Genomic DNA, 57,671 nt, shown 5'->3' with positions numbered 1-57,671 from the left:
TGCCCTTGCGGTCGCGCTCATACTCGGTCCAGTCGATCTGGAAGGACTGCGGCGACAGTGGCACGACATTGTTGACCTCGATCGCGACCGTCGCGGTCTTGGCCTTGTCGAAGGGAGAGCTCGAGCGGAACCAGGCGTTGACCTTTTCGGTCGCGGGGTCCGTCGTGCGCAGCATGGCGTAGACGCGGTCGATATATTGCTTCTGCACCACCGTGTCCGGCGTCACCGATCGGAAGTTGGTGATGAAGCCGGCGAGCGTGGCGCGCACCACGCGCGGGTCGGCGTATTCGATCTGGGCCGGAAAGCCCGCACTTACGGACGAACCGAGCTTGTCGACCTCGACGATGTAGGGAACGAGCTTGACCTTCGTGCTCTGGTAGAGCGCATAGGCCGTACTCATGAGCGCGAGGCCGAGGCTCGCGATGCCGACAATGCGCCAGGCGCTGGCGGCCTTCACATAGGAGCCGTAGCGCTCGGTCCATTCCTGCCGTGCGGCGATATAGGGATTTTCGGGACTGTTGGGGGAGGCCAAAACGCGTTTCTTCCGTCATTTCTCGTGTTTTTGGGGCGGAGGGGGCGGCGATCCGCCGCCGCTCTTCTCAAGCTTGGCGTTGGCGAGCCCGAGCAGAGATCCGGCATAGGCGCCGGGCGCACCGATCGCCTTGTCGTGGGCGGCCGAGGCGAGCGCGCCTCCGGCCGAGGCCGCGCCACGCAGCCCGGCAAGGGCGGCGCCGCCGACCGATGAGCCGCTCGCGCGCGCCGCCGAGAAGGCCGCTGCGCCGGCGTTGGCCCCGCCCATCGCGAGGGCAGCGCCTCCGGCCGCGAAACTCGCAGCCTGCGCGCCGTGCCGGATCACTTCCATGCCGCTGCTGACCGAGGCGCCTTGAACCACGCCCTGGACGATGGACGGCACGTACATCGCGAGGATGAAGACGACGACCGCGATGCCGGCGATGGCGAGCGCGGTCTGGTACTGGTCGCCGACCGACGTATCCTGGGCGAGGCCGATCAGTACGTCGGAACCGATCTTGGCGATCATGACGAGCGACATGAGCTTCATGCCGACCGAGAAGGCGTAGACGAGGTAGCGGATCGCAAAGTCCTTGGTGAAGGACGATCCGCCGAGGCCGAGCATGATCATGCCGGCGAGAAGGCCGACATACATCTCGACGAGCACGGCAAGGAAGATCGCCGCGACGAGCGAAAAGGCGATGACGCTGACGATCATGGCGAGCGAGGCCGAGAGCGCCAGTGCGTTGTCCTGAAACACGCCGAAGGAAATCTTCTGCGACATGGCGGAGGCGACCGTCAGGCCGGCATTGAAGACGTTCGCCGGTGAAGCCGAGCCGCTGCCGCCGCCGATCTGGAACAGGCTGTCGACCACGGCTTTGGCGAAACTCGGCCCCTCCGCCAGGACGAAGGCGAAGAAGCCGATGAACATGATCCGGCGCACGAGCTCGGCGAACCAGGCTTCGATCGTCGCGGCCTGGATGGCGAGCCAGACCGCGGCGATGCCGACCTCGATGCCGGCGAGGATCCAGAACAGCGATTTTGCGGCGTTTGTGACGGTCGATTCCCACCCCTTCGCGGCCGTGACCACCTGGTTCTCGACCGTCGTCAGCACGCCCCCATCCGCGGCGGCGATTGCCGGACCGACGGTGTGAAGAAAGACGGCCGCTGTGACAACAATGGCAAGCACCGTCGAAGGACGGGTGAGAAAGGAGGCCGTCACCATCTCGGACGCATCTCCTGCCCGCCCGACATCGACGGCGCCGTCGATTTGAAGAACTCCTGCCGGCGCGCCTGGGAGAGATCCTTCTCGGCCTGCTCCGACTGATACCAGGTCGCCATCATCGTCATCTGTTGCGAGACTAGCCCGCGCAGCTTCTGCATCTGGGCGACCTGCTGTGTCGCGATCTGGTGGCCGACCTGCAGCGCCTTCATCTGACCGTCGGCGCCTTCCGACATCGTGCGGAGCTGCGACATGGTCGCCTCCTCGCTCGAGAATTGATCGGCGGTGAGGCTGGCGGCGCGCAGCGTGCCGCCGATCGTGTCGCGGTTGGTCGAGGACCAGTTCTGATAGGTCTGCGAGAAGCTGGCGTTGTTCGGCAGACTGGTCTTGAAGTCGGCGTAGCTCTGGAAGCGTTGCTTCAACACATCGTCGATATTGCCCATCGAGAAGGCGATGCCCTGCCCCTGGCTGACGACGTTCCTGAGCTGGTTAAGATCGTTCTGGACCTGTCCCCAGACGTGGTTCGGCAACTGCGCGGTGTTCTGCAGCATGTTGCTATAGATCTTCAACTGGTTCTGAATCTGCTCGGCGAGCTGCGTGATCTGCCTGATCTGATTGTTCACCTGCTCGGCCGATTTGCCGACCAGCGAGACGAGTTCGCTGTTGTTGAGCATCTGCGTCCACTCGGTCGCGCCGCCACTGAGGGCGCCGCCGCCGGCGACGGCGGATCTCGCCATGAACGGCAGCGCCATGGCCGCGACCGCCGCGCCGCGCAAAAATTCCAATCTAGTCATGGGCGAGTAGCGTATCGGCATGAGCGATCCCCCTGGTCTGGAGCCAGTTTGCCGGCCAGGTGCGGCCGTGCGCTGTCTTGAGTTCCGTGATGCGTTTGAGATCGTCCCGTCCGGACGCGCCGACGAAGGCGAGCGCGACCGGACCCAGCGCCATCTCGAACAGACGCCGGCCGGCGGGAGAGGTGACGTAATATTCGCGCTTCGGGATCGCGTTCGAGACGATCTCGACCTGGCGCTCGTTGAAGCCGAGGCGTTCATAGAACTCGCGCGTTCCTGGTTCGCGCGCCGCTCCGTTCGGCAGGCAGATCTTCGTCGGGCAGGATTCCTTCAGCACGTCGATAATGCCGGAACGCTCGGCGTCCGAGATCGACTGGGTGGCGAGCACGACGGCGCAATTGGCCTTGCGCAGCACCTTCAGCCATTCGCGGATCTTGTCGCGGAAGACGGGATGACCCAGCATCAGCCAGGCCTCGTCGAGCAGAATAAGGCTGGGTGCGCCGATCAGGCGCTTCTCGATCCTCCGGAACAGATAGGTGAGCACGGGCACGAGGCTGCGCTCGCCCATGTTCATCAGCTCCTCGATCTCGAAAGTCTGGAAGCCGCCGAGGGTCAGCCCATCGCGCTCGGCGTCGAGCAGGTGCCCCATCGGGCCGTCGACCGTGTAGTGGTGCAACGCGTCCTTGATCTCGCGCATCTGCACGCCCGACACGAAATCGGCGAGCGACCGTCCCGGTGCCGCCGCCATGAGGGCGACCTGGCGCGAGATGGCATTGCGATGATCCGGCGTGACGCTGACGCCCTGCAGCACCACGAGTGTCTCGATCCATTCCGACGCCCAGGCGCGGTCGGCGTCGGTCGCAAGTTCGGCGAGCGGGCAGAAGGCGAACTGTATCCCCTCCCCGGCCCCGCCGCCGATCTCATAGTGATCGCCGCCGGCCGCGAGCGTCAGCGGCATCAACGACCGGCCCTTGTCGAAGGCGAAGATCTGCGCGTCCCTGTAGCGGCGGAATTGCGCGGCGATCAGCGCCAGCAGGGTCGATTTGCCCGAGCCGGTCGGACCGAAGATCAGGCTGTGACCGACGTCGTCGGTGTGAAGGTTCAGCCGGAACGGCGTCGAGCCGGATGCGACCTGCATCAGCGGCGGTGAACTTTCCGGATAGAACGGGCATGGCGCGACCGGGCTTCCCGACCAGACAGAATTGAGCGGCAGGAGGTCGGCGAGGTTGCGGGTGTGGATCAGTGGCTCGCGGACGTTCGCATACCAGTTGCCGGGCAACGAGCCGAGAAAGGCCTCCGTGGCGTTCAGCGTCTCGATGCGGGCGCCAAAACCCTCGGCCTGGACGACCCGGCGAATGCCCTCGCACTTCTCGCGTAGCCGTTCGGCATCGTGATCCTGCAGCACGATGACGGGCGTGTAGTAGCCGTAAGCGACGAGCTGCGAGGCGGCTTCCGCGATTGCGTCCTGCGTCTCGGCGACCATGGCCATGGCGTCCTGGTCGACCGAACGCGACTGGGTCTGGAACAGCTGGTCGAAGAAGGGCCGGACCTTCTGCTGCCATTTCTTCCGGGTGCGCTCGAGCCGTTCGCGCGCTTCGATCTCGTCGAGGAACATGAAGCGCGATGACCAGCGGTAGGTCAGCGGCATCAGGTCGAGGATGTTCAGGATGCCGGGCCAGCTCTCGGCCGGCAGGCCGTCGATCGCCACCACGCCGACATAGCGGCCGTCGACCGTCGGCGTCAGCCCGTGCTGATATTCGGCGGTGACGAGCCAGTCGAGGTACATCGGGACCTCGGGCAGCCGAACCGGATGGTTTTCGCCGGTGATGCAGAAGCGCACGAACTGAAAGAGTTCGTCATAGCGTGCGCTGCGGGACCCACCGCGCTCCTCGACTGTGCGGGTCCGCATGCGCTGGATCGAGAGCAGGTTCGACAGATATTGCTCGATCTCGCGGACCGAGGCCCTGAAATTGCCGAGCGCCGTGTCGGCAAAACTCGCCGAGCGGCTGTCCTTGTCGGAATAGACGTATTTGGCGAGCCCCGACTTACGCCGCTCCGGCGGCCGCCAGCTCAGGATCAGGGCGTGGCGGCTTTCGTAATGTCCGCTCTCCCGTTCGAAATGCGCGCGCCGCTCCTCGTCGATCTCGCGCGTGACCGCGTCGGGAAAATGGCCGTCCTTGCGGGCGGGATAGTCCGTGGTCGGAATGCGCAGCGCCTCGACCTGGATCATCCAGCCCGAGCCGAGGCGGGCCAGGATGGCGTTGATCTGGCGGGAGACGTCGTTGCGCTCGGCGTCGGTCGAGCTCTCCGAGTCCGGCCCGGCGAAATACCAGCCGGCCATCAACGATCCGTCCTTAAGCAGGACGATGCCGTCGTCGACCAGTCCCGCGTAAGGCACGAGATCGGCGAAGGACGGACCGGAATGGCGGAAGGAATGCAGCGCAACCATGCTCGATCCTCAGAAGCGCCGCCAGGGCGATGAGGTCGGGCGATAGAGCTGGCGGTAGCCGACATGACGCATGTAGACGCGCCGCATCGCCGGATCGGCCTTCGCCATCATCCGCAGCAGACCGACGGTGAAGGTCCAGATCGCGATGCCGAACAGCGCCGCGTACCAGGTGAGCACCACGAAAATCAGGATGACGGCCGCAAACCCCGTCAGCAGCACGAGTTCGCGGTCGGCGCCCATCAGCAGGTTGGGGCGCGAAAGGGCGCGGTGAATGCGCGAGCGGGCGAGAGCGGAGCCGGCTTCAGCCATGTGCCGCCTCCCCTGCCCGGCTGCCGGGCGAGACGGGGGCGGCCGTTGTGGCGGTCGCAACCGTGCCGATCGAGGCGCCGGTCGAGCCGAACAGGGCGACGATCTGCGTAGCACCGAGCAGGATGCCGGCGACAAGCACAATGTAAATCAGCCGCCGCGCGAAATCGTTGAGCTCGCCGCCGAAGATCAGCATGCCGCCGGCGACCGCCACGGCCGCGAGCGCGATGAAGCCGGCGACCGGGCCGGTGATGGATTTCTGGATCTGCTCGAGCGGACTTTCCCACGGCAGGCTGCCGCCCGAGGAGGCAAGCGCCGGATGAGCGATCAGGAGGCCGAGCGCGAGCCCCAATAGGATGTGGGCGGCAAGGCGTTCAGACGACATCGGCTTGCGCCTTTGGGACATAGGATTCGGTCTGGTAGCGGTCGTTGACGAAGCCCTCGACGTGGAGGATGTCGCGCAGGACGCGGCCGCTCGTGGTCCGCTCGATCGAGACGATGAGGTCGACAGCTTCGCCGATCACTTCACGCATCGGCTGCTGGCTCGCTTCGGCAGTGAGCTGCTCGAGTCGGCGCAGGGCCGACTCGGCGGTGTTGGCGTGGACCGTGGCGACGCCACCGGGATGCCCCGTGTTCCAGGCCTTCAACAGAGTAAGCGCGGCGCCGTCGCGAACCTCGCCGACGATGATGCGGTCGGGCCGGAGCCGCATGGTGCTCTTGAGGAGCCGGGCCATGTCGACGGTGTCGCTGGTGTGCAGCGCGACGATGTTGTCGGCCGGACACTGGATCTCGGCGGTGTCCTCCAGGATCAGGATGCGATCCTCCGGTGCGGTTTTGGCGATCTCCGCGATGACGGCGTTCGCCAGCGTCGTCTTGCCGGAGCCGGTGCCGCCAGAAATGACGATGTTGAGGCGCGAGGCGACGGCGTTACGAATGATGTCGGCCTGGCGCTCCGTCATCACCCGGCTCTTCACATAGTCGTCGAGCGGTATCAGCCGCGAGGCGCGCCGGCGGATCGTGAAGGTCGGCGCCTTGACGATCGGGGGCAGCAACCCCTCGAACCTGTGGCCGCCAATCGGCAATTCGCCGGAGATGATCGGCTGCTCGTCGTCGGCTTCGGAATTGAGCGCATGCGCCACGCTGCCGATGACGATCTCCGCGGCGGCCGCGGTCATCTCCCCGGCGGCAGCCATGCCGTGGCCGAGCCGTTCGATGAACAGTCGGCCGTCCGGGTTGAGCATGATCTCCACCACCGAAGCATCATCGAGGGCGACGCAGAGCTGGTCGCCGAGGGCTTCCTGCAGCTTGCGGATCAGGCGCGGATGGGAACGCAGTTGCGTCATCGCGACGGACTCCCCTCAAGCCGCATGCCGGAGCGGGTAGATCGAAAAGGCGTAACCTTCCGGCCGCACACGTTCGAAGCTCGCCTGGCCGGTGGGCAGCGGGCCGCCGTCGCCGCCGTATTGCCGATCGGCTTGGGTTCTCCGATCCGCGCCATGGGCCATCCCGCGCGGCGCAGGATCTGTTCGATGCGGACATCGGTCACGGTGACGAGCTCGGAATAGCCGTTCGCCATCGACCATTCGATGATCGCGGCGAACATCGTCCAGGTGGCGTCATGGAGCGCCTGCCCTGCCCTGCCCCTCCCCGCCTCGATCGACGTATCGACGCAGAAGCGCGAGCTCTCGATCATAGCGGCGTGGGGCTTGAACAGTCCCGACGCTATGAGTTCAGGAAGGGGCACCGACAGCACGTTCGGTCCGGTCGCCGGCAGCAATCGGGCGCAGCCCGTGACCTCGCTCCGATCGGATAAAGTCAGGATGTAGGTCGGCCGGCAATTGTCGAACTGGTCGGCTTCTCGGCCGTCCCGAACCTCGACCTCCCAGTTCATACGCTCGCGGAAGGCGCGGGCGCGAAATCTATGCATCGAATCGAGCAGGACGGCCGAGTTACTGTATGTTTTGGGTGGGACGGCGATTGCCCGCATGCGTATTGCTCCGAATCTCTCGAGTTCGGAGGCCTAAAGGCCATCATCGTCAGGGCGGCGCGACTAATAAAATTATGAGTGCGATTCGCGCCTGCGGGGGTGAGTCGGGGCAAAATGGCCCCGAAAACGGTCTCGCAACGCGGAAATTTGGGCTTTGAACCCTAATAAAAGTATGAGTGTCTCGGCTGGAGTTTATAAACGGCCGCGCGCCGGCATGGCATTGAATTCGTTTGATGATTCAGGAGACTAGCCCAGCTGAGAGGCGCAACTCTGGCACGAGGGTTAACGCCTCGTTAACTTTAATTGGCTGGACGGAATCGCAAAATCATGTCCATCCTCAAATCGGGTTGATGGCGATTTGCGGGCTATAACCCGAAAAGAGGGTTCAAGTTCGAATGCGAAGGCAAAGTGCGATTGCTGCGAGTCCTGAAGCACCCGAAGACAAGATCATACGGCACGCCGCGTTGCTGTCGGGTCAGCTTCAGTCGATTCGCGAGAAAATGTACCCGCCCGAGGCGCAAAAGACCCTCCGGCGGTTCATGACGCATGAAGTCTCGAAGCTGATCTCGCTCTCCGAAGCGACGCTGCGTGCGTTGCTACGCACCCTGTCGTCGGAGGGCAAGGGGCCGCTGCCCACACGCCTCGACAACAATTATCGCGTTTACACGCTCGACCAGGTCAACGAACTCAGGCGTCTGCTTGCGGAGCAGAGACCGTTAGAAGCGCTCCGCTTTCTCCCCCATCGGCGTGATGGCGACCACCTGCAGATTATCGGCGTCGTCAACTTCAAAGGCGGCAGTGCGAAGACGACGACGGCTGCGCACCTCGCCCACTACCTAGCGCTGAATGGCTACCGCGTTCTGGCGATTGATCTCGATCCGCAAGCTTCGCTTTCGGCAATGTTCGGTGCGCAGCCGGAGGTTGACGTCGGCGAGAATGAGACGATTTACGCTACGCTACGCTATGGGCCGGAGCGCCGGCCGATGGCCGATATCGTGCGCAAGACCTACTTCCCCGGCATTGATCTTGTTCCGGGCAATATCGAAGTCATGGAATACGAGCACGAAACACCGCGTGTGCTCGCAACGAGGTCAGCACCAAAGGATGAAATCTTCTTCGAGCGGCTGCGTCTGGCGATCGCGGAGGTGGAAGACGCCTACGACGTCGTCGTGCTTGATACGCCGCCATCCCTAGGCTTCCTCACACTCGGCGCCATCTACGCCTCGACTGGCATGATCGTTACCGTTCATCCAGCCATGCTCGACGTCATGTCGATGAGCCAGTTCCTGTTGATGATGGAAGGCCTCATCGGGACTATTCGCGACGCCGGCGGACGGCTTCAGCAGGACTTTCTGCACTACCTCATCACCCGCCACGATCCGAACGACCAGGCGCAGGCGCAGGTCGTCTCATTGTTGCGGCATCTGTTTGCCGATGATGTCCTAGCGCCAACCGCGGTTGAAAGCACTGCAGTTGAGAGCGCAGGGCTCGCCAAGCGAACGCTGTACGAACTCGAGTCTGGCAATATCGGGCGCGATACGTTCCGGCGCGCCAAAGATTCCATGGACGCTGTGAACGATAGGATTCTCGATCTGATCAAGCAAAGTTGGGGACGGTCATGACTAAGAAGCCGGGAGGCAAGTCGATCATCGCTAGCTTCGGCGCGTTGTCCGCGAACGCGGCCGAAGAACGAGATTCGCCGCCCGCATCCGGACATGGCGAGCCACCACGTCCGCTCGGCAGGGTTGGTGCGGGTATCATCGGCGCGACCCAGCGCACGCTCCAGGAGATGCGCGAGGAGCGCGATCGCCTACAGGCGCTTGTTGCGAAGGGCGGCGACCAAAAGCTGGCGCCGGACACAATTGACCCCTCCCCGTTTATCGACCGTTTGCCCGACGACGGCGAGGCGGATTTCAGAGCTTTCAAGACGTCCTTTAGCGAGCAAGGACAGAAAGTTCCAATCCTTGTCCGTAATCATCCGTCGAATCCCGGTCGCTACCAGGTCGTTTACGGACGCCGGCGTCTGCGGGCGGCCCGCGAGCTTGGGATGCCGATCCGCGCACTGGTGGCCGACCTGAGTGATCACGAATTGGCATTGGTCCAGGGCATTGAGAATTCGGAGCGCCAAGACCTCAGCTGGATTGAGCGCGCGTTATTTGCCGCTCAGATGGATGCGCAAGGGCTCAGGCCGCGGGACATCAAGGCTGCGGTCAAAGCTGATGATGCGGAAATGACGAAGTTTCGAACGGTCGTTCAGGTCGTTCCGGACGACGTGATCCGGTCGATCGGCCGGGCTCCGAAGACGGGTCGACCGCGATGGACCTTGCTGGCGTCGTTGGTCAAGAGCGATGCCGCAGCGGGGGATCGGATAAGAGAAACCTTGGCAACTGCCAAGGTTTCGTCGTCCGACGAACGCTTTCAGAGCGCTCTCGCCGCGGCTTCAAGCAAGGTGGATGATGGGAAGGCAACCGACGAGATCTCACTCCAAGCGACGAACGGTCCGGTGATTGGCAAGGCCACTTTCGGGCGCTCCGGCGTGAGGATTCAGGTGCAAAATGAGCAAGGAGCGGCGTTTGCGACCTTTCTTCGTCAGGAGTTGCCAGAGCTCGTCGAACGGTTCATCGGGCAAGCCCGGTGAATGAGGCCGGGGCCAAAACCTTGGCAGCTGCCAAGGTTTTGGCCTTGCAGGCGACAAGAAAGTCGCCCTGCCACTGTGTGCAACGAAGGAAAGGACGTAACCGCAAAAGAAAAAGGCCCCCGAAACGAATTCCGGAAGCCCTTCTCGTCTACCTAGCAGTGTTGAGAATCGCACTTCCCCGAATCGCAGTCAAGAGTCCCGCGAGGGAATAAGCGCTGTTTCGGCGAGCAGATTTCTTTTGCCTAGCGATAGGTGAAGAAAAATGGAGACGCACATTACAACGACGCCCTTCGGGCGGCGGCCGATGACGCTCGGCCAAATCTCAAATCAGATGGCTGCACGGACTGCGAAGCCCGAAGCGATCGTGCACAAGTGGCAGGTCTTCCAGAACATCCGGGAGGCGAGGGAACTTCTAGGCGCGACGGATCGATCGCTCACGATTCTCAACGCGCTCCTGACCTTTCATCCGGAGACGGCGCTCACGGGGGATGCCGAGATCGTGGTTTGGCCCTCAAACGTGCAGCTCATGGCGCGGGCCAACGGCATGCCGGCGACGACGCTGCGGCGTCACATCGCTGTGCTGGTCGACTGCGGTTTAGTCGTCCGGCGCGACAGCCCGAACGGCAAGCGCTTCGCCCGGAAGGGCCGGAGCGGGGAGATCGAGCAGGCCTATGGCTTCGACCTCTCGCCGATCGTGGCTCGGGCTGAGGAGTTCAAGGACCTAGCGGAGGCTGTTGGGGCCGAGAAGAAGGCGTTCCGTGTTGCAAAGGAACGCCTCACGCTGCTGCGCCGGGACATCGTCAAGCTGATTGAGGCCGGCATTGAGGAGGGGGTGCCAGGCAACTGGGGCAGGGTTCAGCAAAACTACCAGACGATTATCGGTCGGCTACCACGATCGGCGCCCAGGCAGCTTCTAGATGACGTCTGCATGGATTTGCATGCGCTCTATGCGGACATACGCGCGGAGCTGGAAACATTCACGAAATCACAGAATCCGGACGCCAATGAGTCCCATTCTGGTCGTCACATACAGAATTCAAATCCAGATCCTAATTTTGAATCTGAATATAGCCTTCCAAAACAGGTTGAAGCGAGCTGCACCGTCGAGGAAACCGACAACGTTCGGAGCTTGCCGAAACGTGAGCTGCCCTTGGGAATCGTGCTCGATGCCTGTCCGAATCTGCTGGAATTGGTACGAGGCGGCGAAATCCGCCACTGGCGTGACTTCCTGGCGGCGGCGGAGATTGCTCGGCCGCTACTGGGGATCAGTCCCAGCGCCTGGCGCGAAGCACGTGAGGCCATGGGTGAACAGCATGCGGCGATCACGCTGGCCGCGATCTACCAGCGGGCGGATCAGATCAACAGCGCCGGAGGGTATCTCCGCAGCCTGACCGACAGGGCGAGGGACGGTAAATTCTCGACCTGGCCGACGGTCATGGCGCTGCTGCGGGCGAAACTCGATGCGCAGAGGACCGCGGGGAATGCCGGCGGACCTCGATCTGAACGTTCGGTTGGCACCGCGCCAAGCCTCCGCGTGTCGGAAGCGCTGCTGAAAAACCTGCAAAGGCCAAAATCGCGATGAGGGCCGAATTCATCTTCCACGGAAGCCGCGGCGCTACGCCAGATCCGTTTCGGCGAAATCATTGCCCTTGTAGAGCAGGGGCAGGTGATAGGCCTTGGCGCCGGCATAGGCGAAGCAGTCGCCGAAATTCAGGTCCGCCTTGTGGCCGACCACCTTCCCGTAGCATTTGGCGGCATCCACAGCCTTTTGGCCGATATCGGCTGAAACCATGATCTCCTTGATGCCGAAATCCTCCAAGAACTTTGCGACAGCCGACTGTGAGGTTTCGATGAAGTGCACAGGCACTGGCTTACCCTTCATGCCATTCTCGTCCGCCTTCTTCCGGGCGAGGCTGATCACCGCCTCATAGACGGTCGGCGGCGACACGAGTAACTGGGACGAGGAGCTATCAAGCCGCGCCAGCAGATCCCCGGCGTCATTTTCTTCTCCCAGGATGGCCACGATCGCGGAGGCATCGATATACATCAGATGTCGCCCCACATGTCGTCGGTGAAGGTTTTCATGTCGAAGGAGCCGCCACCCGGCCCCATTGTCCTGGATATGGCAATGCTCGCTGCCGCGCGCTCGCTTGCCGGCTGTTTCTCACGGACGCGCTGCAGCTCATGCTCGAGCGCGAGCCGCACAGCCTCGGTCTTGGTCCTAGACTTTGTGGCCACCTGCAGCTTCGCCGCAAGGGCGTCGACATCATCATCACGAATGAACAGAGGCATCAGATATCCCTTCCGAGATATCTGAATATCGCAAATTAAATATCTACGCTAGGAGCCCGTCCAGATATGTTTTCGTGACGGGCATTTGTTGTAGAGTAGCAGGCTCAGGCTGCGTTTGCGAGGTTGAACAGCTTGAGGAGGTTATGGACGGTGCAGATCATTGTCCACTCGGCGCGCACTTTCTCGATGCCCCGCAACAGGAACTGGCGGAAGCCTCTTGCCTGTTTGATCTGCCCGAACACCGGCTCCACCACTTGCTTTCGCAATCGGTAGGGTGTTTCGAAGCCGCCATCGTCGATCTTCTTTCGCATGGCCTGTGTCAGCGGGCCGCCGACTTTTCCGTTCGCTACTGTCGGGTGTTTGGCGCGTCCGGGCGCGACATAGCCATCGATGCTGCGTGTGTCGAGCGCTTCGAGATTGGCTTCGCTGCAGTAGCCGGAATCCGCTGAGGCCTGCCGCGGCTTGCGGCCAAGATTGCTCTCGATGGCCTCGATCAGGGGCACCAACTGGCCCTGATCGCTGCCGTGCTGGGTCAGTTCTTGCGCGACAATGATCTGGGCATGTGCATCGACGGCCGCCTGGGCATTATAGGCCTGAACGAAGCCATCCTTCGACTTCATGATGCGGCTTTCCGGATCGGTGAAGTTGCGTTGCGCCTTGGGATTGGGTTCCTCCGATGGCAGCGCCGCCGGTTTGCCCGGCTTCTTGCGGCCTTCGGCCTGGCGCTGCTGTTCCTTTTCGGCCTCGATGCGGCGCTCTTCCTCCGCCGCCAGTTTGGCGTCCGCTTCCAGCGCCGCCATCGCTTGCTGGATCTTCGCCAGCCGTTTCTGCTTGTCGACGGTCCAGTCCGGCAGTTCGTCGCTGTTGCCGAAAGTCTCATCCTCCGAGGCATCCGCCGCCTCGGCGGCCGCCAGCATGCGAGCGACCTCGGCCTTCAATTCCGCCTCGCGCTTCTTCATGCGCTCATAACTCATCGCCTTGTGTTTCGACGCGTTCGCCTTGATCTTCGTACCATCCAGCGCGACATGACCGAGCTTGACCAGCCCGGCCGTCTCGCACAACTTCAGAACCTGCACGAATAGCGCGCCGAGCGCCTTCAAATGTCGCTTGCGAAAGTCGCTGATCGTCCGAAAATCCGGCGCATCCAGCGCCACGATCATCACAAAATCGTTCCGCTCCCGGCAGGCCTTGGCAATCCGACGCGACGAATACAGCCCACTCGCATAGCTATGCAGCAGCAGCGCCACCATCATCCGCGGATCAAACGGCGGCTGCCCAAGCCCGCTCACATAGCTGCCCATGATCTCCCTGAGATCGAGGCTCTCCCGCACCAGATCAACCATAAACCGCGAGACATGGCCTTTCGGCACGAAGTCCTGCACATTCGGCGGCAGAAGCAGCGTCTGATCGATGTTCCAAGGCCGAAAATACTTGCTCATCGCCCAATGTTGAATCAGACCCGACCAGATTTGAACAGCGACTATCCAGACAAGCTCCTAGGAGATTGAGATATCTTGGCCTCAGTCGAGCCAGTTCTCAACGATCAGGCCGTCGACACGGCTGAACTCGTCGATATCGGCGGTCACCAGCGTCAAACGGTTTGGTCGCGCGCAACCTTTATAGTAAAGTAGCGCGCAACTGATGGAGATCTCATATGGCGCGGCCCAAGCATACCGATGACGGCCTGACCAAGTTTCAGCGCTACCGCCAACAGCAGCAGCATCGCGGCATGAAGCAGCTGCGCATCTGGGTGCCTGATCCCCACAAGCCGGAATTTGCCGCCGAAGCGAGGCGGCAGGGATTGCTGCTGCGCGGCCGGCCCGAGGAATCTGAGGCGCTGGATTTCATTGCCGCCGCGACTGAATGGCCTGAATCGTGAGGAGAGGGGATCTCGTCACGGTTTCGGCACAGGGCGACTACGGGAAGCCCCGTCCGGCGGTCGTCATCCAGTCCGATGTGCTCAATGCGGCGGACAGCGTGCTCGTGGTCTTGCTCACCGGCACGATCGCCGATGCCCCGCTATATCGTCTCACCATCGAGCCGACGGCCTCGAACGGTCTCAAACTCGTCTCACAGGTCATGGTCGACAAGGTTCTGGCCTATCCGCGGGCCAAATGCGGCCCGGTGATAGGCCATCTGTCAGGCGCCGATATGCTGGCGCTGAACAACATGCTGTCCGTGATGATCGGGCTCGCCGACTGATTGGACAGCAATAAAGAGGGGAAGGCCCGATGAAGATCATCTTCGACTGGAAGACACTGAGCCTTGGCAAGCCGCCAATCCACGCTCCAAAAGAATCGGCGACTAACCGTTCTCTCGAACTGTGTAGAGTCTGCACGTCGAGTTGATCCTGGCTTTTGAACGTCTGGCAGTTCCTTCGTGACAACTGGCTTTCGAACCGCGTGTTCAAATCCTACAACGACATCCTCGATCACTGTTGCTACGCGTGGAACAAACTTATCGACCAGCCGTGGCGCACCATGTTTATCGGAATGCGCGATTGGGCATATCGGTTCTAATCAGCGGAGAGCGGCCTCAGAGGCCTGCCGCCTTGGTCAGATTGACGCGGAACCGATCCCGGCGGCGCTGATAGCGCCGGGTCAGCTCGGCGGAGGCGTGGCCGAGCTGCTTCTGGACATAGCGCTCGTCGACCTCGGCCGAGGAGGCGAGGCCGGCGCGCAGCGAATGTCCAGCGAACTTCGTCTCTCGTTCGCCTTCGGGCAGGTCGGCGCGCACCCCGGCGGCGAGCGCCGCGCGTTTGACCAGTCGGGCGACCTGCTGGTCGGTCAGGCGATCGGGCCCGACGTCCTTGCCTTGCCCGCGCACCCGCCGAAACAGCGGGCCGTGGCCGATCCGGGCCAGTTTCAGCCAGATCTGTAGCGCGACGACCGGGCAGGTCGAGTCCGACGAGCCGCGGCCGATCTCGATCTCGCGCCAGCCGGTCTTGCCGCGCAGGGTGACAATCAGGCCTGGTCGAGGATTTCGACCCAGCCACGGCCGTCCTCGGTGTCGTCGCGGTGGAGGTCGAGGCCGACGATTTCCGAGCGCCGCAGGCCGCCGGCGAAGCCCAGCAGCAGCATGGCGCGGTCCCGCAGGCCGCGGAGCGTGCCCCGATTGAGCGTCTCCAGCATGGCGATGACGTCCTCCGGCAAAACGGCTTCCTTCTGTCGGGGCGGGGCGGCGTGGATGTTGCGAATGCCGGCCAGGACGGTGGCGATGTGACGGTCCTTGCGGTCGAGCGGCGTGCCGCGCTGCGCGTAGGTCCAGGTCAGGGCCGAGAGGCGGCGCTCGATCGTGGACACCGAATTCGGCTTGCGGTCGGCGGTCGCGGCGCCGGAGGCGCAGGCGGTGATGTAGAGCCCGACCGTCTGCGGGGCGGGCGGAAAGACCTCGAGGCCCTGGCGCCGGCACCAGCCGGAAAAGTGCGTCCAGTCGGCGGCATAAGCCGAGCTCGCCGCCTCGACATAGTCGCGGGCCCGGTCGGCGAGCCGTTCGAGATGCGCCGGCACGCCGGATTCCGCAGCCGGGAGCGGGGAGGGGAGGCCGCCGCGCGGCTCGGCCGACACCTCCGCGGTCGACAGATCGGCTTCCGCCCGCGGGCTCTCAGGCGGTGCGGCGCTCTGCGGAGCGCGATGTTCCGGGTTCTGGGCGCTGAAAACGGGCATGCCCTCTATAAAGAGCAAAACGATCGATAATGCAACATTATCGGTCGTTGTTATCCACTGACAGGCCCGGCGGTTTCATGTAAAATGGATAGCAAAAAGCGCCGCGCAGGCTTACCCTTTCGCATGCTCGCGCGTCGCCGAATCGTCCCCGACCCGCCGCCGACCTTCGCCCCCGCGCCGGCCTGGTTGCGTCGTCGCGCACCGCCCGACTTCGTCACGGAAGCGGTGTTTTATGCCGGCGCGGCGCTGGCGGCGCTGCATCCGATCGCCCGTGACGAGCACCCGCTCGGCAGTCTTTGGCGCCAACGTCTCGCGCTCACTTGCGCGGCCGCGCTCGCGCGTCAGGGCGGGCGGACGGAGGACGAGGCGGCGCTGCGCGACCACTGGTACTTGCGCCGCGACGCCGACGACCCCGGACCGGGCGGGCGTATTCTCGCCGCCTGGCGCAAGCTCGGCGAACGCGCCTCCTCCAGCGACGTGGAGGGATGGATCTTTGCCCTTGCGACCGCGCTCGGCCATCCGCTCGGCTCGCTGCCGAGCGAGATCGTCGAACTTGCAAGCCGGCACACGCAGCGGCAGCACGCCATGCCGGTGCTGGCCGCCGCGGAGATCATCGCCGCGAGTGGCCGCGTCCTGCCGAACGAAGAATTGGTGCCGCTGTGGCTGGCCGACGCCGTCCTCGCCCACCAGCTGCGCTGGCCGGCACCGGTGCCGCTGCTCGCGGTGCATCTATCGCGCGGTGCGCTGCGCAAGGCGCAGCAGCACCTCGAAGGGGAGACTGTCTTCATGAACGCACTCTGTGCGGCCTACGCGACGGCGGCCGTGGCAGCGATCGACCTCTACAGTGATCTCGCACGGCGGGCGACACGCCTGCTCGCGGTCGCGCCGAAGTTGCGTGGCAAGGATGCCGACATCATGGTCGGGATCCTGATGGTGGAAGACGCCCAGTCCGCCGGCCCCGGCAAGACGGCGAGCGACCGCAGCACACGGCGGCTGTTCGAGCGACTGGTCTCGCTCGGCGCGGTGCGCGAGCTCACCGGCCGGCCGACCTTCCGATTGTACGGGCTCTGACATGGGCCGGCGCGCGCGGCCAAAAGCGGATCTCGACACCGAGCTGGCCGACCTGCCGCCGGAGCTGCGCTGGCGCGAATGGATGGGCCGGGTCGAAGCGGTGATCTTCGCCTCGCCCGGACCGGTGACGCGCGAGACCCTCGCGCGCGTTGTCGGTCGCGACTGCAGCATCGACCTGCTGATCGATGACATTCGCGACGAATTGCGCGGCCGGCCTTACGAGCTCGTATCCGTCGCCGGCGGCTGGCAGCACCGGACCCGGAAAAACTTCGCCGAGGCGATCCGGGCTGCGATCGGCGCTGCCGGCGACCACAAGGCGTTGTCGCAGACCGAAGCACTGATCCTTGCCTGCATCGCCTATTACCAGCCGATCAATCGCAGCGAATTGTCATCCTTCTTCGGCAAAGAGGTCAGCCGCGATACCATCGCCCGTCTGCGCGGACTGGAGTTCGTCGCAGCCGGGCCGCGCAGCCCGCAGCTCGGCGCACCCTACACCTACGTGACGACCAAGGCGTTCCTGTCGCACTTCAGCCTGGAGACGCTGCGCGATCTTCCGGACATGGAAATGCTCGAGGAGGCCGGCCTGCTCAGCAAGGACAAAATGCTGGCGGGGGAGTTTCCTGTGCTGGCGTCGGACGAGGCCGACCAACTCGAGGCGGACCGAGACGAAGACGACCATGTGACTTGAATTGCTGCCGAGGAGTCTCCGACAATGCACTGACCGACGAGCAGTCGCCTCGTTTTCTGTGATCTCCTTGCGCTTCATGCGCAGCAACTACGCGAGCCGGCGCTCCTTACATGCCTTGACGAGATATTTCCCGGGAGCTATGCGGGAAAGTGGGTGATGACGGAATGAGATAGGCGGCGTATCGAGGCGGGTGTCGAGCCTGCCAGAACCTCTCAAGGAGAGCGATACGCCATGAACGAGACTAGCAATATTGTTGCCCTTCGTCAGCCCGACGATATCGACGATCCACTGACCAATATTCTGCGAGCTGGTGCTCGGGAGCTTCTGGCGCAGGCCGTGGAGATCGAAGTCGAGACGTTTCTTGCCACGGTGAAGGATTTGAAGCTGGCCGACGGGCGCGCCCGTGTCGTGCGACATGGTTACGGCCCGGCGCGAACGATTGCGACCGGCATCGGACCGGTCGAGGTCGCGCGGGCAAAGATTCGGGACCGCGGGGCGGCCGGCGATAGCGAGCGGATCCGGTTCAGCTCGGCGATCCTGCCGCTGTGGGCGCGGCGCACCCGGAGCCTGGATGCGCTGTTGCCGGTGCTGTATCTGCGCGGCATCTCGACCGGCGATTTCCAGGAGGCGTTGACGGCCCTGCTGGGCAAGGACGCGCCGAACTTGTCGCCGGCGGTCATCTCCCGGCTGACGGCCGAGTGACAGGGCGAGTACGAGCGTTGGCAGAAGCGCGATCTGTCGGCGCGACGCTACGTGTATGTGTGGGCCGATGGCGTCTTCCTGCAGGCGCGCATGGAAGACCACGGCGAATGCATGCTGGTGCTGATCGGCGCGACGCCGGAAGGGAAGAAGGAACTGATTGGCTTTCAGGTCGGCGTCCGGGAGAGCGCGCAGAGCTGGCGTGAACTCTTGATCGACGTGAAGCAGCGCGGGTTGCAAATCGCCCCGGAAATTGCCGTTGGTGACGGCGCGCTCGGCTTCTGGAAGGCTCTTGACGAGGTCTTTCCCGGCACGCGGCACCAGCGCTGCTGGGTGCACAAGACCGTCAACGTCCTGGACAAGGTCCCGCTCTCGGTCCAGGCCAACATGAAGAAGGACCTGCGCGAGGTCTATTGGGCGCCGAACCGGGTGCGGCCGCCGAAGCGGCGATCGACGTCTTCGCCGAGAAATACCGCGCCAAGTACGGCCGGGCGGTCGAATGCCTCGCCAAGGACCGCGACGCGCTGCTGGCCTTCTACGACTTCCCTGCCGAGCATTGGGATCACTTGCGCACGACCACCCCCATCGAAAGCGTGTTCGCGACCGTGCGGCACAGAACCGTGCGCACGAAAGGATCGCTGTCGTCAACGACCGCCAGGCTAATGGTGTTCAAGCTGGTCATCGCCGCATCAAAAACCTGGCGGCGGCTCAAAGGCACAAATCAGTTGCCCAAGGTGATTGCAGGTGTCAGATTCAACGACGGCATCGAGGTCATCCGCATGCCGGCAAACCACGCCGCCTGATCGCCTCGTCACCCAAAATCCCGCATAGCTCATTTCCCGGTGGGTTTGCCCTTGGGGCCGCGCTCGGGGGGCGCCTGACTGGCTCACTCGCTTTCTCGTCAGCAGCGAAAGAGGCGGGTCCTTGAGCAGCTAAAGCGGCCGTAAGCAGTCGTAGCAGCGCCGGTCAGCGCATCGCGCTACTGGCCGGACTCTGCCCGTCGGAGGGGGCGTTGTCGTAATTGATCCTCACTGCAACAGCTTATTGTTCGGGCAAGCTTTCGGAAAGCTGACGAAACCCACGGGAGTTCGGTTATACGCAGGGCGTCGTCTGACGCCCCGCGCCTTAGTCGCCCAAAGCAGAACTCAGCGCTCAAAAAGATTGCAGTTGGCGTTGCCGACGATCACTGTCCGCTCGATTTGCTCCGGACAATCCTGCAACCACGCAAAGACATCTTCGAGCCTATAAGGCGTTACGACTTCACGAGCACTCGGCTTGATGTCTGGACCTTCTATCAAATAGAAGCGTCCTTCAGCCGTCCTGACCATGCGGTCCCGTATTTCACCCTCGCCCCCCGTGGTCGGGTCGAAATCTGAAAATACGCGCGTTGCAAAGTTGAACGCTCCGTCCAGTTGACGACGCGCTGTCCGCTTCGGCTTCGCTCGACGTCGCTTGGTTGCGCACTTAAGCTTGCGGCCCGACACCTGTCTCTTGAACATCTGCACTCTTCCTTTGCGATGCGCCGCCGCGGATTCGGCGAGCGCGCTCTTCGCTAGCCGCCATCGCAATATGGCCAATTGAAAGAGCCCGTGCTAATCAGTAGATACGTTTCTAGCCAGCGGCTGTGACATTTGTAAGATCACAAACGCTCGCGAGTTTAGCGCGGCCGTTGGAATGATGCTTCAGCTAGCCTGCACACTCCGAACGCCACCACTTCGCACCCATTGACCGAATGCGCGCGTGAGAGCCTTGGCGACGACGTTGCCGGACGACACCGCCAAGGCTCAACCACACAACGGATAGCCCCTTAGATGGCTCGTACCAGCATGGGGGCCATTTCGGCCAAACTTGGGCAGGGTAGCCCCCGTCAGCCGCGCGTACCCATCCTTGGCGGCTCATCGACCGAACGAATGATTGAGCTGCGCGCTTGCCTCAGACTGTGCAAGTGAACCGCGGCTGGAGATCGGATAGCTGCATCTCGTCCGGCCATCTCGCCGCGTCCATCTGGACGTTGTGCGAGCACCAGTCCTTGCAAACGTCGGTCAAGCCGTCTCCAGCCGCTGCTTAATCTGCTCAGCTTGTTCCTTCGTCAGCTTCTCAGCCAAGCTGTAATCCTTCAGTTGGGCCGCCCCCTTGCGATCCCGATCATAAACCATCCAGTCGACGCTACCTCTTCGTACGAGGAACCTAGCCTGTATCGGTGCCATGTAATTCTCCGTAAACTCCGTCACCCACTATGAACGACCGCAATAATATTCGCGAAGAATATGTAGCACCCGGTCTGCGATGCTTCTGTGAACTTACGCACACACACCCACCGGAGCCCAGATATAGATACTTCGACCAACGCCAATCAGCCGAAAGCCCCTCGAAGATCCCGCCTGAGGTCGTGACTCACTCTAACTCAAATCTTGGCCGCAACTCACTGCAAATACGTTCGAGCCGAGAATGTAACTCATAGAGATCCGCCGGCGCCGCTACCACAGTTGTGCGGAACCCGAGCTGCCTGTCCTCGCTGACCTGAAAGAAGTTGATCAGTCCAAACCGTTCTAGGATCAATTCATGAAGCTGGTCTTTGGTGATCTTTTGCTTTTGTAACGCCATTGAAAAAGCCGATGCTAAGATTGCCCTCCTTTTGCGTCTTCCGCAGCGCAACTGCAAGGCGCGCGTTGCGGCACCCGTAATTGCCCGGGGGGGCGATTGTGAATCGACGCTGAACATTGACCCCGCACGCGCGAAGTCAGTCAAGCACTTGCGACGCCGATCGGCGTCCGGAGCCCACGCGGATTCACACTGGTGGCGCTATGGGAGGCCTCGGATCGGATCTGCGGCAAGCGGCTCAGGGTAATGATTCCGACGTTGCTGCCTTCGCTGGAGCGGCATGGCCGGCTCAAGCTCGGACCAGGCCGATTGAGCACTGGTGCTCGGCGTCAGCGCAGCCAAGATTGATCGGCTGCTGGTCGAGACCAAGATTGCCGCGGCCGGCGGTAACCGCAAAGCGAAATCACGACTGGCTGGTCTCCTTTACAGTTCGATTCTTACACCGCACGGCGGCTACCGACACATATCGCCGGACGCCCATTGATCGGCCATGCAGTCGCGCTATGCATGCCAACTCGGTGGGCTCCGAAGGGGGTTGACCACCGTGGTGGCTTGCCAACGACGATCCAACTGAGCAAATTGGGTTCGGGAAGAGAGCTGTCCACAAATGGTGCTCTCGGCGACGGAGCAGATGATGCGACGATCCGCATGAAACCGCAGCCGGAACCATCAAGCCGGGAAGTTCTTGCTGGCCTTGTTGAGCGCGTCACATACCACAACGACGGGAATGGCTACTGCGTTTTGCGGATCAAGGCGCGCGGCCACCGCGAACTGGTCACTGTAGTCGGGCACGCCGCGGTGATCTCCGCTGGCGAGTGGATTACCGCATCGGGCGAATGGGTCAATGACCGCACCCATGGCCAACAGTACAGGGCGAAGTTCTTAAAGACCTCGGAACCGACATCGCTCGACGGCATCGAGAAATACCTCGGCTCCGGGATGATCCGCGGCATCGGGCCAGTCTATGCCAAGAAGCTGGTGCGCGCCTTCGGTGAGAAGGTGTTCGATACCATCGAGGCGGAGCCCGAACGCCTGCGCGAGGTAACGGGCATCGGCCCGGTTCGGGCCAACCGGATCACGGCCGCCTGGGCTGAACAGAAGATCGTTCGCGAAATCATGGTCTTCCTGCACAGCAATGGCGTCGGCACAGCGCGGGCGGTGCGCATCTATAAGACCTATGGCGCGGACGCCGTACAGGTCATGACCGAGAACCCCTACCGCCTCGCGCGCGACATTCGCGGCATCGGCTTCAAGACTGCCGACGCGATCGCGATGAAACTCGGCATCGAAAAGACCGCAATGATCCGGGTTCGGGCCGGGATCTCCTATGGGCTGACCGAGGCGATGGACGAAGGGCACTGCGGTTTGCCGACGGATGAACTGCTGCCGCTTGCCGAGAAGCTGCTTGAGGTCCCGGTGGAACTGGTGCGCATTGCGCTTGATCTCGAACGGACAGCAGGCACGGTCATCGCAGACAGCGTAGGCGAAACGTCCTGCGTATTTCTGGTGGGCCTGCATCGGGCGGAGCGCTCGATTGCCGAGCGGCTGATCCGGCTAGCGAATGGCACACTGCCCTGGCCCTGGATCAATCCAGACAAGGCACTGCCTTGGGTCGAGCAACGGATCGGGCTTACCCTTGCCGAAAGCCAGGTCGCTGCGATCCGGCTCGCATTGATGTCCAAAGCGTTGGTCATGACCGGCGGTCCTGGTGTCGGCAAGACCACCATCGTCAAAGGTATTCTCCGCATTCTCGCAGCAAAGGGCGTGAGGCTCCTGCTATGCGCGCCGACCGGCCGCGCCGCCAAGCGCATGACCGAGGCGACCGGTTTTGAGGCTAGGACGATCCACCGGCTGCTGGAGGTTGACCCCAAGGGCGGCGGCTTCAAGCGCGGCGAAGACAATCCGCTCGACTGCGACCTGCTTGTTGTCGACGAAGCCTCAATGGTAGACGTCATGCTGATGCAGTCACTCATCAAGGCAGTGCCAGACAAGTCTGCCCTTTTGATCGTCGGCGACATCGACCAGCTTCCTTCGGTTGGGCCAGGCCAAGTGCTGGCCGACGTCATCTCATCCGGTGCTGTGCCGGTGGTGCGTCTCACCGAGGTGTTCCGGCAGGCCGCGCAAAGCCGCATCATCATCAGCGCACATCGCATCAATCAGGGGGCTATCCCCGATCTCAGCCTGCCCGGCACGGATAGCGATTTCTACTTCGTGCAAGCAGGCGATCCAGAAACCGCCGTACAGCGTATCATCGAGTTGGTGAAGACACGGATCCCCAATCGCTTCGGCCTCGACCCAATTCGCGACATTCAGGTTCTGTGTCCAATGAACCGGGGCGGCGTCGGTGCGCGCTCGCTAAACATCGAACTGCAGACGGCTCTGAACCCCGCCGGCGAGCGCAAGGTCGAACGCTTCGGTTCGACGTTCGCGTCCGGCGACAAAGTGATGCAGATCGAAAACGATTACGACAAGGAGGTCTATAACGGTGACATCGGTTATATCGACGATGTCAGTTCCGAAGACAGCGAACTCACCGCAAGCTTCGACGGCCGCTCGGTCATTTATGAGTTTGGCGAGCTCGACACGCTGGTGCCGGCCTACGCAGCAACTATCCATAAGAGCCAGGGTTCAGAATACCCTGCCGTAGTGATCCCGGTGATGACGCAGCACTACACCATGCTGCAACGAAACCTGCTCTATACCGGCGTCACCCGGGGCAAACAACTGGTAGTTCTGGTCGGTCAGAAGAAGGCCGTTGCCATCGCGGTTCGCAACGTTTCGGGGCGGCGAAGGTGGTCGAAATTGAACGAGTGGCTGGCGTCAAGAATAGCGTCGATGCCGACAAGATGAGGGCCGACGATGAATGTGCGCAAAGCGCATAAGATTTGGATCGAACAGTGCGAAGCGGCTCAAACGATCAAGGCGCGATTCGGGCTCACGGCGGCCTTCGACTACCTTGTCGGTGAGAAGTTGATGAGTTTTGCCAGTACTGCCTCAAGACATCCCCGACTTCGCGCGGGAACTGCCGCGGTTCTTTTCCGAGGTGAGGCGCATGTTCACGCCGGATGAGATTGGCGCAAAGTTGGTGCAAATCGAGCTTTCGCAAAGCGAAAGGAACGTTGATGTTTTGAAAGATGATGGTTTTCTTCTTGAGAGTCCGGCCGCAGTCGCGGAGTGCGTTCTCCAGTTCATTCTGGTCAAGGAATTGCTGACCGCGCCCATCTGAAATGGACCCCGATTTTGGGATCAGAGGTTAAGTTGGAAAAGGGCCGCTCCGTTTGATAGACGGAGGGCATGATGACGACGAAGACGAGACGCAAGATCGACGCGGCACTGAAGGCAAAGATTGCGCTGGAAGCGGTGCGGGAGCAGGCGACGGTGGCCGATCTGGCCCAGCGCTATGAGGTTCACCCGAACCAGATCTATGCCTGGAAGAAGCAACTGCTGGACCAGGCGGCGCGGGCCTTTGATGCGGGTGTCGGGCGCGAGAGCGAGGAAACGCGCGAACGCGAGATCGAGAAGCTGCACGCCAAGATTGGACAACTGACGGTCGAGCGCGATTTTTTAGCGCGGAGGTCCGGAAGATGAGCACGCCGGACCGTCGAGGAATGCTCGATCGCGCCGACAAGGCGCTGTCGATCCGTCGGCAATGCCTGTTGCTTGGCATCGCGCGCTTCGGGGTCTACCGGCCGCCCCGGCCGGCCAACGACAACGACCTTGCCCTGATGCGGCGGATCGACGAGCTGTTCATCGCCTGGCCGTTCCTGGGCTCGCGGCGAATGACCGCAATGCTGAAGGCTGAGGGGCTTCAGGTCAATCGCAAGCGCGTGCAGCGGTTGATGCGCAAGATGGGCATCGCGGCGCTGGGACCGAAGCCGAACACGACGAAGCCGGCGCCGGGCCACAAGATCTATCCTTATCTGTTGCGCAACATGACGATCGACCGGCCGAACCAGGTGTGGGCCGCCGACATCACGTATCTGCCCATCGGCCGTGGCTTTCTTTATCTCGTCGCCATCATCGACTGGGCGAGCCGTGCGGTTCTGGCGTGGCGGTTGTCGAACACGATGGACGTCTCGTTCTGCGTGGCGGCTCTGGAAGAGGCGCTGGCGAAGTACGGCAGGCCGGAGATTTTCAATACCGACCAAGGCAGCCAGTTCACCAGCGCGGCCTTCACCGGCGCGTTGGCGGGCGCAGGGATCAAGATCTCCATGGATGGCCGCGGTCGTTGGATGGACAACGTCTTCATCGAGCGGCTGTGGCGGTCGCTCAAGCATGAGGACATCTATCTCAAGGGCTATGCCGACGGCCGCGAGGCCAAGGCAGGGGTCGCGAGCTGGATCGCCTTCTATAACGATCGTCGCCTTCATCAGGCGCTCGGCTATCGCACGCCGATGGCGGTCTGGCGCGAACGGATGCAGGCCGCGAAGGCTGTGGACATGGTGGACAACGCTGACGCGTTGACCACATGCCCCAGCAACAGCAGCAGACAGAGTCTCTGGCAGCGTGATAGGAAGTAATCAGGAGCGGTCAGTTTCCAACTAACAAACCGGCTCAAGCGGTCCCGCTCCGCGGGTCCATTTCTCATTCCTCGGTACTTCGTGACAGAATGGCGAATTACTTCTCGATGTGGCGCGCCGCTCACCACCAAAATCGCCAACATTTCCGGTGGGGTCGTAAGGTCCCACCGTCATGATGACGCTGGAACCCGTTCTCACCCCGCATGGTTTGCTGACGCTGCGACAAACGGCGCAAGCTCCTGCGTTGGAGCCCGATCAGGGCTTGCGGCTGGAGAAAGCATTTTTACGGGGCTCAGGGCACGGATTGTTGTGGCTCGGCGCCGACGAAGTCGCGACGGTTCTCCCGCCGGTGTTGTCGTATTGGCGAGAGCTTGGAATGCGCTACATGACTGCACTGTGCGCTCTTCCTAGTGTTGGAGACGGCCGGACCAAGCCGCCTGTGCCAATCCCCGCCGATGGCGAGCTGGACACGATGGCAGCGGCCGTTCCGCCGATGACCGGCGCGGAATACCTGACGACGTCTGTCCTGGCCAATCTTTGGCGAGGTATGGATGCGGCCTTTGATGCCGAGTTGGTGCAGGCCAAGCTCTCCGTGCAGGAGTTCCTCAAGAGCCGTCATCCGGCATGGAATTTGGTTGGGCGCGTTCATTTCAACCTCGCGGAGAACCGGAAGGACGAAGAAGCCCCGTTCGCGTTTCTTGCGACCTACACGACCCGACTTTCGGCTGGGGCCAAGGCCCAGCATCTGCCGCTCGGCAAGGCCTTGCAGGAGTATTCCGGTGCGAGGAACCGCCAACGCCTGCTCTCGCTGCTGATGCCCGTCCAGCGTGCCGCCGAAAGTTGCCCTTGGTTGAAGACCATGGTCGATGCCGGCGATATCTTTCACCCGCTGCGCTGGAGCCCACAACAGGCTCTGCAATTCCTGAAGGATGTTCCCGCGCTCGAAAGCGCCGGGGTGGTCGTGCGAATGCCAGCGAGTTGGCGCATGAACCACCCCGCACGCCCGCAAGTGAAAGCAACGGTCGGGGGCAATGCGCCATCACAGCTGGGGATGGACGCGCTGCTCGACTTCCGAATGGAGGTGACGCTCGAGGGCGAAAGCCTCTCGAAGGCCGACATCAAGCGACTCCTGGCGCATTCCGATGGATTGACCTTAATCCGTGGCAAGTGGGTCGAGGTCGATCATGAACGACTGCATCGCACACTCGAGCAATTTGAGGCCATCGAGCGCCGCGCCGCCGCCGATGGTCTTTCGTTCGGTGAGGCGATGCGTCTGCTGGCTGGGGCTGGCATTGCCGGAGATAAAACTGCCGCACCAGCCGACATCGATTGGAGCCAGACCGTTGCCGGCCCCTGGCTGGCGGAGACGCTGGCGACCCTGCGCCATCCCGATTGGCTCATGCGGGTCGACCCCGGTCAACATTTTCAGGGTACGCTGCGACCCTATCAGCAGTCGGGTGTGCAATGGCTCTATCTGCTAACGCAGCTCAAGCTTGGGGCTTGCCTTGCCGACGATATGGGGCTCGGCAAAACCATCCAGGTGTTGTCGCTGCTGCTGGTGATCAAGAATGAGGACATGGCAATTCGGAAACCTTGCCTGCTCGTAGCCCCCGCCTCGTTGTTAGCCAATTGGGCCGCCGAGATTTCCCGATTTGCGCCAACTTTGAAAACAGTCGTGGTCCATCCATCGGCTGCGCCGTCCGAGAAACTGAACACTTACAGTGCGGACAGATGCGCAGATGTCGATCTCGTAATCACGAGCTACGGCTTTCTGACGCGTACGCCTTGGCTAGAAACTACATCATGGCGGTTTGTGGTGCTCGATGAAGCACAGGCCATCAAGAACCCGGGCGCTAAGCAGACAAAATCGGTCAAGAGGCTCAAGGCAGAAATGCGCATTGCGCTGACCGGCACGCCCATCGAGAATCGGCTCGGCGACCTATGGTCGATCTTCGACTTTATCAATCCTGGCCTGTTGGGATCGTCGAAGGAGTTTTCGGCATTCGTCAAACGCCTCGCCGACCGGCCACATAACCCTTACGGTCCGCTCCGCCAACTGGTGCGCCCCTATATCCTGCGACGGCTGAAGACCGACAAGAGCATCATTGCCGACCTGCCCGACAAGACCGAGGTGAAAACCTTCTGCCCCTTGAGCCGCAAGCAGGCGGCGCTTTATCAGCAAGCAGTGGCGGAACTGGCCGGCCATCTCGAAGAGGTCGATGGAATAAAGCGGAGAGGTATCGTCCTAGCTTTTCTCATGCGTTTGAAGCAGATCTGCAACCATCCATCACAGTGGCTCGGCGACGGTGCGTGGAATGAGGAGGATAGCGGTAAGCTTGTGCGTCTGCGCGACATCGCGGAAGTGGTTGCCGCCCGGCAGGAGAAGGCACTTATCTTCACCCAGTTCAAGGAGTCAACGGCGCCACTAGTGGCGTTCCTGGGCTCCGTATTCGGAAGGCCCGGCCTCGTCCTGCATGGTGAGACAGAGGTTAAGAAGCGCAAGGACCTGGTGCGCCAATTTCAGGAAGACGAAGACGTCCCGTTCTTCGTGCTCTCGGTCAAAGCAGGCGGCACCGGGCTCAATCTCACAGCGGCCTCGCATGTCATTCATTTCGACAGGTGGTGGAATCCGGCTGTCGAAAGCCAAGCCACCGATCGTGCCTTCCGGATCGGACAGACCAAGAACGTGCTTGTGCACAAGTTCGTTTGTCGCGGCACCGTGGAGGAAAAGATCGACCATATGATTGAGTCGAAGAAACAATTGGCTGGGGATTTTCTTAGCGGCGGAGCTGACATCCTGTTGACTGAGATGAAAGATGAGGAGTTGCTTAGACTCGTGACTCTCGATTTGGGTGCGGCGATGAAGGAAGGGGATGAATGAGCTACTACGGGTGGCATGCTTACGTGCCGGTAGCTGAGAAGCGGCGACAGGCAGAACGCAAGTTGGCCAAGCTCAAGAAGCAGGGACGATCCGTTGCGCCCGTGAGGATCGAGGGCCGCACAATTACCAAGAGCTTCTGGGGCAGATCTTGGTGCGTCAACCTTGAACGATACAGCGACTATGAGAACCGCTTGCCGCGCGGCCGGACCTATGTCCGAAACGGCTCCGTTATCGACCTGCAAATTGCCAAGGGCGAGATATCGGCAATGGTCGCCGGGTCTGAGCTCTACCAAATCAAAATTGTCATTGCACCGGTTACGCGGGCACGCTGGAAATCCATCTGTCGGGACTGCGCCGGGACCGTCGATTCGCTAGTTGAGCTCCTGCAGGGCCGCTTGGCGAAAGGCGTGATGGACCGGGTCTGTCGAGAGGGTGACGGCCTGTTTCCGTCGCCGACGGAAATCAAGCTGTCCTGCAGCTGTCCAGATTGGGCGGACATGTGCAAGCACGTTGCGGCAGCACTGTATGGTGTCGGCGCCCGGCTAGATGAAAAGCCTCAGCTTCTTTTTGTGCTGCGTGATGTGGATGAAACTGAAATGCTCGCCAGCGCTGGACAGGATTCTCCGCTAACAACGGCGTCAGGCGCGGCGAAGGTGCTTGATGAAGGCGATGTCGCCGCTCTATTCGGGCTGGAGATGGCCGAAACTCCGCATACCCCAAATCCTGCCTTAACAGTCGCAAAGAGACCCCAACAGTCCAAGGCGCAAAAAGGCAAGATATCTGCCAGAAAGACCAAACGAGCAGCGAAGACAGATGTCGCCTTACATCGTGCGACTCGGGTCAGTTCGGGAACGAAAAAGACAACCCGAGCAAGTGCCAGGAAACGGCGCACTCGGGGATGTCCCGATCGCTGTTGAACTATGTCGGGCCGAGGTTGCCAGAATGAATGTTGCACTAAACCGCTACCGCGGTAGGGAGCGCATGGCTGCGGCCTGAAGGGGGAGGCGCCACAGAGTGCGCGGCAGCGGCATTAACGATCCGTCGCTGCGCGTCGCGCAGTCCGACTTGTGGGTGTGAATCGACGCTGAACATTGACCCCGCACGCGCGAAGTCAATCAAGCACTTGGGGCGCCGATCGGCGTCCGGACCCCACGCCGATTCACACGCTGGTCGGGATGGCGAGGCGGCCCACGAACTGGAGGTCGAGAAGCTCCACGCGAAGATCGGACAATTGACGGTCGAGCGAGAGTTCTTAGCCAGGAGGTCCGGAAGATGAGCGCGCCGGATCGCCGAGGATTGCTTCAGCGCGATCATGAGAGTCTATCGATCCGCCGGCAATGCCAACTGCTGAGCGTTGCGCGATCGAGCGTATATAGGCCGCCGCGGCCGGCCAATGACAACGACCTTGAGCTGATGCGACGCATCGACCAGCTGTTCACGGCCTGGCCGTTCCTGGGCTCGCGGCGGATGACGGCGATGCTCAATGCCGAAGGCCGTCGCATCAATCAAGCGCGTGCAGCGGTTGATGCGCAAGATGGGCATCGCGGCGCTGGGACCAAAGCCCAGAACCACAAAGCCGGCGCCGGGACACAAGATCTTCCCGTATCTCCTGCGCCATATGGTGATCGACCGGCCAGGGCTTTCTATATCTGGTGGCGATCATCGATTGGGCGAGCCGTGCGGTACTGGGATGGCGCCTTTCGAACACGATGGACACATCGTTCTGCGTGTCTGCGCTCGAAGAGGCCTTGGCGCGCCTCGGCCGGCCTGAGATCTTCAATACCGACCAGGGTAGCCAGTTCACCAGCGCGGCCTTCACCGGAACGCTGGCCGCCACCGGCGTCAGGATCTCGATGGACGGTCGCGGCCGCTGGATGGACAACGTGTTCATCGAGCGGCTGTGGCGCTCGCTCGAATACGAGGACATCTATCTCAAGGGTTATTCGGATGGCCACGAGGCCAAAGCCGGAATCGCCCGACCCCATCAGGCGCTGGAAATTCGCGCGCCGATGGCGGTCTGGCAGGCCGGGGGGCATTCGGCGAAGAGGCTGTGGATATGACGCTTCTCGCAAGCGAGAAGCTTGGACAACGCTGCGCGTTGCCCACATCCCCACAGCCACAACAGCAGCAAGCAAGAGTAGCGTAAAGTATTGGGAAGAACGAACGGCAGCAGCTCCACTTAAGAACCGGACCCGGTGGTCCTCAGCAAAGGGTCCACTGCACCCAGCAGGCTACCCCCTCTTGGGTACGAAACGTTTGCGCCTGCGCAGTCTTAATGCTCGTCAGGATTTTGCACTTTACATCCTGTGGCTAGAGCCGACGTCGCCGGCGTGTATTTTAAGCGGGCGGCGTTGCGCCCTGGCATGGTGGTAATTTTACCACTGTTCCCCGGCGTCGAGACGCGGAACTCTGGTTCGCTATTGTCTCTTCTTCGGATTTGGTGTGCGATCAAGCTAACCAATCTCGACTGACGCGGGACTGGCCATGTGGCCCCAGCAATCGCCCCCGGGCCTCCAAGGGTTGCTGGGGCCGCTTCGTTTGGATTCGCCAGACGGGCCCCAAATACCTATTTTACGGGCATGTCGATCAGCCGAAAAGCGATCGAGATCCCGCCGGAGGTGGCCCGACAGTTGGCAGCGGCGCCGCCTATCGCGCGCAGGCAAATGCGCTTGAGATCGAGGCGCAGGCGAAGCGCGCGGCTAGCGGATGAATACGACGCCGCGCAGGAGCGGGGGAGAGATCAAGAGCGCTGGCAAGCCTAATTCTTCCACGCTGGGCGAGCGTTACCGAGATCGGTCTCACTCACAAAGACATTCACGAAGCCCGCATCAGACCCAAGGCAGGCAACACTCGTCGATGGTCGGGCGCCCAGGCACATCCACGATCTGAAGATCGCGAAAAATCGATAGAGCCGCTTCCGCCTCGGCCGGAAACCGCGCATCGGGCGCAAAGCGTCGTCGCTGACGAGTCTGACGCCGCGCAGGAGCATGGTGAAGTAGCAAGGCGGCAGAACAATCCCGGAAGCGTTGGGCATGTTCCGGAGGAGAACATAACGCCACTGCTGGCGAACTCGGCCTTTCCCGCAATGAGCGCGTCGGGCATGGCGAGAGCAGGTCTCCTTCGCAACGCCGGCTACCGGTGCCAGTGGGCGGAGCGCGGGCAGCACTGCGACCGGGCTGGCGCGCCTCCGACCAAAGCCTGGTGCCTCTGGGGACCTTGCCGAGCGCCCCCTAGCGGCTTCACTCCACGCCGTATCGTGCGCGATCATCCGCGATGGCTCATCGTCGTTACACGAAATGGTCCGGCCGCTTCTTGCCATCTGGTAGCTGCCCTGCGGAATGGCTCGCCGGCGGGCGCCTTGTGTGCACGGCAATGCGGCACGGTCGGCGCCGTGCACGTCGTTCCGAATTGGCATGACATGGTAGGCCACGCGGTGCCCATTCACCAGAGCCCTGGAGATCGTGATGGAGTCGGCTGCCTTGGCGTCACAAGCCCGCTCGTCACCTTCGTTACTGGACCGGCCCTGTCGTCGAACCGAAATGGCTTCAAGACGGGTGCTTGGTCTTCTGCGTTGGCTGTCAGCATCACAACAGCCGGCTGAAACTTGCCGACCTTCCCGGATTGTGGACTGGTACGATATCTCCGCGCCGACTGGACTGGGGCGAAGTGATAAATTTCGCCAAAGGCGTCTCCGGCTTCGAGGTGGCCTTGCTGCGTTTGCTCACCGGCGCTAACGCTGGTCTTGAGGTTGGCGGAGAGGATGCACGATGAGCAAGGCGCGCGAGTTTATCGATTTCTGGATCGAGAATAGCGTTCACGCTGTCGAACAGTATCGGACTGTCGGCGCGTCGCAGGATGTGGCCGAGCTGAGCCGCCGCCTCATCGATGCTGCCAAGGAACAAGGTATACCGGAAGCGGACTTGGAGGCTGAGATCGGCGATATCTCCGACTACATCGCAGGGCAGCTCGAGGCGGCGAATAGGGCTGAGAGCGAACGGCGTAAGCTGACGTAGGACGCTATTCGTTCTTGACCCAACTCAGCTGTCATTTGAATACGACGACGATGATAATAAAGAGGCCGCCAACTGAGGCGCCCTTACTCATGGGCGGCTTTTGGTCCCGGGCCTTCTCCGGTTGACTTGCTCGATCAGAGGCCGGATTAGATGTTTAAAAGCAAGGCCGAGACATGTGATCACCCCCAAGATCGGCCAGTATTGCGCGGCGGCGATCAGGGTGAGACGCCAGCGACAATCAAGGTGAGACTGCGCCGATGGGGACGGACCGAAGGGAGGGCGCAGCCCGACCGGAGGACCGTCCCCATCGGCGTCGCGCGTTTTTGGACCCGTCTGGCGGCCGGGTGCGGCTGGTGCAAGCTGTTGATTCGTCTCGACAAGAGGGAATCGATGCCTTGCCTGGCCTTGACATCACCGACCGCCAGATGAGGCTGTACATGACCTACCGATTGACACTGTCCCGCGAGGCCGCCGCGGCCAAGGCGGGGTTCTCGAAGGCAAGCGCGTATCGAATCGAGGGCGATTGTCGCCCGCCCTCACAGAAGAAGACGCCGAGGGGCCGGCGCCGGGCCGATCCGCTCGGGCCCTATTGGGACGCCGAGATCGTTCCGATCCTGAAGGCTGCGCCCGGCATCCGCGTGATCGGCGTGCTGGACGAGCTGCGCCGACGGCATCACGAGTTGAACCCGAACATCCGCCGCACGCTGGAGCGGCGCATCAACGCCTGGCGGGCGCTCAACGGCCCAGAACAAGACGTGATCTTCCGCCAGCAGCACGAGCCCGGTCGCCTGGGTCTGTCCGACTTCACCGACGTGAGCGCGCTCGGTATTACCATCGCGGGTGAGCCGCTCGATCACCGGCTCTATCACTTCCGGTTGGCGTTCTCCGGCTTCGAGCATGCCCATGTCGTGCTCGGCGGCGAAAGCTTCGTCGCCCTGGCGGAGGGCTTGCAGAACGCGCTGTGGGCGCTTGGCGGCGTGCCGCGGGAGCATCGCAGCGACAGCCTGTCGGCAGCGTTCCGCAATCTGGCCGCCGACGCACGGGAGGATCTGACGCAGCGCTACGCCGGGCTGATGGGCCACTATGGCATGGCGCCAACGCGCAACAATGCGGGCATCGCACATGAGAACGGCTCGATCGAGAGCGCGCACGGCCATCTCAAGCGGGCACTGGAAGATGCGCTGTTGCTGCGAGGGACGCGCGACTTCGCCAGTCTCGATGCCTACCGTGCTTTTGTCGACGAGATTGTCGGCCGGCGCAACGCCAACGTCGCCAAACCGATCGCGCTCGAGAAGGAGGCCTTGGCGCCGCTGCCAAAAGGCCGCACGACCGACTTTGAGGAGAAAGTGATCCCGGTGACGTCGTCAGGCGGCTTCATCCTGCGGCGCGTGTTCTACACCGTGCCTTCAAGATTGATCGGCCATCGCCTGCGTGTGCGCATCTTCGACGACCGGCTCGAATGCTTCGTTGGTGTCACGCCGGTCGTGACGCTGCGGCGCGGTCGGCCTGTGTCCGAGCGCCAGGGCGGTCATGTTGTGGATTACCGGCACGTCATCCATGCCCTGCGGCGCAAGCCAATGGCGCTCCTCAATCTCGTTTATCGCGACCAACTCTTCCCGCGTGCAGCTTACAAACGTCTGTTCGAGACCTTGCGGGAGCATGGTGATGACCGGCGCGCTTGCAAGGTGACGGTCGAGCTTCTGGCGCTGGCTCACGAGCGCGCCTGCGAAGCAGAACTCGCCGAGGTGATCGCGATGGATCTGGACGCCGGACAGTTACCCGATCTTGCCGCTCTGCGCGACCGCTTCCGACCTGAGGCGGCCTCGATCCCGCGAGTCGCCGTCAAGCTGGCGCCGCTCGACGTCTACGATGAACTCGCCTGCGTCAGCGTCATGTCAGGCCGCTCGAACCTGGGAGAGGCTGCATGACTGGTATCGCTACCTCCGTCGATACTGCCCGTGTCGAGCTGCTTCTCAATGAGCTCCGCCTGCCGGGCGTCAAGGCGATCTGGCCGAAGCTCGCTGCACAGTCGGACAAGGAAGGGTGGCCTGCCGCCCGCTTCCTCGCCGCCCTTGCCGAGCACGAGGCGGCCGATCGCACCCGCCGTCGGATCGAGCGACACATGGTGGAAGCGCGTTTGCCCGCCGGCAAGACGCTCGCCACCTTCGACTTCGAAAGTGTGCCGATGCTATCAAAGGCACAGGCGATGGCGCTCGCCGCTGGCGACGCCTGGTTGAAGGCCGGCGCCAATTTGCTCTTGTTCGGTCCACCGGGCGGCGGCAAGACCCATCTCGGCACGGCGATCGGCCTGGCTCTCGTCGAGAACGGTTGGCGCGTTCTCTTCGCGCGCACCACTGATCTGGTGCAACGGCTGCAGGTCGCGCGGCGCGAGCTGGCGCTGGAGTCCGCGATCGCCAAACTCGATCGCTATGACCTCCTGATCCTCGACGACATCACATATGTGAGCAAGGATCAGGCGGAAACCAGTGTGCTGTTCGAGTTGATCGCCGCCCGCTACGAACGACGCTCGCTGCTGATCACGGCCAATCAGCCATTTGGCGAATGGGGGCGTATCTTCCCGGACCAGGCAATGACGTTGGTTGCCATCGATCGTTTGGTCCACCACGCCACGATCCTCGAGATGAACGTCGAAAGTTACCGTCGAAAAGTTGCCCTCGATCGCAAGCGCGGTCCAGGCCGGCCGCCCGTTCATACGACCCCCAACGAACTCGACAAGGCAACGATTGACGCTGGCAATCCTGCGTGATTGTCGCGCAGCGTCAATCAAGCCTTGCCAAACCCGCGGCCAGCGTCAATGATCCGCCCACTCGGCTGCCTTGTCTCATCTTGATTGACGCGCCACTCTCATCCTGATTGATGTGGTGGAACGGCCCGCTCCGACAGCATCATCGTGCTAAAACGTGGTCGTTGTTCGAACGCCACAAGGAGGGACCGTTCCATGAAGCAGGTTAGCACCATCGGGTTGGATTTGGCGAAGCACATTTTTCAAGTTCACGGCGCGGGTGCCGATGGCTCGCCGGTGTTCAACCGGAGACTACGGCGCAGCGAGGTCCTGCATTTCTTCTCGAAGCAGCCGGCCTGCCTTGTCGGAATAGAAGCCTGTGGCAGCGCTCACTATTGGGCACGCGAGATTGCAACTCTCGGCCATGAAGTGCGGCTGATCCCACCAGCTTACGTCAAGCCGTTTGGTGCGCCCCGACGGCGCGCATTACCAGTGGAGGAAGGATCCACCCAGAGAATTGTCGATTGATCTGGTAGCTGACGAGCGGTTTGGACGAGCAATCGGACGGATCGAAGCCTCGTGACAAAGGTCGCTTTTGGCGGCCGAGCAATCCAGCGGGCCGTAACGTGAGTGAAGCCTGAGCACGCCTCGAAAGTTACGATGTGAATGCCGACCCGATCGTATGGCGGGGAAGGCCGCGCTGACAGGGAAGCAATCGACGCATGCACCTGTCCGGTTCACCGGGGTAATGGGCACGGCACGCCGGAAAGGTAGTGCGGGTAATCGGGGGAGACCCGTCTTGGTCGAAGGTCGCGCCTTCAGCATCGAGTAGTCGATGGACCGGACGGGAGTCGGACAGGGTCGTAGTACTGATGAAACCGGGTAATTCCGGCGGAGGAAAGGACCCTGACTTCAGGTGCGCTTTTGAAGATGGCGAGGGAATGGGTCGATTGGCGATGAGCCTACAAACGCCCGATAAGATCAGGAGCCTTCAGAGAAAGCTTTATTGCAAGGCGAAGGCGGAGCCTGCCTTCCGTTTCTATGTGCTGTACGACAAGATCTGCCGCGAGGACATTCTGAGCCATGCCTACAAGCTGGCCCGCGCCAACGCGGGTGCGCCAGGAGTGGACGGAACAACTTTCGAGCAAATCGACGCGTCGGGACTCGAAGCATGGTTGGCCGGCCTGCGCGATGAACTCGTCACGAAGACTTACCGGCCCGATCCGGTGCGGCGGGTGATGATCCCGAAGCCCGGCGGCGGCGAACGTCCACTCGGTATCCCAACAATCCGGGACCGGGTCGTCCAAGCTGCCGCAAAGATCGTGCTGGAACCGATCTTCGAGGCGGATTTTGAGGACGGTGCTTATGGATATCGCCCGCGTCGTAACGCGGTCGATGCAGTCAAGGAAGTGCACCGGCTTGTGTGCCGGGGCTACACGGACGTTGTTGACGCCGATCTGTCGAAATACTTCGACACGATCCCGCATTCGGACCTCCTCAAATCGGTGGCCCGACGCATCGTTGACCGGAATGTGCTGCGGCTGATTAAGTTATGGCTGCGAGTACCGGTCGAGGAGCGGGATAGCGACGGGAAACGGTGCATGAGCGGCGGTAAGAGCAACAAGCGTGGCACGCCACAGGGCGGTGTCATCAGTCCGCTGCTCTCCGTCATCTACATGAACCGGTTCCTGAAGCATTGGCGTCTCAGCGGTCGGCGTGAAGCATTCCATGCCCAGGTTATCTCCTATGCCGACGACTTCGTCATTCTCAGCCGCGGCCACGCGGAGGAAGCATTGACGTGGACGAAAGCGGTGATGACCAAGCTTGGGTTGACGCTCAACGAGACTAAAACCTCGGTGAAGAATGCCCGATTGGAAAGCTTTGACTTCCTTGGGTACACGCTCGGACCCCGCCGCTTCCGCAATGGGGGACGGTGGTATCTTGGCGCGGCTCCGTCCAAGAAAAGCGTGCTGCGGATCAAGAGGAAGGTCAGCGTACTGCTGACGCCGGGCAACAAGGGCGCTTGGCCCGAAGTACAAGCACGACTGAACCGCCTTCTGCGCGGCTGGTCCGCTTACTTCAGCTATGGCTCTCTTGCTACGGCTCATCAGGCCGTTGATCGACACGTCTTCGACCGCGTGCTCGCCTTTCTGCGCAGACGACATAAGACGCCAGGACGTGGCGTCAGACGGTTCTCTGATCGGATCCATGGGAACCCTGGCGTACTTGTGCTGAACCGCGTGCGCAAAGTGTCGCCGACGTGCGCCTTGTGACAAAACCTGTCGGAAAGCCGGATGCGGGAAAACTGCACGTCCGGTTTGATGAGCGGGGAGAGGAAACGGAACGCGCAACAAGCGCATCACCGCGCCTCTCCTCGACTCTACTGAAGCGTGGAAAAACGGATGCGGCGGATGCCGAGGCCATCAGCGAAGCCGTGACTCGCAAGACCATGCGCTTCGTTCCGATCAAAACGGCCGAGCAACAAGCCGGAACGATGGTCCTGAAGAGTCGCGCACTTCTGGTGAAACAGCAAACGCAGACGATCAACGCCCTGCGCTCGCATCTGGCTGAGTTGGGCATCATTGCCGCCGCCGGCCGGACAAAGGTCGAGGCGTTGGTTGCAATCGTACGGGATGTAGCAGATATCCGCTTGCCTGCGGCAGCGCGCTTCGCGCTGACGGCAGTTGCCGATCAGATCGAGGCTCAGGCGGACCAGATTGACAAGCTCGAGCGAGCCATTGTTGCTGCGGCAAGGACCGACAAGGACATGCGCCGACTGACTACCATCCCCGGCATTGGAGCCATTACAGCGGCGACCATCAAGGCGCTGGTGCCAGATCCCGGCGGCTTCAAATCCGCTCGTCACTTTGCTGCCTGGCTGGGACTGACGCCGCGACAGCATTCGAGTGGGGGCAAGGAGCGGATGGGGCGAATCTCGAAGATGGGAAACCCCGAACTTCGGAGCCTCCTCGTTCTTGGGGCGACATCCGTCCTGCGAATTGCCCGGAAGGCTGATCGGGCGCCGCCATGGTTGAAGTCGCTGCTCGCCAGACGTCCGTACAAGGTGGCAGCGGTCGCACTGGCCAACAAGACAGCGCGAATTGCCTGGGCGCTCTTGAACAGGGGTGGGATTTATCGGCATCCGGAGACGCTAGCGACGACTACGCCTGCCGCTTGATGAATACAGCAGTTGTCAAAGAGATCTGACCGGCGCGGGCCGGCAGAGGGCAAGGAGCAATAACAGGCGATGAACCCACGGGACGAAATCCCGACACGAGTGAGGCTGGCGCGACAATGCGCTTCAAGCGCGTCTGATTGATTTAGCCCCTTGTGTCGCGGACTTCATCGAGGCCAGCGGTCATGCGCCGCGCTTTACAGGCCGTATACATGACCGCACCGCTCCCATGTGTGAAGTCGACTGAGAAAGCTCTTGCGCCCGCGGGCCGTTCCATACATGTCGCGCTATACAGTATGCTGATTCCGCTCGATGTCGCCCACCAATCCGGGATGATGTCGCCCGGGGTGACGAGGCCTCTTCTGGCTCCGATACGGTCCCGCCTTTCGGCTTTGCGAAGGGGACCTGGATGCCGACGGAGAGGTTTGCGATGCGCCATGTGCGCGATGTGATCAGATTGAAGTCGGCCGGGATGCCGACCCGCGAGATTGCGCGGCGGGTCGGCACGGCCCCTTCGACGGTGCGGTTGACGATCCGCCGGTTCGAGGCGGCGGGGCTGACCTGGCCGTTGCCAGACGACGTCACCGACACGGTGCCGGAGGCCCGGCTGTTCGCCAACGCCGGAGCCGGTCCGGGCACCCGGCGGCAGGCGTCACCGGATACTTCACGCCGACTTTCGCCGCGCCGCCGACGCTCTTGCGCAGCGCGTCCATCAGATCGACGACGTTCTCGCCGCGCGGGCGCTCCTTCGGAGTGATCGGCTTGCCCGCTCGCTTCTGGTTGATGAGATCGACCAGCGCCGTTTCGTACTGGTCTTCGAACTTGTCGGGTTCGAAGTTGCCGGCCTTCTGCTCGACGATGTGCCGGGCCAGTTCGAGCATATCCTTGGTGACTTTGACGTCATCGATTTCGTCGAAATACTCCTTCGGATCGCGCACTTCGTAGGGGTAGCGCAGCAGCGTCCCCATCAGGCCTGTCAATCGGCCCTTTAATTGCGGTTTGTTGTCAAGCTTACATTTCTGAACTCGCCCACGGCACGGAGGTAGTGCTCGCGCCGTCGGAGCTGGTCCGGGTTGGTGCGCCACGACGGCGCGAAGAAGGAGGTAGATCAATTGACCTAAAGCCTTCAAGCAGCCTTGCTGTGCAAGAGATGAGGGTAGGCCCCTCGGGCTCGGATTGCAGGATCAGAGTCCAAACCACCACAAGCTGCTTCGACACAACGGTCGAGGTGGTGAGCGTTGTTGGAAAAGGCGGGCGCAAGCCCGTCAGGTAAGCCTCAGGAAGGCGAGCGGAAGCGAACCGCCGATGAAGCATCGAAAACCAGTACAGACGTTGTCGAAACCAAGGGTTCAACCCTTCCTTGGGAGCAAGCCTATCGGGAGCCTGGTTACTGGATGGGTGACGACCGGTGTAGAGGCGGCGCGATCCTGATGGCAGGCTCTTACACGGAACGTGGGAACCTGTGTCGTGATGCCAAGGGAGAACCTGAAAGCGGCAGCACCGCTGAGGGGAGAGTACCGATGCACGGCGCAGGGGCGGACGGGTTCGCAGTAGTGATGAAGCCTGGTAATGCAGGTGGAGCGAAGGGACCCGATCATCTGGCCAACGACAACAGCCAACCCGCAATGGGGATGAACTGATGTCCGAGGCAAAGCCGTATGATATCTCCAAGCACCTTGTTTGGCAGGCTTGGAAACAGGTCAAAGCAAACCAAGGGGCCGCGGGCGTGGATGGCGTCTCCGTCGCGGCGTTCGAAAAGGACCTGAAGAGGAATCTCTACAAGGTCTGGAATCGCATGTCGTCGGGGACGTATTTTCCACCGCCTGTTCGTCTCGTGGAAATCCCCAAATCCGATGGCAAGAGTGTCAGGAAACTCGGCATTCCCGCCGTCGGAGACCGAGTGGCCCAGACGGTCGCAAAGATGGTCATAGAAAAGGAAGTGGAGCCAGTCTTCCACCCCGACTCTTACGGCTATCGGCCCGGACGCTCTGCGCTCGATGCGGTGGGGAAGGCGCGCGAGCGCTGCTGGAAATTCGATTGGGTCATAGACTTGGACATCAAGTCGTTCTTCGATACGATTCCATGGGACCTGATGGAAAAAGCTGTAGCCCACCATGTGGAATTGGGCTGGGTTCGTCTCTACGTCAGACGGTGGCTGCAAGCCACCGTGGAGCGGAAAGACGGGACCCGCGACGAGCGAACACGAGGAACCCCTCAGGGTTCTGTCGTCTCGCCCGTACTCTCCAATCTCTTCATGCATTATTGTTTCGATGCATGGATGCAACGGACCTTCTCACACCTGCGCTTCGAAAGATTCGCTGATGATGCGATCGTCCATTGCTGGAGTGAGGAGGAGGCCAAAGCCGTACTGGGAGCGATCCGTAATCGCCTTGCCGAGTGCGGTCTGGAACTCCACCCGGAGAAAACCCGGATCGTCTACTGCAAGGACAACAATCGGAGCGGAGGGTACGAGCAAATCACGTTCGACTTCCTCGGCTACACGTTCCGGCCGCGCAAAGCTCGGGACAGCAAGGGTGAGAAGTTTGTCAGCTTCGCACCGGCCATCAGCCGCAAGGCAGCCAAGGGAATCCGGCAGGCTATCCGCGAATGGCGGGTGACAAGCAGGAGCAACCAAACGCTGGAAGACCTAGCCAAACTGATCGACCCTGTCGCGAGAGGATGGCTGAACTACTACGGGCGGTTTTACCGCTCGGAGTGCGTCAACGTCCTTCGTCACGTCAACATGGTGCTCACCCGGTGGGTGATGGGGAAATATAAAAGGTTCAAGCGCCGGAAAACTGCGGCCATATCCTGGCTAGGACGTCTCGCAAAACGAGCGCCAAGCCTGCTGTATCTGTGGAAAGTCGGCATCAGACCAACGGCTGGATGATAGAAGCCGGATGAAGCGCGAGCTTCACGTCCGGATTCGTGAGCGCCTGGGGGTGAAATTCCCCCGGGCGACTCGACCGGAGACGGCGCGGGCGCGGCTGATACGTGCTTTGCCGGCCAGGCATTGGATCGCCGGGGCTGGTTGATGTCTTCGCTGGGGTCACGGTCCTTTCCGAGGTCGCGCAGCGCCTCATGATGATGTCCGGGTCGGGCGCCTCAACGTTTGCAGCGGAGTGCGGACGAGCCGCCACCAGCCGATTGACCGAGGTCGCCACAACACCGTTCCCAGCGGGACATCGCCAGTCCGGCAGCCCGGACCAGGAACTTTACAAGATCGGATCAGGCTTCCTTCGCCTGGCCCCAGTCGAACGATGTGCCGTCGACCCAGATACAGTGAAGAACGATGGCGATTTTGCGCGCGATGGCGACCTTTGCCTTTCGCATGCCAATCCGATTGGCGAGCTTCATGCCCCAAGCCTTGAGAGAGGACCATTTCTTCGTTCGATAAAGCAGGACGGTCGCCGCCTCGTACAGGTACGTTCGGAGAAGACGGTCGCCCCATCGTGATATCTTGCCGTTGATGTCAGTTTCACCAGACTGGTTTCGTCGGGGCGTAAGACCCAGATAGGCGCCGACGCTTGATGCCGATCGGAAGCGCGATGGGTCGTCGATCGTATGGCGGAAGGCCAAGGCGGTCACCACGCCGACACCAGGAACCGTCATCAGGCGGCGCGTCGTCTCATCCGACTTCGCCAACTGGCGGACTTCGTCGTCGAACTTGCTTTGCTGCTTGCAGATCTGCTCATGGATCGACAGAAGCGGCGCGATCACACCGAGGAGTTGATGATCTTCGCCCAATAGCTCGCAGACCTGATTGCGAAACTTCAGTCCGATCGCGCGTGGGAAGAGCAACCGTATTCTTTGATTAGACTGCGGACCTGGTTCTCGATATCTCGACGAATGGCCACGAGCCGAGATCTCGCGATGAGTATCGCGCGGATCTTCTGACTTTCCTCACTCTTGACTTTGACTTCTCGATACCAGCCAACCCGCACCAATTCGGCCAGACCTCGAGCATCATTCCGATCGCTCTTGTTCATGCGTACGGACAAAGCCGCGTGGGCATGCCGCGCGTCGATGCAGACCACCGGAAGATCAACCCTACGAAGTTCATGCCATAGCCAACTCGCCATCGCCCCGGTCTCAAATCCGATGCGCTCCGCCTGTGGCGCCCGCTTGCGAAGTAGTGCCGTGAGCGCCCCCGGGTCGGACTTGGCCTTTCCCTCGAACAAGACCTGACCCACTTCGTCGACCACACATACTGACGTTTCTCTTTGCGAGACATCCAGCCCAACATATTGCTTCATAGCCCCCTCCGATTCGCGAGATTGCGGGAAGGCTTGAAGATAGCGGACCTTTCGAGCCGCGGGCGCCGACCGCAATTACGTCATCGTTTGCAAATTTGCCCCGCGTATTGCCTCAGGAAGTAATGTTACCCGGGATGAAGGTCTACGAACTGCCCCAGACCGGTCTCGAGCCGCGGCCAACTCGGTGGAGAGGCTGTGGGCGGGGCGGAGTGCTCATCACACGCAGCGCCGTCCACAGCCTCGGGCCGTATTTCATCCACGGGCATGGATACGATGGCAGTCTCCGCCACCTTCCGCCGGAGGGACCGAAGCAGGCGCTGAACGATCGAATGCTGCTTGTCGCTGAACATCGAAGGATCGATCGTGGCGAGCCTGCCCACGATGGCCAGTGCAGTGAGCTGTGGCTCGACGGCGAGCCAGTTCTCGATGATCGCGAGATGGGGATCGAGCTTCGAGGGCATGCGAATACGCTTTTTGTATCGCCGTTTCGGCCGGCGGTGCGTGCCCCGCACTTCGGCGGTTTTTGCCGCCGTGCCGAGCGATCGGGCAAACGAGAGCGGATCAGCCGGCGATACGGTGGGAACCTTCGCAAGACCGCGCTTGCCGATCCGTTCGCCGAGCTCTTCCTGCGCCGTGCGGATCGTGGCAAGCAATTGTATGGGATCGAGAGTCCGATACGTCTGGCGCAGACGGCGCTTGACCGCTGATGGGAGTTTCGGGTGCCCCAGTGCACGTTCGTATGGTGTGGCAGGCGGATGATAGCGTTTGATGATCTTGGCACCCTCGCGGCGCTTCTCTTTGAGCTTGAATGACGGCTGGAAGAAGTTCACCAGCAGGCGCGCCGCCGCGTAGAGACGTGCCATCACGCGGGCCGTCTCGACCCCGTCGAAGCGCCCGTATCCGACGAGCCGCCGGACCACCGCACCGTTCTTCTGCTCCACGAAAGCCTGATCGTTCTTTTTGTAGGCACGTGACCGCGTTACCTCGATCTTCTGTGCTCGGCACCATGGAACGACGACGTCGTTCATGAACGCGCTGCCGTTATCGAAGTCGGCGCCACAGATCACCCACGGGAACAGGCCCTGTGCTCGCGTCATCGCTTCCACGACGAGGCTTATAGCGCGACATGTATGGAACGGCCCGCGGGCGCAAGAGCTTTCTCAGTCGACTTCACACATGGGAGCGGTGCGGTCATGTATACGGCCTGTAAAGCGCGGCGCATGACCGCTGGCCTCGATGAAGTCCGCGACACAAGGGGCTAAATCAATCAGACGCGCTTGAAGCGCATTGTCGCGCCAGCCTCACTCGTGTCGGGATTTCGTCCCGTGGGTTCATCGCCTGTTATTTCTCCTTGCCCTCTGCCGGCCCGCGCCGGTCAGATCTCTTTGACAACTGCTGTATTCATCAAGCGGCAGGCGTAGTCGTCGCTAGCGTCTCCGGATGCCGATAAATCCCACCCCTGTTCAAGAGCGCCCAGGCAATTCGCGCTGTCTTGTTGGCCAGTGCGACCGCTGCCACCTTGTACGGACGTCTGGCGAGCAGCGACTTCAACCATGGCGGCGCCCGATCAGCCTTCCGGGCAATTCGCAGGACGGATGTCGCCCCAAGAACGAGGAGGCTCCGAAGTTCGGGGTTTCCCATCTTCGAGATTCGCCCCATCCGCTCCTTGCCCCCACTCGAATGCTGTCGCGGCGTCAGTCCCAGCCAGGCAGCAAAGTGACGAGCGGATTTGAAGCCGCCGGGATCTGGCACCAGCGCCTTGATGGTCGCCGCTGTAATGGCTCCAATGCCGGGGATGGTAGTCAGTCGGCGCATGTCCTTGTCGGTCCTTGCCGCAGCAACAATGGCTCGCTCGAGCTTGTCAATCTGGTCCGCCTGAGCCTCGATCTGATCGGCAACTGCCGTCAGCGCGAAGCGCGCTGCCGCAGGCAAGCGGATATCTGCTACATCCCGTACGATTGCAACCAACGCCTCGACCTTTGTCCGGCCGGCGGCGGCAATGATGCCCAACTCAGCCAGATGCGAGCGCAGGGCGTTGATCGTCTGCGTTTGCTGTTTCACCAGAAGTGCGCGACTCTTCAGGACCATCGTTCCGGCTTGTTGCTCGGCCGTTTTGATCGGAACGAAGCGCATGGTCTTGCGAGTCACGGCTTCGCTGATGGCCTCGGCATCCGCCGCATCCGTTTTTCCACGCTTCACAAACGGCTTGACGTAAGCTGGTGGGATCAGCCGCACTTCATGGCCGAGAGTTGCAATCTCGCGTGCCCAATAGTGAGCGCTGCCACAGGCTTCTATTCCGACAAGGCAGGCCGGCTGCTTCCAATCACGCAGGATTGCCAGCGTCACAACATTGTTTGCGGCGCTCGAAGTCGCCACCGGAAAGATCATCGCGGCGCATTCAAAACGCCGACGCCGCGTCGAGTTTCTCGACTTCATGAACAGCGTCACCGCGGCTTTTCCGAACCGGAAGCTTCACGTCATCCTCGACAACCTCAACACCCACAAGAAGAACGAGCATTGGCTCAAGGCCCACCCCAACGTGCAATTTCATTTCACGCCGACAAGTGCGTCTTGGCTCAATCAGGTCGAGGTATGGTTTTCGATCTTGCAGGGGCAGTCGCTCAGCGGCACCTCCTTCACAAGCCTCACGCAGCTTCAGGAGCACATCGATGCCTACGTCAACGCATACAACGACAGAGCCGAGCCCTTCGTCTGGACCAAGAAAAAGGTCCGTCAACGCCGTTTCAAAGGCCGCCGTATCACTCAGCTCTGATTCTGGGTAGTAGGTGTAGTTCGAGGCCCCCATCGCCGCGACAAACAGCTTCATGGCGTGCACTTCGCCGGTGATGGGATCGAAAATATCGATGGTGTCACCGGCGAAATCGACGAACACCTTCTCGCCACCCAAGTGGGTCTGGCGCATGCTCGGCTGCGCCCGCTGCTTCCAGGCCTCGAAGGTCGTGCAAAACCAGGTATAGCCAAAGCCGTCCGGATTGGCGGCGCGATACTCTTCCCACAATAGCAGGCGCGTCACGCTGCGGCGGCGTAGCTCCTTCTCGACATAAGCCCAATCCGGTGACGGGCGCCTGTCGCTTTGCGAGGCTGCCGTCGGCGCCGGGAACAGCAACAGCTCCAGGCCCTCGTCGTCCAGGCCGTCTGGCAGCGGCCAGGTCAGCCCCGCAAGGCGCGCGCGACGCACGTATCCATGCACGACGCCATTGCTCACGCCCAACATCCGCGCGATGACGCGCTCGGTCAGGCCCTGGTGCCTCAAACGTAGAACTTCTCTGATCCGGCGCATCGACAATCTCTGGGTAGGCATCAGGCTTCCTCATTGGTTGAATGAGAAACCCGTAGCCCGGTTGAATTGTCGGCCGAAGCGTCCGGCGCGTCGAAAAACGTGCTCACGATCGCCTGAAATCGCTGCTCACGATCCTCTGAAATCGTTGCTCACCATACGCTGAAATCCGTGCTCACGATCTTGCGAAACACGCATCGATATGTTCCGCGCGCGCATGTTCGCGATCTGCTGCGGCTACGAGGACGCCGACGACCTCGATCATCTGCGGTCCGATCCCGCATTCAAGCTGGCCTGCGGACGGCTGCCGGACACGGGTCGCGATCTGTGTTCCCAACCGACGCTGTCGCGGCTGGAGAATGCTCCGCGCCTGCGCGACGTGATCCGGCTGACCTACACTTTGGTCGACGCATGGATGGATAGCTACCCGCGCGAGCCGGCATCCGTCACGCTCGACATCGATGATACCTGCGATGTCGTCCACGGCCATCAGCAGCTCTCGCTGTTCAACGCTCATTATGACGAACGCTGCTTCCTGCCGATCCACGTCTACGACACGGAGAAGAGCCGGCCCGTGGCGGTCGTGCTGCGGCCCGGCAAGACGCCGGGCGGCGTCGAGGTGCGTGCCCACCTGCGCCGCCTGATACGGCATATCCGGACGCGGTGGCACAACACGCGAATTACGTTCCGTGGCGACGGGCACTATGCCCGGCCGGAGGCAATGGCGTGGTGCGAGACCAACGGCATCGACTACATCTTCGGTCTGTCCGGCACCAAGCCGCTCGCCAGAAAAGTCGACGAGGCCGCCGACGACATCCGCACGCGACGCGTCATCGAGAACCTGCCGGTTCTGCGTGGCTATACCGAGACGCGCCACAAGGCCAAGTCCTGGGATCGCGAACGGCGTACCGTCGCCCGTATTGAGGCGACGATGCTCGGCCTCGACATCCGTTTCGTCGTCACCAGCCTCGATGTCGGCTCGGCCGAGTGGATCTACGACAGCCTGTATTGCGCGCGCGGCCAAGCCGAGAATCTGATCAAGCTGCATAAGACACAGCTCGCCTCCGATCGCACCAGCTGCCGTTCGGCGCTCGCCAATCAAGTCCGCCTCGTTCTCCACACCGCCGCTTATTGGCTGATGCTGACCGTGCGCGACGCGATTCCCAAAGCCCGGGAATTGGCCACTGCCGAGTTCGCGACGCTGCGCTGGTTCCGGTCCTTCGTGCCCGGGGGCCCAGGCCGTCGGCGTGAGCCGCTCCAGCCTGAGCTATCCGCCCATGGCGACATCAGCCCCTGAGTCGGTTCTGCAGTGCCTGCCGATTGGCAACGAGGTTGCTGAGGTTCCGCAGGTCTGGCTCCCGTCCTTGCTCCAATTGCCTAACCAGCGCCCGCGTGCCGTCCACCACGAAGACGCCGCAATCATACCCGTTCCGCTGCTGGGCCATGCCGGCTCGCTCGAGGCGGAGGTGCAGCCGACCTGCGAGATGTTCTGCATCCTTGTTGTTGAGTCCCCCGTAGGAATCGTAGTGATAGGCGACCGGCCGGCCCCGGTCGCGGCGATCAACGAACAGCAGCGACCAATGGTTGCCGAGGCTATTAGGATCTTCAGGATTGGCATTAATCACGGGCAGGAACAGGAAGTCGGCTGTATCGTTACCATTATCGTAGACGATGCGCTGGAATTCGGTTCGCACGACGCCATCGTCGTTAGAGCGCAGATAATTTAGGACGATGAGGGGATTCACGAACCGCGTCCGGGCGGCGAGATCCGGATGGTACCTCTGCAAATCCTGCTCCTGGAGCCGGTAATCCCTGTCGATATGCTCGTCGCCCAGCCATTCCGTGTCCTCGAGCACCAGCCCGCGGCCGTGGGACGAGGCTGTCGGACCTAAAGCCCCGATCTGAGCATCAGCGGAGGTGCTCGGAAACGGCCGTACAGAATTAGCATCGTCGCGTGATTCGGACGGCGTGTGCGCATCCAGATCAACAAAAGACTCAAGACCGCCGTAGGTGTCTGACGGAGCCCTGCTGGTTGATGGTGAGGCCGGCTCTTGCATCTGCCGCCGCGCCAGCTCCTCGCGCAACCACGCCAAAGCTTCATCATCCGAGAAGGCTGGCGCCGGAGAAAGCCCTTGCGGCGAGCCGGGCTGTCGAACGCCCTGGTGATGACCCGGTACTGGCCCGGCAAACGGCGGCGGAAAGTCAGGCGCCGGGCTCCAAGCATTGTCACGCAACTCGAACGGTGCGGGCGGATTCGGATGAACCGCGGCCTCAAGACCGCCCTCGATGTCTGAAGGAGCCCTGGCAGAGTGCGCTGACGCTGCTTCCAACGCGCCCGCCTCGTCGCAAAGGTAGGCATGCAGCGCGGCCACACATTGATCCGCGTTCTTGTTGTCACGCTTTCCTGGGATGATGGTGAGATCGGCAAGTTGATAGAACGGTCCGCGTTCGCGGATCAGTTGCGTGATCTTGTCCCCCCGGTCCTCGGTCTGCAACAGCGGACGGGTGGTGTCACGAGCAAGGCGTTTTCTGATCTCGCCCGCGTCGGCATTGAGCCAGATCGAGAGCCCCTTCTCGGCGACGTGGCGCCGCGTCTCCTCACGCATGAACGCGCCGCCACCGGTGGCGAGCACCGCGGGTCCCCGCTCGAGACACTCCGCGATCAAACCCGCCTCGAGGTCCCTGAAATGCGGCTCTCCTTTGGCCGTAAAAATGTCTGATATCGACATGCCTGCCGCCGTCTCGATTTTTTTGTCGGAGTCGATGAAGGGCAGCCCCAGTCGTCGCGCAAGATACGGACCGATGGTGGATTTGCCGCAACTGGGCATCCCGACGAGCACGATCGGCCGCCCGTCGAGGGCCGCGACAACCTCCTTTGCAGTCGGTGATCGCTCGGCCGTCCTTGTCTGTTGGGCAGATCGCGCCGCGCCGACACCAGCTGTAGGTGCTCCTTCGATGGACCAATGGGAAATAGCTCCAACACCCTCCGGGATCGCAACTTCTTTGCAGACCTCGCGCACGCGCTGCGTGAGCTGCTCCATCTTACGGTCATCGGGTGCATCGCTTCTGCGCAGTCGCTGGAGCTCCTTATAGGTATCGTGATTGGCCAATTTGGCCTGGTAGCTGCCCGGCGTATGAAACTCCGCCTCGAAGCGGTAGCCATCCGGCGTGGCGAGCACAGTCTTGATGCCGACAATGGTCGGAGCGCTCACCCTGAACCAGTTTGCTGTGCTGATTTCGGTGTAGCCTTGCTCCTCAAACGACAGAATGGCTTTCCGGAAGGCCTTTGCAAAATCCTTATCGGGTGCTTCGAAGACATGGCGCACGGCGCTGCTGATCAGCTGTGAGGCGCCTTCGGGGACATCATTCACAACCATGAGTTGGTCTCTGAGGGAGCTTTCCGACCTCAATCGATGGTCGAAATGGGGCATCTTCACATCGATGCCCGTGTGCCGGAGATCCTTGGCAACCTGAAGCGCCGCTGCAGTGATCGCCTTCTCTTCGACTGCGGCGCGCGCCACCTCGGTTTGGGCGCGCTCCGAGGCCTGCTCGCGAGTTAGCGTCAATGTGATGGCAGAATCCTCGGCAGGCTGCCGGTCAAAGGGGCGGGGCAGAATCCCTTGCTCCGCAGCAAGGTTGATCGAGGCCTCCATGATTGAAGCCGCCAATGTGGGATTGTCCTTCAGATCCTCCAAGGTCGTGTCGACATTGAACATCCCGTGATTGAGGGTCGTCGCCATGCTCTTGACATAGGGCACCGACTTCAGGCCCGGCGTCTGCTGCAGGAGCCTCTGGAGCCCTTGGCTTTTCTTCATAAACAGCTGGACGCTGGTGTCGGATTTAAAGGCATCCGTTCCGACCTTGATGCCGAGGCTCAGGAGGTTGCTTGCGCTTTGCACGAGGTCATCCGCACTGTACCCATCCGGCCGCGGACTGATGCGCGGAGGATAGTTGTCGAGCACGGCCTGGATACGGTCGCGCGGGTGCGTCGCCGCCGGATAGGTCTCCGCCAGGTCTGGGAAAAGCTCCGCAAGCGCCGGGCTCACCGTCAACTTGGTATCGCGCGCGCTTTCGACTGTTTCGACCAGCACCTGCTCATCCAAGCTTGCTGCCCATGCCTCAAGGTCGGTGACGAGTAACTCGGCAATTTCGTGGGCGACTGCATGGTCTGCAACCTTGATTTCGGGCCTCGCTCTGTCGAGCATTTGCTCGACATCCTGGGCGCTCACCTGCTCCTGGTTCAGTAATTGACGGATGTCGCGCTGAAGTTCGTGATGAAGCCCCTCGTAAGTTCCAAACACTGAGCGCTCGGCAAACCAACGTCGTGCTTGATGGGACTGCGCCAGAAAGCTCCGCTGCAGGCCGCTATAAATCTCCAAAGTATCCCGCGTCGCCGCGAGGATCTGGCTGGCACGACTGAATTTGTAATCATTGCCCTCGATTGCCGGCGTATGGGACTTTGGCGGCTTGAGCGAGCGGACCCCGCGGGCCTGCTCCTTGTCATCGAACAGGCGAACATGCTCATAGAGCTGCGGCCGATCACCGACGATAACGATCGTATCTCCGTCGAAATCGCCGTCGAGTTTTTTCTGCTCACCGGTCGGGACGGCGACCAACGAGCCCGGAGCGAACACCTCGGTCGCCTGCAGGATACCGACGCAGTCGACCAGCGTGTCCGCCTTGACGCGGTCCTTGCGCTCGGTCCAGTTCGAATGGCACTTGACGTCCTCGGCCGACATCACCAGGCCGCGATCGGTGTAGTCGGCCGGCCACAGCTCGTCCGGCACCACGATCAGAATGCCTTTGGCAAAGAAGCTCGGATCGTCGGCCGCCAGCTCCTCCCGCGACTTCTCAGCGACGCTGAAACTATATTGCATGGCCACGCATCTATCGAGGAATGCCGCAGTCGGATCCCCATCAGCCGCCGACTTGACGCGCTCGTAGGCAAGCGGGCGCAGGTTGGGGGCGTCATAGGGAGATCGCCCGATCAGCACGCCTCCCGTTCCCGTCAACGTCTCGCTCTTGCACTCTGGCACGTGGAGGTAATCGTCACTGGACGGGACGGCAACCGCGCCGGAACCGTCGATGTGGCCTGCTGTCACCGTACGAAACAGCTGCTCGCCTATCAGGCTTTCCCCTCCTCTGCTCTCCAGCCAAGCCTTGGCTTTCTCGCGCGCCTCGCCCGCCACTCGCTCACTCCGCGGATAATGTTGCAGCGCCGAGCTCGGTACGGACGATCTCCTTCCTTCGCCATAGGCCGGCATCCGATCGGGACCTTCCTCCGGGCCGGCACGGCGAACGGCGAGCATACGCTCGGCCAGCGAGGCCTTGATGAAGCCACAGCCGTCATGCGGTCGCAGAGCAATCGGGCCTTCCGGTCCGGTCAGTCTGAAGGGATGCGCCTCGTTGGCCGGGCGGTCCGGCGCCAGCAACAGCTTGAAGGCGCCCTCGAGCGCGTAGTCGTGAGGGCCCAGATCCTTGATTGCAGGTGGCGCCGCAAACCCCCTGCGCTGAGTGTACCAATAGGCCTCTTTGAACGGCGCCCAGGCGCGCGATAGCTTCTCGAATGACGTGCCCGGAGCGGTTTCGGCATAGGGAATGGCGAGCAGCTTTCCTCCCGAAGATGCTACCGCCGGTTTGGCTGGAGCATTGGCGGCGATTTCGAGCACGGTCGGTTTTGGTGCCTTTAACTTGCTGCCGCCGAACAGGTCCATGCGGTAAGGCACACCCTTGTAGGTGAGCGTGCGCGCCAGCATGAAGGCGCTCGGTTTTGCTAGCAGCTGCACGGCGACCACCTCTATCGCCCCCGAGGTCAGCCGATGAAAGATCGAGTATCGTGTCTCGGGCTCCGTGGCGAGGGGCCGTCCCTGCATGTCCACCACCGGCAACCGCATTAGACCTGCCTCGCCCTGTGGGGGCCTCGGCTCGTGATCCATGGTTCGCAATACCTCGTGGCCATCGAATATGGACGCAGGATGCTTGTCCAGGATCGTTGCCGCGTTCTGCTCGACGAATGCGTCCAGCGCATCGACCGGGCTTTCCGCCTCGATCTGTGCGATCAGGTTCCAGCTCATGTTGGAAAGATCGCCCTGGATGAGCTCGCGCGTACTAGCCAGGGTCTCTTTGGTACCGTGCCGCAGCTCTTGCTGCCTCTTGCGCAAATCGGCCTTCTTGCCCTCGATAACCGGCCGCTTGAACATGTTCGCCAGGACCGCACGAGCCTTGATCACCTGATAGATCGAGAGCGCAGGACCGCGACTGGCGAGCGGCCCACGGATTCGCTCTGCTGCGCTCGCATTGAAGTGTGCCTCGATCTTTTGCTCCACGACCGGCTGGAGATCGTTCAGCAAGTGGAGAGCCACTCTGCGGTGCCAGCGCAGGTGCGGGCTGCGCGCCAGCGGCACCAGCGCGGCACAGAGATTGCCCATGGTCTCGAGGTTATTCTCAGCGGCAAAACCGGGGGCACGATGCAGTTCGTTGAGCCGATCCAACCCGGTCGAGGCGAGTGAACCCAGATCCTCGAACAGCCGGGCCTTCGCCAAGGCCTTGAAAATGGTGGCGATGGTCCGAACATCGCTCTGCTCCAGCCGATCATTGTCGTAGTGAAGGTGATGGGCCAGCTGATGCAAGCGATCCTTCAGCAGAGCGGTCTCTGTGATCTCTCCCGCCTCCTCCCCTCTCACGATACTTCGCCCCAGGGCATTGGCGATCATGCCGAACTGAGGCGTCGTGAAGGCACCGAAGCGTTGGCCTGCCCGGCCTAGTCCGCGTGCGATGTCCACCAGCGCCCGGTGACACGCTGCGTCGTCCGGCCATTTGCTGAAACCGTTCACCAGGTTCGCCAGCTCCTGCGGGTTAAAACGCGAGAGCTTGGACGGCACCTCACCGGCGATTGCGACGGCAGCCTCGCGACAGCCCGCCGCGTCCGGCCATTTGCTGAAACCGTTCACCAGGTTCGCCAGCTCCTGCGGGTTAAAACGCGAGGGCTTGGACGGCACCTCACCGGCGATTGCGACGGCAGCCTCGCGACAGCCCGCCGCGTCCGGCCATTTGCTGAAACCGTTCACCAGGTTCGCCAGGTGCTGCGGGTCAAAACGCAAGAGCTTGGACGGCACCTCACCGGCGATTGCGACGGCAGCCTCGCGACAGCCCGCCGCGTCCGGCCATTTGCTGAAACCGTTCACCAGGTTCGCCAGCTCCTGCGGGTCAAAACGCAAGAGCTTGGACGGCACCTCACCGGCGATTGCGACGGCAGCCTCGCGACAGCCCGCCGCGTCCGGCCATTTGCTGAAACCGTTCACCAGGTTCGCCAGCGCCTGCGGGTCAAAACGCAAGAGCTTGGACGGCACCTCACCGGCGATTGCGACGGCAGCCTCGCGACAGCCCGCCGCGTCCGGCCATTTGCTGAAACCGTTCACCAGGTTCGCCAGGTGCTGCGGGTCAAAACGCAAGAGCTTGGACGGCACCTCACCGGCGATTGCGACGGCAGCCTCGCGACAGCCCGCCGCGTCCGGCCATTTGCTGAAACCGTTCACCAGGTTCGCCAGGTGCTGCGGGTCAAAACGCAAGAGCTTGGACGGCACCTCACCGGCGATTGCGACGGCAGCCTCGCGACAGCCCGCCGCGTCCGGCCATTTGCTGAAACCGTTCACCAGGTTCGCCAGCGCCTGCGGGTTAAAACGCGAGAGCTTGGACGGCACCTCACCGGCGATTGCGACGGCAGCCTCGCGACAGCCCGCCGCGTCCGGCCATTTGCTGAAACCGTTCACCAGGTTCGCCAGGTGCTGCGGGTCAAAACGCAAGAGCTTGGACGGCACCTCACCGGCGATTGCGACGGCAGCCTCGCAACAGCCCGCCGCGTCCGGCCATTTGCTGAAACCGTTCACCAGGTTCGCCAGCTCCTGCGGGTTAAAACGCGAGAGCTTGGACGGCACCTCACCGGCGATTGCGACGGCAGCCTCGCAACAGCCCGCCGCGTTCGGCCATTTGCTGAAACCGTTCACCAGGTTCGCCAGCTCCTGCGGGTTAAAACGCGAGGGCTTGGACGGCACCTCACCGGCGATTGCGACGGCAGCCTCGCGACAGCCCGCCGCGTTCGGCCATTTGCTGAAACCGTTCACCAGGTTCGCCAGCGCCTGCGGGTTAAAACGCGAGAGCCGGGACGGCACCTCACCGGCGATTGCGACGGCAGCCTCGCGACAGCTCGCCGCCGCGGAATGTCGGCCGAACGATAATGCGAACAGAGAAAGTGCGATGGGATCGATTTGCTTCATAAGCGCCCTGTCGAGGCGCGACAACCGAACCGCTAAGGCCTGGCAAGCTCTTTTGCCGGCCTCACCTCCAGCTTCCCGGCTCACCACATTGCATGTCGTGGCGTACCCCCATGAGGACCGGATATTTTCCTCCAACTGCGGCACAAATCGAGCATCGAAACGGAAAGCTGCGGTTTGCAGAAAGTCTGAAAGATCCTGCCTTCCCAGCTGCTTGCTGTAACGTACCACTGCGCGTGAGAAAACGCTGATGTCGCGAGCGCTGGCGATTTCCCTTAAGGCGGCATTTAGTAAGGCGGCATTTAGTTCATTAGAATGTCTGAAATACCCTTCCGGCACTCCAACTTGGACATTCTGCAGGGCAGCATTGTCGACATGCGACCTCCCGGTTCGGCCTCTTCGGTCAGAGATGGATTGGCCATACGGCGCCAGCCTGCCTGCTTGCGGGCGTTCGGCGGCTCGATCGGCGCGTCGCCGGTCACCATCCGAAGCCGATGGAGTAGTTTCCAGATTGGCTGCGCCACGATAAGTTCCATGGGCTCGCTCCGAGCTCCCAGGCTGGAATGGTTGCGCGGGCGCATCGGCGACGCGCCACCTTCCTGGTCTGCCACTTCCCTCAGACACGGACTGCGTATCCAGTGGGCGTCTGCTCGCGTGCGAGCTTTCAGCCTCTCGATCGTCGCGCCAGGACTCCTCGCCACTCGGACGCAAGAAGCCCGCATCTGGCCTTGGTCTCCCACTGTACGTTCTATAAGGCCGCTGCAGGCCCGGGGTTTGGACATTCTGGGTAGGCGCATCGTGGGCGTGTCCCCCTTCTGGTCCACCCCCCCCGTGCGACGGGAGAGGGCGTCCTAGCGAGCTTTCCGCCTCTGGATCGTCGCGCCGCAGCGCCCCATCAGTTCGCGACGAGCCGGATTCCGGCAAGGAGCGCAAACGACGACGACTTCCACGGATTGCGCCCTGCAGCGCGACCCCAAAGAGCGGATGTGCGCCGGAGGAGGGAACAGCAAATCGGCCTGCACCGCTGTCGCGCTGCGTGCTGCGAGAATCCGAGGGACCTGAATCCTGAAGCTCGGAAGGCATCCGATCCACAATGGAACTGAACGATTGCCCCTCTTCACCAGGAGCACAAGCCGGTCCAGAGCTGGAACCGTCAGCGCCTCGACCTTCACCGGCACCAAATTCCGAAATGGGCGATCCGCGCCCGTCAATGCGTCTCATATTCTTTATCCAATGTACTGGATGCCTTGCCCTCACGAGTGCGACAGCCACTTGTCGGCTCGACCGCTTGTCCTCGTTGTCTGATGAGCTACCGAATGGGTTCGCCGAATCAGCGACCTCCAAACACGCGGAGCCCTTTAATCGCATGCCCCTTAGGCATAAGAGACTTCGAGCTCGCGGTGAACGTCAAGTGGAGCCAAGTGCGTCCCCTTTTCGCTGCCCGTTTGCTAACCGATCTCGCCGTGATTCCTGCGCCCTTCGATAGCCCATCGGCAACGCGACAGCTGTATTGAAGACTGACAATGATGTGCCCATTCCGATCACCTAGAGGCTGGCTCGCGATCAGTTTCATGCATGGTGCAGTCGAGCGACGGACAGCAAGCGCCCCCCCGATCAAGGCCAGTAAACCGAAAGTAGAACATAATACGGCTGCTCCATTCGTCAGTGCTTTCGCGGGCTGCGCGGACTTATACAACTTGACGCAAGGTCCGATTCAAGCTCTCCGCTCTATGTCGCGTGGATGGTACTCATGGACTTTCGCCCCTCTTCCGCGCAAGTGTCTTGCAGCAACAACTTGATGCTGCTGTTGGCCCTAACTAAAGCCCGTAGCCGAGTCGTCGGCAAGGACGGGTGTGTTTCGGCATGGAATAAGGGAAGCAGCGTTCGTCATAATGAGCGTTGAACAGCGAGAGCTGCTGATGGCCGTGGACGACATCGCAGGTATCATCGATGTCGAGCGTGACGGATGCCGGCTCGCGCGGGTAGCTATCCATCCATGCGTCGACCAAAGTGTAGGTCAGCCGGATCACGTCGCGCAGGCGCGGAGCATTCTCCAGCCGCGACAGCGTCGGTTGGGAACACAGATCGCGACCCGTGTCCGGCAGCCGTCCGCAGGCCAGCTTGAATGCGGGATCGGACCGCAGATGATCGAGGTCGTCGGCGTCCTCGTAGCCGCAGCAGATCGCGAACATGCGCGCGCGGAACATATCGACAAGGCTGTGCACGACCCGCGTCGGATCGCGCCGATCCGGGAACACCCGGGCCAAATTGTCGGCCAAGCCGAGACGCCGCTCGGCCATCGCCAGAAGCATCACGCCCCCGTTCGAGGTCAGCCGACCGCCATCGAAGGCAGCTGTGACTTTCTTGGCGTGAACGGCTGGAAACGAGAAGGGCAGAATCGTATCATCGGTCATGGCGGGCCTGGCGTTCGCGGTTGAGGTGATGGGGTTGGCTTTGCAACCGAATCCTACGCCGCATCAGCGCTTTACACCACGCTCGCCAGCCTCTCAGGCGCACTCTGACGAATAAGACGGGTTAGCAATCCGGCCATGACTTCTCCGAAGAGGCCCTTCTGAGTCACGACGGGGAAGACAAATCGGGTATACAATCGTAGACGCGCTACCATCGCCCGCATCAGGATGAAGGTCGATGGCAATATCTGCGTGAAATGCGGTATTATGGCCCAAACGCCACAAGCTAAATTGTCTGGCTGAAGCCACCCCTTAAGTGAACGGTCCCGGTCGGGGCTTGGGGGCTTCAAAACCGGGACCGCCCAGGGCACGCCGCCAGCGCGGAAGGCGCCCCACATTCTAAGGTTCTGGTTCCTCGGAGGTTCCAAGCGCCTCGTTGCTCTCCGCCAACAATCTTTTTGTGGCGATGATCAATCTTATACAGACGACTTCGATCTATTCTGAACGCCTAGATTTCCTCCAACACCACGCCTTCCAATTCCATCGCTCGCAATGCATGCGAGGAAGAACGTCGGTGGCGTTTGCGCCATAATACCGGTGAAATGTTTCTCGCGCATCCAGATGAGCTGATTCAAAGTATGGACGAAGAGAGCTGGCTCCGCAAATTCGGACAGTAGCTTGAGTGGATTTTCTGCCTGACAGCGGCGAGGATTCTTGCTGCGAATCAGGAGCGAAGATGACGAAGAAGAGCCGCCGGATGCATTCTCCGGCATTCAAGGCGAAGGTTGCTTTGGCTGCGGTCAAAGGCGACAAGACGCTGGCGGAGCTGGCGCAACTGTTTGATGTTCATCCGAACCAGATCACGATCTGGAAAAACCAGCTCCTGGAAGGCGCCGCCGGCGTGTTTGGGCATGACAAGGCGTCGGCCGAGACGCCGGTCGATTTGAAGGCGTTACATGCCAAGATCGGCGAGCTGGCGTTGGAAAACGATTTTTTGTCCGGCGCGCTCACCAAGGCGGGCCTGCTGAGCGCAAAGCGATGATCGACCGCGGTCATGATCTTTCTATCGTGCGCCAGGCGAAGGTCCTGAAGCTGGCTCGCAGCACGGTCTACTATGAACCTCGGCCAGTTTCGGCCGAGGACCTTGCCTTGATGCGTCGGCTCGATGAGCTGCATCTCGATTAT

At 61.7% G+C, this 57,671-nt stretch carries 39 protein-coding genes and 12 pseudogenes (2 of these 51 cut by a window edge); 27 read left to right on the top strand and 24 right to left on the bottom strand.

Annotation, left to right across the window (positions count from 1 at the left end; genetic code table 11):
• The 8 genes in view from trbF to traI are tightly spaced (at most 15 nt apart) and all read right to left on the bottom strand, a layout consistent with a single transcriptional unit that may run on beyond the window.
• A protein-coding gene (gene trbF, locus HAP48_RS49760; protein WP_166107241.1) for a conjugal transfer protein TrbF crosses the window boundary here: on the bottom strand, positions 1-532 show its 5' portion. 131 nt of this gene lie to the left of the window's left edge; only the first 532 of its 663 coding nucleotides appear in the window; the start codon lies at positions 530-532; its stop codon lies off the left edge, out of view.
• A 15-nt stretch (positions 533-547) separates the two neighbouring features.
• Positions 548-1,735: a P-type conjugative transfer protein TrbL gene (gene trbL / locus HAP48_RS49755; protein WP_166218043.1), complete on the bottom strand. Its 1,188-nt coding sequence runs from the start codon at positions 1,733-1,735 to the stop codon at positions 548-550.
• Positions 1,729-2,547 carry a P-type conjugative transfer protein TrbJ gene (gene trbJ / locus HAP48_RS49750; protein ID WP_166218040.1) on the bottom strand — a complete coding sequence of 273 codons (819 nt, stop codon included), beginning with the start codon at positions 2,545-2,547 and terminating at the stop codon, positions 1,729-1,731. The genes trbL and trbJ overlap by 7 nt, the downstream gene beginning before the upstream one ends.
• Entirely contained in the window at positions 2,519-4,972 is a 2,454-nt protein-coding gene (locus tag HAP48_RS49745) for a conjugal transfer protein TrbE (protein ID WP_176399287.1), read from the bottom strand. The genes trbJ and HAP48_RS49745 overlap by 29 nt, the downstream gene beginning before the upstream one ends.
• Positions 4,973-4,981: 9 nt before the next feature.
• A complete protein-coding gene (locus HAP48_RS49740) occupies positions 4,982-5,281 on the bottom strand; it encodes a conjugal transfer protein TrbD (protein ID WP_166218037.1) in 300 nt (99 codons plus the stop codon).
• A complete protein-coding gene (locus HAP48_RS49735) occupies positions 5,274-5,663 on the bottom strand; it encodes a TrbC/VirB2 family protein (protein WP_166218034.1) in 390 nt (129 codons plus the stop codon). Before HAP48_RS49735 ends, HAP48_RS49740 begins: the two co-directional genes overlap by 8 nt.
• A complete protein-coding gene (trbB, locus tag HAP48_RS49730; RefSeq protein ID WP_166218031.1) occupies positions 5,653-6,621 on the bottom strand; it encodes a P-type conjugative transfer ATPase TrbB in 969 nt (322 codons plus the stop codon). Before trbB ends, HAP48_RS49735 begins: the two co-directional genes overlap by 11 nt.
• Complete coding sequence (gene traI / locus HAP48_RS49725) at positions 6,618-7,265, bottom strand: acyl-homoserine-lactone synthase (protein WP_312022737.1); 648 nt, start codon at positions 7,263-7,265, stop codon at positions 6,618-6,620. The genes trbB and traI overlap by 4 nt, the downstream gene beginning before the upstream one ends.
• A gap of 395 nt (positions 7,266-7,660) precedes the next feature.
• Here traI and repA point away from each other — a divergent pair, with 395 nt between their 5' ends.
• From repA to repC, 3 genes are all read left to right on the top strand, one after another.
• Entirely contained in the window at positions 7,661-8,887 is a 1,227-nt protein-coding gene (gene repA / locus HAP48_RS49720; RefSeq protein WP_166218028.1) for a plasmid partitioning protein RepA, read from the top strand.
• Positions 8,884-9,903 carry a plasmid partitioning protein RepB gene (gene repB / locus HAP48_RS49715; RefSeq protein ID WP_166218025.1) on the top strand — a complete coding sequence of 340 codons (1,020 nt, stop codon included), beginning with the start codon at positions 8,884-8,886 and terminating at the stop codon, positions 9,901-9,903. Before repA ends, repB begins: the two co-directional genes overlap by 4 nt.
• Positions 9,904-10,165: 262 nt before the next feature.
• Entirely contained in the window at positions 10,166-11,485 is a 1,320-nt protein-coding gene (gene repC, locus HAP48_RS49710) for a plasmid replication protein RepC (RefSeq protein ID WP_166218020.1), read from the top strand.
• A gap of 33 nt (positions 11,486-11,518) precedes the next feature.
• Here the strand turns inward: repC and HAP48_RS49705 are convergent, their stop codons facing one another.
• The 3 genes from HAP48_RS49705 to HAP48_RS49695 all read right to left on the bottom strand — a co-directional run bounded on the left by HAP48_RS49705 (position 11,519) and on the right by HAP48_RS49695 (position 13,634).
• Positions 11,519-11,950, bottom strand: a complete 432-nt coding sequence (locus tag HAP48_RS49705; RefSeq protein ID WP_166218016.1) for a type II toxin-antitoxin system VapC family toxin — start codon at positions 11,948-11,950, stop codon at positions 11,519-11,521.
• On the bottom strand, positions 11,950-12,195 hold the full coding sequence (locus HAP48_RS49700; protein ID WP_166218013.1) for a type II toxin-antitoxin system VapB family antitoxin: 246 nt from the start codon (positions 12,193-12,195) through the stop codon (positions 11,950-11,952). Before HAP48_RS49700 ends, HAP48_RS49705 begins: the two co-directional genes overlap by 1 nt.
• A 104-nt stretch (positions 12,196-12,299) precedes the next feature.
• A complete protein-coding gene (locus tag HAP48_RS49695) occupies positions 12,300-13,634 on the bottom strand; it encodes an IS1182 family transposase (RefSeq protein ID WP_166202952.1) in 1,335 nt (444 codons plus the stop codon).
• 215 nt (positions 13,635-13,849) lie between these two features.
• Between HAP48_RS49695 and HAP48_RS49690 the strand changes: the two genes are divergently transcribed.
• From HAP48_RS49690 to HAP48_RS49680, 3 genes and pseudogenes are all read left to right on the top strand, one after another.
• Complete coding sequence (locus HAP48_RS49690; protein WP_166218010.1) at positions 13,850-14,074, top strand: antitoxin MazE-like protein; 225 nt, start codon at positions 13,850-13,852, stop codon at positions 14,072-14,074.
• Positions 14,071-14,397 (top strand): type II toxin-antitoxin system PemK/MazF family toxin, encoded by a 327-nt coding sequence (locus HAP48_RS49685; protein ID WP_130230294.1) that lies wholly within the window; start codon positions 14,071-14,073, stop codon positions 14,395-14,397. Before HAP48_RS49690 ends, HAP48_RS49685 begins: the two co-directional genes overlap by 4 nt.
• Positions 14,398-14,555: 158 nt before the next feature.
• Positions 14,556-14,714: pseudogene (locus HAP48_RS49680) on the top strand (IS630 family transposase); the annotation flags it as partial.
• A 16-nt stretch (positions 14,715-14,730) separates the two neighbouring features.
• Here the strand turns inward: HAP48_RS49680 and HAP48_RS49675 are convergent.
• Positions 14,731-15,860: pseudogene (locus HAP48_RS49675) on the bottom strand (tyrosine-type recombinase/integrase).
• Between the two features lie 84 nt (positions 15,861-15,944).
• Between HAP48_RS49675 and HAP48_RS49670 the strand changes: the two are divergent.
• The 3 genes and pseudogenes from HAP48_RS49670 to HAP48_RS49660 all read left to right on the top strand — a co-directional run bounded on the left by HAP48_RS49670 (position 15,945) and on the right by HAP48_RS49660 (position 19,121).
• Positions 15,945-16,931: a DUF1403 family protein gene (locus HAP48_RS49670; RefSeq protein WP_224497275.1), complete on the top strand. Its 987-nt coding sequence runs from the start codon at positions 15,945-15,947 to the stop codon at positions 16,929-16,931.
• 1 nt (position 16,932) lies between these two features.
• Positions 16,933-17,619 carry an SMC-Scp complex subunit ScpB gene (gene scpB / locus HAP48_RS49665; protein ID WP_166218298.1) on the top strand — a complete coding sequence of 229 codons (687 nt, stop codon included), beginning with the start codon at positions 16,933-16,935 and terminating at the stop codon, positions 17,617-17,619.
• A 231-nt stretch (positions 17,620-17,850) separates the two neighbouring features.
• Positions 17,851-19,121, top strand: a pseudogene (locus tag HAP48_RS49660) (IS256 family transposase).
• A 342-nt stretch (positions 19,122-19,463) separates the two neighbouring features.
• Here HAP48_RS49660 and HAP48_RS49655 read toward each other — a convergent pair.
• The 3 genes from HAP48_RS49655 to HAP48_RS49645 all read right to left on the bottom strand — a co-directional run bounded on the left by HAP48_RS49655 (position 19,464) and on the right by HAP48_RS49645 (position 21,039).
• Positions 19,464-19,817, bottom strand: a complete 354-nt coding sequence (locus tag HAP48_RS49655; RefSeq protein ID WP_166218295.1) for a hypothetical protein — start codon at positions 19,815-19,817, stop codon at positions 19,464-19,466.
• Between the two features lie 543 nt (positions 19,818-20,360).
• Complete coding sequence (locus HAP48_RS49650; RefSeq protein ID WP_166218292.1) at positions 20,361-20,525, bottom strand: hypothetical protein; 165 nt, start codon at positions 20,523-20,525, stop codon at positions 20,361-20,363.
• A 187-nt stretch (positions 20,526-20,712) separates the two neighbouring features.
• Positions 20,713-21,039, bottom strand: a complete 327-nt coding sequence (locus HAP48_RS49645; RefSeq protein WP_166218007.1) for a hypothetical protein — start codon at positions 21,037-21,039, stop codon at positions 20,713-20,715.
• A gap of 199 nt (positions 21,040-21,238) precedes the next feature.
• Between HAP48_RS49645 and HAP48_RS49640 the strand changes: the two genes are divergently transcribed.
• The 6 genes from HAP48_RS49640 to HAP48_RS49615 all read left to right on the top strand — a co-directional run bounded on the left by HAP48_RS49640 (position 21,239) and on the right by HAP48_RS49615 (position 29,237).
• Entirely contained in the window at positions 21,239-21,403 is a 165-nt protein-coding gene (locus HAP48_RS49640) for a hypothetical protein (protein WP_166218004.1), read from the top strand.
• Between the two features lie 164 nt (positions 21,404-21,567).
• Positions 21,568-23,769, top strand: a complete 2,202-nt coding sequence (gene recD2, locus HAP48_RS49635) for an SF1B family DNA helicase RecD2 (RefSeq protein WP_166218322.1) — start codon at positions 21,568-21,570, stop codon at positions 23,767-23,769.
• 202 nt (positions 23,770-23,971) lie between these two features.
• Complete coding sequence (locus HAP48_RS49630; protein ID WP_224497276.1) at positions 23,972-24,145, top strand: hypothetical protein; 174 nt, start codon at positions 23,972-23,974, stop codon at positions 24,143-24,145.
• 71 nt (positions 24,146-24,216) lie between these two features.
• Positions 24,217-25,439, top strand: a protein-coding gene (locus HAP48_RS49625; protein WP_224497277.1) for an IS3 family transposase whose coding sequence is annotated in 2 segments (ribosomal slippage) — positions 24,217-24,493 and positions 24,493-25,439 — 1,224 coding nt in all. Because the reading frame shifts where the segments join, the coding sequence is not laid out codon by codon here.
• Between the two features lie 172 nt (positions 25,440-25,611).
• Complete coding sequence (locus HAP48_RS49620) at positions 25,612-28,320, top strand: DEAD/DEAH box helicase (protein WP_176399278.1); 2,709 nt, start codon at positions 25,612-25,614, stop codon at positions 28,318-28,320.
• Complete coding sequence (locus tag HAP48_RS49615; RefSeq protein WP_166218001.1) at positions 28,317-29,237, top strand: SWIM zinc finger family protein; 921 nt, start codon at positions 28,317-28,319, stop codon at positions 29,235-29,237. Before HAP48_RS49620 ends, HAP48_RS49615 begins: the two co-directional genes overlap by 4 nt.
• A 403-nt stretch (positions 29,238-29,640) precedes the next feature.
• Here HAP48_RS49615 and HAP48_RS51035 read toward each other — a convergent pair whose 3' ends face one another.
• On the bottom strand, positions 29,641-29,853 hold the full coding sequence (locus tag HAP48_RS51035; protein WP_414645820.1) for a hypothetical protein: 213 nt from the start codon (positions 29,851-29,853) through the stop codon (positions 29,641-29,643).
• Between the two features lie 143 nt (positions 29,854-29,996).
• On the opposite strand from HAP48_RS51035, the pseudogene HAP48_RS51030 reads away from it, so the two are divergent.
• The 8 genes and pseudogenes from HAP48_RS51030 to HAP48_RS51115 form a co-directional block, all read left to right on the top strand.
• Positions 29,997-30,380 (top strand): annotated as a pseudogene (locus HAP48_RS51030) (transposase); the annotation flags it as partial.
• A gap of 1,707 nt (positions 30,381-32,087) precedes the next feature.
• A complete protein-coding gene (locus tag HAP48_RS49605) occupies positions 32,088-32,333 on the top strand; it encodes a hypothetical protein (protein WP_166107283.1) in 246 nt (81 codons plus the stop codon).
• A gap of 395 nt (positions 32,334-32,728) precedes the next feature.
• Positions 32,729-34,261, top strand: coding sequence for an IS21 family transposase (istA, locus tag HAP48_RS49600; protein WP_420869925.1), 1,533 nt, complete (start codon positions 32,729-32,731; stop codon positions 34,259-34,261).
• On the top strand, positions 34,258-35,100 hold the full coding sequence (istB, locus tag HAP48_RS49595; protein WP_176399279.1) for an IS21-like element helper ATPase IstB: 843 nt from the start codon (positions 34,258-34,260) through the stop codon (positions 35,098-35,100). The genes istA and istB overlap by 4 nt, the downstream gene beginning before the upstream one ends.
• Before the next feature lie 192 nt (positions 35,101-35,292).
• A pseudogene (locus tag HAP48_RS49590) lies at positions 35,293-35,541 on the top strand (IS110 family transposase); the annotation flags it as partial.
• Positions 35,542-36,017: 476 nt separating this feature from the next.
• Complete coding sequence (ltrA, locus tag HAP48_RS49585) at positions 36,018-37,349, top strand: group II intron reverse transcriptase/maturase (protein WP_224496640.1); 1,332 nt, start codon at positions 36,018-36,020, stop codon at positions 37,347-37,349.
• 119 nt (positions 37,350-37,468) lie between these two features.
• Positions 37,469-38,254, top strand: a pseudogene (locus HAP48_RS49580) (IS110 family RNA-guided transposase); the annotation flags it as partial.
• A 406-nt stretch (positions 38,255-38,660) separates the two neighbouring features.
• Positions 38,661-39,008 carry a helix-turn-helix domain-containing protein gene (locus HAP48_RS51115; RefSeq protein ID WP_338029007.1) on the top strand — a complete coding sequence of 116 codons (348 nt, stop codon included), beginning with the start codon at positions 38,661-38,663 and terminating at the stop codon, positions 39,006-39,008.
• Here HAP48_RS51115 and HAP48_RS49570 read toward each other — a convergent pair.
• Positions 38,926-39,225: pseudogene (locus HAP48_RS49570) on the bottom strand (Ku family protein); the annotation flags it as partial. The gene HAP48_RS51115 and the pseudogene HAP48_RS49570 sit on opposite strands and share 83 nt — an antisense overlap.
• 665 nt (positions 39,226-39,890) lie before the next feature.
• On the opposite strand from HAP48_RS49570, the gene ltrA (HAP48_RS49565) reads away from it, so the two are divergent.
• Positions 39,891-41,141 carry a group II intron reverse transcriptase/maturase gene (gene ltrA, locus HAP48_RS49565; protein ID WP_166208664.1) on the top strand — a complete coding sequence of 417 codons (1,251 nt, stop codon included), beginning with the start codon at positions 39,891-39,893 and terminating at the stop codon, positions 41,139-41,141.
• A 338-nt stretch (positions 41,142-41,479) separates the two neighbouring features.
• Here ltrA (HAP48_RS49565) and HAP48_RS51110 read toward each other — a convergent pair.
• The 3 genes and pseudogenes from HAP48_RS51110 to HAP48_RS49550 form a co-directional block, all read right to left on the bottom strand.
• Positions 41,480-42,507: pseudogene (locus HAP48_RS51110) on the bottom strand (IS110 family RNA-guided transposase).
• 125 nt (positions 42,508-42,632) lie between these two features.
• Positions 42,633-43,604, bottom strand: coding sequence for a hypothetical protein (locus HAP48_RS49555; protein ID WP_176399280.1), 972 nt, complete (start codon positions 43,602-43,604; stop codon positions 42,633-42,635).
• A gap of 307 nt (positions 43,605-43,911) precedes the next feature.
• The gene (locus tag HAP48_RS49550; protein WP_420869927.1) at positions 43,912-44,943 is read right to left on the bottom strand and encodes an IS110 family RNA-guided transposase; all 1,032 of its coding nucleotides are present in this window, start codon (positions 44,941-44,943) and stop codon (positions 43,912-43,914) included.
• On the opposite strand from HAP48_RS49550, the pseudogene HAP48_RS49545 reads away from it, so the two are divergent.
• A pseudogene (locus HAP48_RS49545) lies at positions 44,852-45,280 on the top strand (IS630 family transposase); the annotation flags it as partial. The gene HAP48_RS49550 and the pseudogene HAP48_RS49545 overlap by 92 nt on opposite strands.
• A gap of 5 nt (positions 45,281-45,285) precedes the next feature.
• Here HAP48_RS49545 and HAP48_RS49540 read toward each other — a convergent pair.
• Positions 45,286-45,829 (bottom strand): annotated as a pseudogene (locus HAP48_RS49540) (IS21 family transposase); the annotation flags it as partial.
• Positions 45,830-46,001: 172 nt separating this feature from the next.
• Between HAP48_RS49540 and HAP48_RS49535 the strand changes: the two are divergent.
• Positions 46,002-47,012: pseudogene (locus HAP48_RS49535) on the top strand (IS1380-like element ISBdi2 family transposase); the annotation flags it as partial.
• Between the two features lie 79 nt (positions 47,013-47,091).
• On the opposite strand, the gene HAP48_RS49530 reads toward HAP48_RS49535, so the two are convergent.
• The 3 genes and pseudogenes from HAP48_RS49530 to HAP48_RS49520 all read right to left on the bottom strand — a co-directional run.
• A complete protein-coding gene (locus HAP48_RS49530; RefSeq protein ID WP_224497278.1) occupies positions 47,092-54,078 on the bottom strand; it encodes a shikimate kinase in 6,987 nt (2,328 codons plus the stop codon).
• A gap of 299 nt (positions 54,079-54,377) precedes the next feature.
• On the bottom strand, positions 54,378-54,611 hold the full coding sequence (locus HAP48_RS49525; protein ID WP_166218334.1) for a hypothetical protein: 234 nt from the start codon (positions 54,609-54,611) through the stop codon (positions 54,378-54,380).
• Between the two features lie 1,338 nt (positions 54,612-55,949).
• A pseudogene (locus HAP48_RS49520) lies at positions 55,950-56,489 on the bottom strand (IS1380-like element ISNha3 family transposase); the annotation flags it as partial.
• Between the two features lie 733 nt (positions 56,490-57,222).
• Here HAP48_RS49520 and HAP48_RS49515 point away from each other — a divergent pair.
• Positions 57,223-57,671 (top strand): IS3-like element ISRj2 family transposase gene (locus tag HAP48_RS49515; RefSeq protein WP_166206328.1). Its coding sequence is split into 2 segments (ribosomal slippage): positions 57,223-57,475 and positions 57,475-57,671, totalling 1,131 coding nucleotides (it continues 681 nt past the right edge of the window); the frame shifts between segments, so codons are not numbered across the junction.

This window comes from Bradyrhizobium septentrionale (genome assembly GCF_011516645.4).
Lineage (GTDB): Bacteria > Pseudomonadota > Alphaproteobacteria > Rhizobiales > Xanthobacteraceae > Bradyrhizobium > Bradyrhizobium septentrionale.
This window is presented reverse-complemented; position numbering and strand designations above follow the sequence as displayed.

What these genes read in the sequence shown, in the direction of transcription:
- trbL (WP_166218043.1), bottom strand. Translation starts at nt 1,735, where the DNA reads ATGGTGACGGCCTCCTTTCTCACCCGTCCTTCGACGGTGCTTGCCATT.
- trbJ (WP_166218040.1), bottom strand. Translation starts at nt 2,547, where the DNA reads ATGCCGATACGCTACTCGCCCATGACTAGATTGGAATTTTTGCGCGGC.
- HAP48_RS49745 (WP_176399287.1), bottom strand. Translation starts at nt 4,972, where the DNA reads ATGGTTGCGCTGCATTCCTTCCGCCATTCCGGTCCGTCCTTCGCCGAT.
- HAP48_RS49740 (WP_166218037.1), bottom strand. Translation starts at nt 5,281, where the DNA reads ATGGCTGAAGCCGGCTCCGCTCTCGCCCGCTCGCGCATTCACCGCGCC.
- HAP48_RS49735 (WP_166218034.1), bottom strand. Translation starts at nt 5,663, where the DNA reads ATGTCGTCTGAACGCCTTGCCGCCCACATCCTATTGGGGCTCGCGCTC.
- trbB (WP_166218031.1), bottom strand. Translation starts at nt 6,621, where the DNA reads ATGACGCAACTGCGTTCCCATCCGCGCCTGATCCGCAAGCTGCAGGAA.
- traI (WP_312022737.1), bottom strand. Translation starts at nt 7,265, where the DNA reads ATGCGGGCAATCGCCGTCCCACCCAAAACATACAGTAACTCGGCCGTC.
- repA (WP_166218028.1), top strand. Translation starts at nt 7,661, where the DNA reads ATGCGAAGGCAAAGTGCGATTGCTGCGAGTCCTGAAGCACCCGAAGAC.
- repB (WP_166218025.1), top strand. Translation starts at nt 8,884, where the DNA reads ATGACTAAGAAGCCGGGAGGCAAGTCGATCATCGCTAGCTTCGGCGCG.
- repC (WP_166218020.1), top strand. Translation starts at nt 10,166, where the DNA reads ATGGAGACGCACATTACAACGACGCCCTTCGGGCGGCGGCCGATGACG.
- HAP48_RS49705 (WP_166218016.1), bottom strand. Translation starts at nt 11,950, where the DNA reads ATGTATATCGATGCCTCCGCGATCGTGGCCATCCTGGGAGAAGAAAAT.
- HAP48_RS49700 (WP_166218013.1), bottom strand. Translation starts at nt 12,195, where the DNA reads ATGCCTCTGTTCATTCGTGATGATGATGTCGACGCCCTTGCGGCGAAG.
- HAP48_RS49695 (WP_166202952.1), bottom strand. Translation starts at nt 13,634, where the DNA reads ATGAGCAAGTATTTTCGGCCTTGGAACATCGATCAGACGCTGCTTCTG.
- HAP48_RS49690 (WP_166218010.1), top strand. Translation starts at nt 13,850, where the DNA reads ATGGCGCGGCCCAAGCATACCGATGACGGCCTGACCAAGTTTCAGCGC.
- HAP48_RS49670 (WP_224497275.1), top strand. Translation starts at nt 15,945, where the DNA reads ATGGATAGCAAAAAGCGCCGCGCAGGCTTACCCTTTCGCATGCTCGCG.
- scpB (WP_166218298.1), top strand. Translation starts at nt 16,933, where the DNA reads ATGGGCCGGCGCGCGCGGCCAAAAGCGGATCTCGACACCGAGCTGGCC.
- HAP48_RS49655 (WP_166218295.1), bottom strand. Translation starts at nt 19,817, where the DNA reads ATGTTCAAGAGACAGGTGTCGGGCCGCAAGCTTAAGTGCGCAACCAAG.
- HAP48_RS49650 (WP_166218292.1), bottom strand. Translation starts at nt 20,525, where the DNA reads ATGGCACCGATACAGGCTAGGTTCCTCGTACGAAGAGGTAGCGTCGAC.
- HAP48_RS49645 (WP_166218007.1), bottom strand. Translation starts at nt 21,039, where the DNA reads ATGTTCAGCGTCGATTCACAATCGCCCCCCCGGGCAATTACGGGTGCC.
- recD2 (WP_166218322.1), top strand. Translation starts at nt 21,568, where the DNA reads ATGAAACCGCAGCCGGAACCATCAAGCCGGGAAGTTCTTGCTGGCCTT.
- HAP48_RS49630 (WP_224497276.1), top strand. Translation starts at nt 23,972, where the DNA reads ATGTTCACGCCGGATGAGATTGGCGCAAAGTTGGTGCAAATCGAGCTT.
- HAP48_RS49620 (WP_176399278.1), top strand. Translation starts at nt 25,612, where the DNA reads ATGATGACGCTGGAACCCGTTCTCACCCCGCATGGTTTGCTGACGCTG.
- HAP48_RS49615 (WP_166218001.1), top strand. Translation starts at nt 28,317, where the DNA reads ATGAGCTACTACGGGTGGCATGCTTACGTGCCGGTAGCTGAGAAGCGG.
- HAP48_RS49605 (WP_166107283.1), top strand. Translation starts at nt 32,088, where the DNA reads ATGAGCAAGGCGCGCGAGTTTATCGATTTCTGGATCGAGAATAGCGTT.
- istB (WP_176399279.1), top strand. Translation starts at nt 34,258, where the DNA reads ATGACTGGTATCGCTACCTCCGTCGATACTGCCCGTGTCGAGCTGCTT.
- ltrA (WP_224496640.1), top strand. Translation starts at nt 36,018, where the DNA reads ATGGGTCGATTGGCGATGAGCCTACAAACGCCCGATAAGATCAGGAGC.
- HAP48_RS51115 (WP_338029007.1), top strand. Translation starts at nt 38,661, where the DNA reads ATGCCGACGGAGAGGTTTGCGATGCGCCATGTGCGCGATGTGATCAGA.
- ltrA (WP_166208664.1), top strand. Translation starts at nt 39,891, where the DNA reads ATGTCCGAGGCAAAGCCGTATGATATCTCCAAGCACCTTGTTTGGCAG.
- HAP48_RS49555 (WP_176399280.1), bottom strand. Translation starts at nt 43,604, where the DNA reads ATGACGCGAGCACAGGGCCTGTTCCCGTGGGTGATCTGTGGCGCCGAC.
- HAP48_RS49550 (WP_420869927.1), bottom strand. Translation starts at nt 44,943, where the DNA reads ATGAAGTCGAGAAACTCGACGCGGCGTCGGCGTTTTGAATGCGCCGCG.
- HAP48_RS49530 (WP_224497278.1), bottom strand. Translation starts at nt 54,078, where the DNA reads ATGAAGCAAATCGATCCCATCGCACTTTCTCTGTTCGCATTATCGTTC.
- HAP48_RS49525 (WP_166218334.1), bottom strand. Translation starts at nt 54,611, where the DNA reads ATGGAACTTATCGTGGCGCAGCCAATCTGGAAACTACTCCATCGGCTT.